42 protein-coding genes (1 of these 42 running past the window's edge) are annotated in these 57,671 nt (G+C 56.5%); 24 read left to right on the top strand and 18 right to left on the bottom strand.

What is annotated here, in order from left to right; all coding sequences use genetic code 11:
* The 4 genes in view from AXW11_RS05420 to astE are tightly spaced (at most 51 nt apart) and all read left to right on the top strand, a layout consistent with a single transcriptional unit that may run on beyond the window.
* A protein-coding gene (locus AXW11_RS05420) for a transporter substrate-binding domain-containing protein (RefSeq protein WP_091644244.1) crosses the window boundary here: on the top strand, positions 1-726 show its 3' portion. It extends 27 nt beyond the left edge of the window; the window shows 726 of its 753 coding nt (coding positions 28-753); the start codon falls outside the window, past its left edge; it ends in the stop codon at positions 724-726.
* A 51-nt stretch (positions 727-777) separates the two neighbouring features.
* Positions 778-1,482: an ABC transporter permease gene (locus AXW11_RS05415; RefSeq protein ID WP_036208713.1), complete on the top strand. Its 705-nt coding sequence runs from the start codon at positions 778-780 to the stop codon at positions 1,480-1,482.
* Positions 1,483-1,485: 3 nt separating this feature from the next.
* Entirely contained in the window at positions 1,486-2,208 is a 723-nt protein-coding gene (locus tag AXW11_RS05410) for an ABC transporter permease (RefSeq protein ID WP_075194359.1), read from the top strand.
* A 38-nt stretch (positions 2,209-2,246) separates the two neighbouring features.
* Positions 2,247-3,266, top strand: coding sequence for a succinylglutamate desuccinylase (astE, locus tag AXW11_RS05405; RefSeq protein WP_091644247.1), 1,020 nt, complete (start codon positions 2,247-2,249; stop codon positions 3,264-3,266).
* Between the two features lie 2 nt (positions 3,267-3,268).
* Here astE and AXW11_RS05400 read toward each other — a convergent pair whose 3' ends face one another.
* Entirely contained in the window at positions 3,269-6,298 is a 3,030-nt protein-coding gene (locus AXW11_RS05400; RefSeq protein WP_091644249.1) for an efflux RND transporter permease subunit, read from the bottom strand.
* Positions 6,298-7,377: an efflux RND transporter periplasmic adaptor subunit gene (locus tag AXW11_RS05395; protein WP_091644264.1), complete on the bottom strand. Its 1,080-nt coding sequence runs from the start codon at positions 7,375-7,377 to the stop codon at positions 6,298-6,300. Before AXW11_RS05395 ends, AXW11_RS05400 begins: the two co-directional genes overlap by 1 nt.
* A 163-nt stretch (positions 7,378-7,540) precedes the next feature.
* Here AXW11_RS05395 and AXW11_RS05390 point away from each other — a divergent pair, with 163 nt between their 5' ends.
* Positions 7,541-8,182 carry a TetR/AcrR family transcriptional regulator gene (locus AXW11_RS05390; RefSeq protein WP_091644252.1) on the top strand — a complete coding sequence of 214 codons (642 nt, stop codon included), beginning with the start codon at positions 7,541-7,543 and terminating at the stop codon, positions 8,180-8,182.
* Positions 8,183-8,203: 21 nt separating this feature from the next.
* On the opposite strand, the gene astB is transcribed toward AXW11_RS05390, so the two are convergent.
* From astB to AXW11_RS05365, 5 genes are read right to left on the bottom strand one after another with little or no spacing between them, the layout of a single operon-like run.
* Entirely contained in the window at positions 8,204-9,544 is a 1,341-nt protein-coding gene (gene astB, locus AXW11_RS05385) for an N-succinylarginine dihydrolase (RefSeq protein ID WP_091644255.1), read from the bottom strand.
* A gap of 13 nt (positions 9,545-9,557) precedes the next feature.
* Positions 9,558-11,033: a succinylglutamate-semialdehyde dehydrogenase gene (astD, locus tag AXW11_RS05380; RefSeq protein ID WP_091644267.1), complete on the bottom strand. Its 1,476-nt coding sequence runs from the start codon at positions 11,031-11,033 to the stop codon at positions 9,558-9,560.
* Between the two features lie 5 nt (positions 11,034-11,038).
* Positions 11,039-12,085 (bottom strand): arginine N-succinyltransferase, encoded by a 1,047-nt coding sequence (astA, locus tag AXW11_RS05375; protein WP_075194353.1) that lies wholly within the window; start codon positions 12,083-12,085, stop codon positions 11,039-11,041.
* 37 nt (positions 12,086-12,122) lie between these two features.
* Positions 12,123-13,139, bottom strand: coding sequence for an arginine N-succinyltransferase (locus AXW11_RS05370; protein WP_075194352.1), 1,017 nt, complete (start codon positions 13,137-13,139; stop codon positions 12,123-12,125).
* 50 nt (positions 13,140-13,189) lie between these two features.
* A complete protein-coding gene (locus AXW11_RS05365; protein ID WP_036208689.1) occupies positions 13,190-14,407 on the bottom strand; it encodes an aspartate aminotransferase family protein in 1,218 nt (405 codons plus the stop codon).
* Between the two features lie 379 nt (positions 14,408-14,786).
* Between AXW11_RS05365 and AXW11_RS05360 the strand changes: the two genes are divergently transcribed.
* From AXW11_RS05360 to AXW11_RS05340, 5 genes are all read left to right on the top strand, one after another.
* Complete coding sequence (locus AXW11_RS05360; RefSeq protein WP_143071176.1) at positions 14,787-16,652, top strand: copper resistance system multicopper oxidase; 1,866 nt, start codon at positions 14,787-14,789, stop codon at positions 16,650-16,652.
* Positions 16,653-16,663: 11 nt separating this feature from the next.
* Positions 16,664-17,437 (top strand): copper resistance protein B, encoded by a 774-nt coding sequence (locus tag AXW11_RS05355; protein WP_218618562.1) that lies wholly within the window; start codon positions 16,664-16,666, stop codon positions 17,435-17,437.
* A 243-nt stretch (positions 17,438-17,680) separates the two neighbouring features.
* Positions 17,681-19,822, top strand: a complete 2,142-nt coding sequence (locus AXW11_RS05350) for a TonB-dependent receptor family protein (RefSeq protein WP_075194351.1) — start codon at positions 17,681-17,683, stop codon at positions 19,820-19,822.
* A gap of 268 nt (positions 19,823-20,090) precedes the next feature.
* Entirely contained in the window at positions 20,091-20,762 is a 672-nt protein-coding gene (locus AXW11_RS05345) for a response regulator transcription factor (RefSeq protein WP_036208683.1), read from the top strand.
* 29 nt (positions 20,763-20,791) lie between these two features.
* Positions 20,792-22,114 (top strand): sensor histidine kinase, encoded by a 1,323-nt coding sequence (locus AXW11_RS05340; RefSeq protein ID WP_075194350.1) that lies wholly within the window; start codon positions 20,792-20,794, stop codon positions 22,112-22,114.
* Positions 22,115-22,242: 128 nt separating this feature from the next.
* Here the strand turns inward: AXW11_RS05340 and AXW11_RS05335 are convergent, their stop codons facing one another.
* The 3 genes from AXW11_RS05335 to AXW11_RS05325 are packed head-to-tail and all read right to left on the bottom strand — an operon-like array spanning position 22,243 to position 27,863.
* A complete protein-coding gene (locus AXW11_RS05335; protein WP_075194349.1) occupies positions 22,243-25,440 on the bottom strand; it encodes an efflux RND transporter permease subunit in 3,198 nt (1,065 codons plus the stop codon).
* A 14-nt stretch (positions 25,441-25,454) separates the two neighbouring features.
* Positions 25,455-26,702 (bottom strand): efflux RND transporter periplasmic adaptor subunit, encoded by a 1,248-nt coding sequence (locus tag AXW11_RS05330; RefSeq protein ID WP_075194348.1) that lies wholly within the window; start codon positions 26,700-26,702, stop codon positions 25,455-25,457.
* Between the two features lie 21 nt (positions 26,703-26,723).
* Positions 26,724-27,863: a TolC family protein gene (locus tag AXW11_RS05325; RefSeq protein WP_256713494.1), complete on the bottom strand. Its 1,140-nt coding sequence runs from the start codon at positions 27,861-27,863 to the stop codon at positions 26,724-26,726.
* A gap of 356 nt (positions 27,864-28,219) precedes the next feature.
* On the opposite strand from AXW11_RS05325, the gene AXW11_RS05320 reads away from it, so the two are divergent.
* Positions 28,220-28,951 (top strand): hypothetical protein, encoded by a 732-nt coding sequence (locus AXW11_RS05320; protein WP_041333833.1) that lies wholly within the window; start codon positions 28,220-28,222, stop codon positions 28,949-28,951.
* Positions 28,952-29,001: 50 nt separating this feature from the next.
* On the opposite strand, the gene AXW11_RS05315 is transcribed toward AXW11_RS05320, so the two are convergent.
* The 5 genes from AXW11_RS05315 to AXW11_RS05295 form a co-directional block, all read right to left on the bottom strand.
* A complete protein-coding gene (locus tag AXW11_RS05315; RefSeq protein ID WP_036208664.1) occupies positions 29,002-29,346 on the bottom strand; it encodes a P-II family nitrogen regulator in 345 nt (114 codons plus the stop codon).
* A gap of 17 nt (positions 29,347-29,363) precedes the next feature.
* Entirely contained in the window at positions 29,364-32,471 is a 3,108-nt protein-coding gene (locus AXW11_RS05310) for an efflux RND transporter permease subunit (protein WP_036208660.1), read from the bottom strand.
* Positions 32,472-32,485: 14 nt separating this feature from the next.
* Positions 32,486-33,670, bottom strand: a complete 1,185-nt coding sequence (locus AXW11_RS05305; protein ID WP_036208657.1) for an efflux RND transporter periplasmic adaptor subunit — start codon at positions 33,668-33,670, stop codon at positions 32,486-32,488.
* A gap of 63 nt (positions 33,671-33,733) precedes the next feature.
* A complete protein-coding gene (locus AXW11_RS05300; protein WP_075194346.1) occupies positions 33,734-35,035 on the bottom strand; it encodes a TolC family protein in 1,302 nt (433 codons plus the stop codon).
* A 283-nt stretch (positions 35,036-35,318) separates the two neighbouring features.
* Positions 35,319-36,047, bottom strand: coding sequence for a TorF family putative porin (locus AXW11_RS05295; RefSeq protein ID WP_053113982.1), 729 nt, complete (start codon positions 36,045-36,047; stop codon positions 35,319-35,321).
* Positions 36,048-36,327: 280 nt separating this feature from the next.
* Between AXW11_RS05295 and AXW11_RS05290 the strand changes: the two genes are divergently transcribed.
* The 12 genes from AXW11_RS05290 to AXW11_RS05235 all read left to right on the top strand — a co-directional run bounded on the left by AXW11_RS05290 (position 36,328) and on the right by AXW11_RS05235 (position 49,760).
* Positions 36,328-37,413, top strand: coding sequence for an OprO/OprP family phosphate-selective porin (locus tag AXW11_RS05290; RefSeq protein WP_075194345.1), 1,086 nt, complete (start codon positions 36,328-36,330; stop codon positions 37,411-37,413).
* A 393-nt stretch (positions 37,414-37,806) separates the two neighbouring features.
* Positions 37,807-39,225: a hypothetical protein gene (locus tag AXW11_RS05285; RefSeq protein WP_075194344.1), complete on the top strand. Its 1,419-nt coding sequence runs from the start codon at positions 37,807-37,809 to the stop codon at positions 39,223-39,225.
* Positions 39,226-39,308: 83 nt separating this feature from the next.
* The gene (locus tag AXW11_RS05280) at positions 39,309-40,664 is read left to right on the top strand and encodes a hypothetical protein (protein WP_075194343.1); all 1,356 of its coding nucleotides are present in this window, start codon (positions 39,309-39,311) and stop codon (positions 40,662-40,664) included.
* Positions 40,665-40,978: 314 nt separating this feature from the next.
* Positions 40,979-42,334 carry a hypothetical protein gene (locus tag AXW11_RS05275; protein WP_075194342.1) on the top strand — a complete coding sequence of 452 codons (1,356 nt, stop codon included), beginning with the start codon at positions 40,979-40,981 and terminating at the stop codon, positions 42,332-42,334.
* Positions 42,335-42,647: 313 nt separating this feature from the next.
* On the top strand, positions 42,648-43,565 hold the full coding sequence (locus AXW11_RS05270; RefSeq protein WP_075194341.1) for a LysR family transcriptional regulator: 918 nt from the start codon (positions 42,648-42,650) through the stop codon (positions 43,563-43,565).
* Between the two features lie 80 nt (positions 43,566-43,645).
* Positions 43,646-44,461, top strand: a complete 816-nt coding sequence (locus AXW11_RS05265) for a putative hydro-lyase (protein WP_075194340.1) — start codon at positions 43,646-43,648, stop codon at positions 44,459-44,461.
* Positions 44,462-44,514: 53 nt separating this feature from the next.
* Complete coding sequence (locus AXW11_RS05260) at positions 44,515-45,480, top strand: TRAP transporter substrate-binding protein (RefSeq protein WP_075194339.1); 966 nt, start codon at positions 44,515-44,517, stop codon at positions 45,478-45,480.
* 66 nt (positions 45,481-45,546) lie between these two features.
* Positions 45,547-46,065: a TRAP transporter small permease gene (locus tag AXW11_RS05255; RefSeq protein ID WP_075194338.1), complete on the top strand. Its 519-nt coding sequence runs from the start codon at positions 45,547-45,549 to the stop codon at positions 46,063-46,065.
* Positions 46,065-47,372 carry a TRAP transporter large permease gene (locus AXW11_RS05250; protein ID WP_083637123.1) on the top strand — a complete coding sequence of 436 codons (1,308 nt, stop codon included), beginning with the start codon at positions 46,065-46,067 and terminating at the stop codon, positions 47,370-47,372. Before AXW11_RS05255 ends, AXW11_RS05250 begins: the two co-directional genes overlap by 1 nt.
* A 30-nt stretch (positions 47,373-47,402) precedes the next feature.
* Entirely contained in the window at positions 47,403-48,137 is a 735-nt protein-coding gene (locus AXW11_RS05245; protein ID WP_075194336.1) for a 5-oxoprolinase subunit PxpA, read from the top strand.
* Positions 48,134-48,826: a 5-oxoprolinase subunit PxpB gene (gene pxpB, locus AXW11_RS05240; protein ID WP_075194335.1), complete on the top strand. Its 693-nt coding sequence runs from the start codon at positions 48,134-48,136 to the stop codon at positions 48,824-48,826. The genes AXW11_RS05245 and pxpB overlap by 4 nt, the downstream gene beginning before the upstream one ends.
* Positions 48,816-49,760, top strand: a complete 945-nt coding sequence (locus AXW11_RS05235; protein WP_041333813.1) for a 5-oxoprolinase subunit C family protein — start codon at positions 48,816-48,818, stop codon at positions 49,758-49,760. The genes pxpB and AXW11_RS05235 overlap by 11 nt, the downstream gene beginning before the upstream one ends.
* Here AXW11_RS05235 and AXW11_RS05230 read toward each other — a convergent pair.
* The 3 genes from AXW11_RS05230 to aceE all read right to left on the bottom strand — a co-directional run bounded on the left by AXW11_RS05230 (position 49,743) and on the right by aceE (position 55,676).
* Positions 49,743-50,999 carry an NADH:flavin oxidoreductase/NADH oxidase family protein gene (locus tag AXW11_RS05230; RefSeq protein WP_091644257.1) on the bottom strand — a complete coding sequence of 419 codons (1,257 nt, stop codon included), beginning with the start codon at positions 50,997-50,999 and terminating at the stop codon, positions 49,743-49,745. The genes AXW11_RS05235 and AXW11_RS05230 overlap by 18 nt on opposite strands.
* 302 nt (positions 51,000-51,301) lie before the next feature.
* Positions 51,302-52,987: a dihydrolipoyllysine-residue acetyltransferase gene (gene aceF, locus AXW11_RS05225; protein ID WP_075194333.1), complete on the bottom strand. Its 1,686-nt coding sequence runs from the start codon at positions 52,985-52,987 to the stop codon at positions 51,302-51,304.
* Between the two features lie 10 nt (positions 52,988-52,997).
* Entirely contained in the window at positions 52,998-55,676 is a 2,679-nt protein-coding gene (gene aceE, locus AXW11_RS05220) for a pyruvate dehydrogenase (acetyl-transferring), homodimeric type (protein ID WP_075194332.1), read from the bottom strand.
* A 518-nt stretch (positions 55,677-56,194) separates the two neighbouring features.
* Between aceE and AXW11_RS05215 the strand changes: the two genes are divergently transcribed.
* On the top strand, positions 56,195-57,559 hold the full coding sequence (locus tag AXW11_RS05215; RefSeq protein ID WP_091644260.1) for a KamA family radical SAM protein: 1,365 nt from the start codon (positions 56,195-56,197) through the stop codon (positions 57,557-57,559).
* Positions 57,560-57,671: the final 112 nt, after the last annotated feature.

Below are 57,671 nucleotides of genomic sequence, written 5' to 3'. Positions count from 1 at the left end.
GTCGCCCTGGCCATGATGGCCGGTGTCGCCCACGCCCAGGAACGTAACCTTCGCATCGCCTTCGACGTGCCCTACGAGCCGTTCGAATACAAGGATGAAAACGGCGAACTGACCGGTTTCGAAGTGGAACTGGCCGAAGCCATGTGTGAAGAGATGAACGCCAACTGCGAATTCGTTATCCAGGCATGGGACGGTATGATTCCGGGCCTGCTGGCGCGCAAGTTCGACCTGATCATGTCCTCCATGTCCATTACGCCCGAACGTGCTGAGCGTGTGCTGTTCTCCGAGCCGTACTACAACACTCCGGGTGGCTGGTTCGGCCCCGAAAGCTTCAACACCGACGTCACTGACATGGCCGCCATGGAAGGGATGACCGTTGGCGTACAGCGCGGCACCACCATGGACACCTTTGTGACCGAAAAAATGGGTGGCGTTGTGACCATCAAGCGCTACACCACCGCTGACGACATGGTCCTTGACCTGGAAGGCCAGCGCCTGGACGTGGTCTTTGTGGACTACCCGGTTGGTGAGCAGACCGTCCTGAGCAAGGATGGCTTCAAGGAAGTTGGCGAGCCGGTCAAACTCGGCCAGGGCGTGGGCGTCGCCATGCGCAAGCGTGACGAGGATCTGGCGCAGGAAGTCAACGAGGCGCTTGCCACCCTGAAGGAAGATGGTACCTACGACACCATCATGGAAAAGTACTTCGCTTACGACATCAAGATGTAAAACTGGCCCGGGGGCAGCGTTTTTTGCTGCCCCCGCTTACCGGATGTACCCATGATTGACTTGAAAGGCTACGGCCCGGCCCTGCTGGAAGGGGCTGTGGTCACCATTGAACTGGCCTTCTTTTCCCTTGCTCTCGCGCTGGTTCTGGGGCTGATTGGCGCTTCCGCCAAGCTGTCCAAAAGCCGGGTAGCCATTGGGATTGCGACCACGTATACCACCCTGATCCGTGGCGTACCGGATCTGGTCATGATGTTGCTGTTTTACTATGGCGGCCAGGTCGCGGTTAATAACCTGTCGGATTACCTCTACGACGCCTACGACATAGACTTCTTCTTCCAGTTTGACCCTTTTATCTCCGGTGTCATCACCATTGGCCTGATCTTCGGTGCCTACATGGCGGAGACGTTCCGTGGTGCCTTTCTCGCCGTGGAGAGCGGTCAGATTGAAGCGGCCCGTGCCTACGGTTTCAGCCGCTGGCGCACGTTTCACCGAATCATATTGCCGCAGATGCTGCGCCATGCCCTTCCTGGCATCGGCAATAACTGGCAGGTACTGCTCAAAACCACCGCACTGGTCTCCATCATCGGCCTGACCGATATGGTGCGTGTCGCCGAAGAAGCCGCCAAGGCCGAGCGCATGCCATTCCATTTCTTTATTCCGGTGGCGTTTGTTTACCTCAGCCTGACAGCCGGTTCCGAGCTGTTTATCAAGTGGCTCAACAAGCGCGCCAATATTGGCGTGGTACAGGGGAGCTGAACCATGCCTGAATTTCTTGCTGAACTGCTTAACCAGAACGATATCTTCACCGCCCCCACCATCATGGAATACTGGGGCGGGCTGGTCACTACCGTTCAACTGGTATTTCTGTCACTGATCCTGGGCCTGCTGGTTGCCGTTCCCCTGGCGATCATGCGCACCTCGAAGAACCCACTGATCAACGGCCCGGTCTGGTTCTATACCTATATTTTCCGGGGCACACCGTTGTTGATCCAGCTGTACATCATTTACTACGGCCTGGCCCAGATAGAGGGTATCCAGCAAACCTTCTGGTGGGACATCTTCCGTGAAGCTTTCTACCCGGCCCTGCTGGCGTTCACACTGAATACCGCCGCCTACACCACGGAGATTATCCGGGGTGCCATTGTAGCCACACCCAGTGGGGAGATTGAGGCGGCAAAGGCCTATGGCATGAGCTGGGCACTGCGGATGCGCCGGATTATCCTGCCGAGCGCGGCGAGGCGGGGTGTGCAGGCATACTCCAACGAAGTCATTTTCATGCTTCACGCCAGTGCCATTGCCAGCGTGGTGACCCTGGTGGACCTGACCGGGGCGGCGCGGAACATTTATTCCCGATTCTACGCCCCCTTTGATGCGTTTATCTTTGTGGCGCTGCTCTACATGGTTTTGACGTTTATGTTGGTGTTTGCTTTCCGCAAGCTGGAAAACTATCTGTTGCAACATCAACGGCCGGTGAGTGGCTGACAAATCCACAGTGCAGGGACGTCCGGAGCGCAGCTGAAATGATTTTTGGTCCTGGCCTTGATTGGCTTTCTCACACGCTCACGCGAACAGAGCACGCAACATCGGAAAAGATTGTTGTTCTGGACGACGGCACGGGGTTGCAGTTGCAGGACTCCGGGCTCCTCTATCTGGAACCCCCTACTGGGCGCCCCAACCCCAACAATGAGTCGCTGATTGTTTCCGCTGGCATCCATGGGAATGAAACCGCGCCCATTGAGGTTCTGAACCATCTGTTGAATGAGCTGATCGACGGTCAATGGCAACTGGCCTGCCCGGCGCTGTTGATACTTGGCAACCCAATGGCGATGGATGCTGGCCAGCGCTTTATTGACGTGAACCTCAACCGCCTGTTCGGTGGCGCCCACCGTAAACCGGAATACCGGAACTTTCCCGAGGCGGAGCGGGCCCGGTTGCTGGAGGACGCCTGCAGGGCCTTCGCCACCAAACACTCTGCCAATGTGTGCCACTACGACCTGCACACCGCCATTCGCCCGTCATTGCGGGAGAAGTTCGCCCTCTATCCGTTTGTGGAGGGACGGGACATTCCGGATGGGCAGATTGATTTCCTGCTGGAGGCAGAGGTGGAAACCCTGCTATTGCAGCATCGTGAAGGCACCACCTTCGCCTCGTTTTCCTCGTCCGAACTGGGAGCAGAAAGCTTCACTGTGGAACTTGGCAAGGTACGGCCTTTCGGGCAGAACGACCTCAGCCGCTTCACGGGCATTGCCAATGCCTTGCGGCGCCGACTGAAAGGCGAGGAACCGCCGAAAAGGGATAAGGGGGCAGCACCGATAACAGTGTTTGAAGTGGTGCATGAAATCCTGAACACCGGTGACAGCTTCCAGTTCCACGTGCCAGACGACGTCGCCAACTTCACCATGTACGACCCGGGCACGGTCATCTGGGAAGACAGTAACACCCGATACACGGTAGGCGACACACCCGAAGGCATTGTGTTCCCGAACCGCGACGTACCCGTTGGCCAGCGGGTAGGCCTGATGATCAGGCCCACCCGCTAGCGTCAGGCAGGAGCGTTCTCTGGTTCTGCCACCTTACAGCTGATCACGTGGGTACAGACCGACGGCACCACCAGCAACGTCAACACTGTAGACGCCAGCAGGCCGGAGATAATGGCCCAGGCCATCGGCGGCCACAGTGTGGAGCTGGAGAACGCCAACGGCAACAAGCCGGCAACGGTGGTCGCAGTGGTCAGCAGGATAGGCCGTGTGCGCTGCTCCACCGCCTTGCGAACCGCATCCCGAATGCCATCCCCTTTCTCTAACTGTCGATCCATCACATCCAGCAGTACGATGGCATTGTTCACCACAATCCCCACCAGTGCGATGACACCCAGCAGCGACTGGAAACCAAACGGCGAGCCGGAGAATACCAACCCCGGGAAGATACCCACGGTGGCCAGTGGCACGGTGAGCAGGATGATGCCGACACGTCGGAAGGAATTGAACTGAATTAACAGGAAGAACAGCAACAGCAGCACACCAATAGGCGCCGTGGTCAGCAAGGCGTTGTTGGCATCGCCGGAGCCCTCGGCGTCACCGCCCATGTCCAGCCGTGTACCCGGTGGCAGGGGGTTTTCCGCAAGCCTTGCTTCCAGCCCTTCCAGGGCCTGACTGAAGCTGTAACCTGCCATCAGGTTGGACCAGACGGTGTTCATTCGGGTGCCATTACGCTGGAACAGGGCCGCCGATTGCCAGGACGTTTCCACCGAGGCAATAGCGGAAAGAGGCACCGCGTCGCCCCGATCATTGTAGATATTCACCGACAACAACCGTGGCAATGACAAGCTTGTGCCTTCCCGGGAGCGCAACACCAGGGGAATCGGGTCCTCCTCCTGGCGATACTGTTCAGCCACCACACCAAAGCTCTGACCATAGAGGCTTTGGGCAACATCGGCACGGTTCAGGCCGTAACGGGCCGCGCTGGCATCGTCCACATTGATGGCAATGCTCGGTACGCCGATATCCAGGTTGTGGCGCACATCTACTGTGCCCTTAACGCTGCGTAGCGCCGAGAATACCTGTTCCACGGCACGCGCGCGGGTGTCGTCGTTGGCATGATAAACCCGCACTTCCACCGGCGCTGCCCGTGGCGGCCCCTGCCCCAAGATTCCCGCCGTTAGCTGCAATTCCGGCATTTCGTGCCCGGCGCAGTCGCGAATCCACTGTACCAGGCCGGTGGTGTCTTCCAGGGTGGGCGTTGATACCACGATTCGCCCGCGGTTCGGCGCCTGGGGCTCGCGCTGCAGATTGTAATAGAAGCTGGGGCCGGTAAAACCAACAAACCGATGCACCTCCAGGGCCTCCGGTCGGGTGCGGATAGCACGCTCAAGGTCGGCCGCCACACTGGACGTGCGCTCCTGGTCCGTGCCTTCGGGCATGTAAAGCTCAACCACCACCTGGGGACGATCCGCGTTGGGGAAAAACTGCTGTTTCATGAATGGCGTGAGTGACAGGCTGAACACCACCAGCGCCGTACCCGCAAGGATCAAAGTGCCCGGACGCCTCGCCACCAGGGCGCCGAGAAAACGGGAAAGCCCAACCAGCTTGTCTTCGCGCGTGTCTGCCTTGCGGGGTTTCAGGAAGCGGGCCGCCAGCAGTGGTACGGCGGACACAGCCAGCAGGTAACTGACGGAGAGGGTGAGCATGATCATCACCGGCACACCACGGGTGAAATCCGCCGTCCCACCCTTGGACAGCAACAACGGCATGAACGCCGCAATGGTAGTACCCGTGGAGGCTCCCAACGGCCCCGCCAGCTCTTTCACAGATTGCTTCAGGGCGTCCAACCGTCGCATGCCGTCATCCAGGTATCCCTGAATGCTCTCGACAATCACAATGGCATTGTCGATCAGGATACCGAGGGAAATCACCATGCCGATGACAGCAATCTGGTGCAGTACACCACCACCCAGGTCATAAAGGCCGATACTGATCAACGCCACCATCGGCAGGATCGACGCCACCAGCAACCCCATGCGGATGCCCATACCGGTGAACACCACGGCCACAATGATGATAACGGACATCACCAGGCTCCAGGCCAGGTTGTCGAGCCGCTCTTCCACCTTATCGGGCTGGAAGAACATCTCGCGGATGTCGTAGGGAGAGAACTCGTCACGGATCGTCGATAGCCGTTCCCGCACACGTTCGCCAAACCGAATGGCGTCGGTACTGCCCTCTTCCATGATCATGGAAACCAGCACCACTCTTTCACCGTCGTACCAGGCTTCCGGTTGCCGGGGCTCCGCTGGGCCACGCCAGACTTCAGCAGCCGCGGCGAGGGGCACCTGGGAGCCGTCCGGCAGTTCAATAGGCGTCGCACGAATGGCATCCACACTGGTGAATTCGCTGTTTGGCAACACCGACAGACGACGACCGTCGGCGATAACAAAACCACCCGGCGTGGTCTGGTTGCGGCGCGCCAACGTGTCCAGCACGCGTGCGGGAGAAATGCCCAGTCGGTACATAGCTGCGTCGTCCAGCGCCAGGGTGATCTGTTCGTCCGCGTCACCCTCCAGTTCAATACGGGACACGCCGGAAATGTCCGCCAGATTCTGTTTCAGGCGCTCTGCCACGTCGCTCAGTTCGGTAACCGAACCAGAACCGCTGACCGCAAGAATAATGGCAGGAATATCAATCAGGCGGTCGTCCAGCACCATCTGGCCGACGTCATCGGGAAAATCCAGGCGCGCCCGGTCCATGGCCTGGCGGACACGATCCCAGGCGGAATCGGTATCGTAGATGGTGTCATTCAGGCGCACGTTGAAAATCGCCACACCGGTGCGGGCAGTGGCCTGGGAGTAATCGACCTCCTCCACCTGGCGCAACTCGTCCGACAATGGCTGCAGTACCAACCGCTCAACGGCTTCGGCGCTGGCGCCTGGGTAGTTGATGCTAATCAGACCGGCGCGATAGGGAAATGAAGGATCTTCCTGGCGCGGCATGGTGCTGTAGGCCGCAATCCCCAGGAGACACAGCATGGTCACCACCATGCCCAGCAAGCGTTGAAAGTTCAGCAGGCGCAGTGACATCAGCGCACCTCCACGGCATCACCGTCGGAAATACGGGTCATGCCGGCAAAGACCACCTGATCACCAGCGCTAAGATCGGAGGCATCCACCACTACACGCTCACCGATAATCCGCTGCACCGTCACCGGCACACGGTGGGCAACGCCATCGGAAATGCGGAACACGCTGGCGCCTCCGTTGGATTTCATCACTGACAACAACGGCACCGTCGTGGCCACGGTTTCACGGGGCGTAATACCCACTTCCACCGGCTCCCCGGGTTCCAGGGTATCTGCCGGCAGGCTGACCAGCACCGGATGGAGCTCGCCGCGAACACCTCCGGGCTGGGCAATTTCCACAATGGAGCCGGTGACTGGCGCACGGTTACGATCCTGCACCGACCAGACCGGCAGCAGTTGCGACAGCGACACATGGTTAAGCATGTACGCCGGTACCCGCACTTCCACTTCGCGTCCCTCCGGGGACGACAGACGCATCACCGGCTGGCCGGAGGCCACAAACTCATCCCGTTCCACCAGCAAGGCTTCAACCCGGCCGTCGAACGGCGCCCTCAGTTCACTCTCTCGCAGTAAGCGTGTGGCCTCGGCAAGAGATGCTTCGGCCGTTGCCATACTGGCTTTCAGGCTGTCCCGCCGGGAAGCCAGTTGCTCAAGTCCCTGCTCCGAAACGACCCCGCGCTCGTGCAGTTGGCGGGAGCGTTCCCACTCCCGTTTGGCCTGATCATATTGGGTTCTGAGTTCGTCCAGCCGGGCAGCTGCGGAATCCCGTGCCGGTTCCAGTGCGGGGTTATATACCCGCGCCAGCAGGTCACCGGTCTTGACGGTCTGCCCCAGTTCAACCGCGCGTTCTCGAAGGGTGCCACTCACCTGGAACGTCAGCGTTGCCCGCTGGGCCGCCCGAACGATACCGGAAAAGCGCAGCGACACGCCCTCCGTCTGGCCGCCCGTCACCTCGGCAGCACGCACTGTTACCGGGGCAGCGCCCTGCTCAGGCGCCGGTTCACTGGATTTACAGGCGCTGACAAGGAGGCTTGCAGCGGCCAAGAGGGAAACGATGGCGGAGCGCCGGGCGATGTTCATTGAGAAGTCCTCTCTTCCATGGTCACGGTGTTTTTCATCATCCATCCGGTGGACAAAAGTTCATTATCAGACATAATGTCATTTTTTGACAATTTGTCAATAATCGGATTTCATCCCTAACCATGTATCATGAGATGGCAGTCTCCATTACCCGGAACCCCCTATGAGTGAGCCGTTAAAAACCCGTAGAGAGAAAGAGAAGCAGGCCAGGTACGACAGCATTCTGGATGCTGCGGAACTGGTGTTTTCGGAGAAGGGCTACGAGCGCACATCCATGGACGACATCGCGCGCACGGCCGCGCTCAGCCGTGCATTGCTGTACGTGTACTTCAAGGACAAGGCGGCGATCCAGCGCGGCATCATGCTTCGTGCCGGCCACAGCCTGTGCCGCCGCTTCGAGGAGGCTCGCCAGACGGCGGACACCGGGCTGGCTCAGATATCCGCCATGGGAGTGGCCTATTACAACTTCTACCGCGAGCAGCCGGATTACTTCTCCGCACTGACAACAGCCTCCACGGCGATGGTCGACGCAGATGATGAGCTGGCAGGCGAGATGTTTGGCTGCAAGGCAGAAACCATGGAGCTGATGGTCGGCGCGATACACCTGGGGCTGGAAGACGGCACCATGAACCGCGAGCGTATCCACAATCCGGTTGAAACCGCGCTCTACCTCCGTGGCGCCCTCCATGGCGTCATCATGCTATGCCAGAGCGAAATAACTGAGAGCGATCTGGAGGGCAACTTTTCTGAGGAATCACTGATCCGTCATACTATGGAGATGCTGACGTCCTCTATCTCGTCCTGAGAAAAGAGGACGATAACCGGATCAGAGCTGAAAATCGTAGATAGACCCAAGCCCAAGAATCCCGGTCAGCTCATCCAGAGCCTTGCGGACTTCGTCAAGCAGCATCGGGTCGCCCAGATCCTCCTGCGACAACTCCTCCCGGTAATGCGCCTCGACCCAGGTAGTCAGGCGTTCATACAGGGAGTCGGTTAGCAATACGCCGTGGTGCATGGCCTTGAGTTCGTCGTCGTTCAGTACCACCCGCAAACGCAAACATGCCGGGCCGCCACCGTTGCGCATGGACTGTTTGACGTCGAAAACCTCCACCGACGTAATCGGCCCCGAGTCGTTCACCAACTCGTCCAGATAGCGGCTGACCGACGCAATTTCACGGCATTCACCCGGCACCGCCAGCATCATGCCATCGGGCGTATTCAGCAACTGACTGTTGAACAGGTAGGAGGCCACAGCGTCCTCCAGCGGCACCTGCTCACTGGTGACACGCACGGCTTCCAGTTCTGCACCTGTCAGGCGCGAGCGGATATCAGCCAGCACGGTTTCTTCATCCAGAAACGCCAGCTCATGGTAGAACAGAGCGTTGCCATTACCGACGGCGATAACGTCGTTGTGGAACACCCCGGCATCAATCGCAGCGGGGTTCTGCTGGGCAAACACCACGTGGCTGTCTTTCAGGCCATGCAGGCGGGCGATGGCCTGGGAGGCCTCCAATGTCTGGCGTGCAGGATACAGTTTCGGGGCCGGAGCCTGTTCGTTGAAGGCGATCTGGCCGTATACGAACAGTTCAACGCCCGGCTCACCATACCCGCCGCACAGACGGGTGTGGTTGGCGGCGCCTTCATCACCAAACTGGCTGACCGACGGCAGCGCCGGATGGTGGGCAAACCAGGCGTCGTCCGCGAAGATGGATTTCAGTGCCCGGCCGGTGACCACATGCTCAATAGAGCGATGGAACTTGGCGCTCAGGTTTGCCGGCGTAAAATGCACGCGGTGATCGGAGGTATCCGCACTCGGCGACACCGTAGCGGCGTTGGCCGTCCACATGGTGGAGGCCGATGATGCCGCCGCCAGGATGGACGGGCTCTGTTTGGCGGCCTCGCTGAGAACGTCGCGGTCCGAACCGGTAAACCCCAATGCCCGCAAGGTCGGAATATGCGGGCGTTCATGGGGTGGCAGAACACCCTGGACAAAACCGCGATCCGCCAGACGCTTCATTTTCGCCAGCCCCTGCAGGGCGGCTTCCTTCGGATTGGACACCGAGCGAACGTTGGACTTGGACGCCACATTGCCCCATGACAGCCCGGCATAGTTATGGGTAGGCCCTACCAGGCCATCAAAATTGGCTTCTACTGCGTGCTTGGCCATGACTCGTCTTCCGTCAGTCGAAATTTAACCCGGGTGCCAGGCTGTCCGGCACTTCGCTCTTCTTCGCCTCCAGCGAGGCCATCGGCCAGGCACAGTAATCGGCGGCGTAGTAGGCACTGGGGCGATGGTTGCCGCTGGCCCCGACACCACCGAACGGCGCGGCACTGCTGGCGCCCGTCAACGGCCGGTTCCAGTTGACGATGCCCGCGCGCACTTCGTCCGTCAGTCGCTCGTAGAGTTTGTGGTCATCGGTCAGGATGCCCGCCGAGAGTCCATAGCGGGTGTTGTTCGCAAGCTCCAGGGCCTCGTCAAAGCTCTTGTAGCGGTATACCGTCAGCAACGGGCCGAAGAATTCCTCATCCACCAAGTCCAGGCCGGTTGCGTCCACAATGCCCGGTGACAACAGGCCGGTGCCTTCCCGCAGACTCCGCATCTCCAGTAGCAGTTGCCCACCCTTCGTCACCAGGCTGTTCTGGGCCGCCAACAGCTTGTCGGCCGCTTCTTTCGAAATTACCGACCCCATGAACGGTTGCGGCTCCGCATCGAAATCGCCCACGGTGATGCGGCTGACCACTTCAACAAAGCGCTCCAGGAACTGGTCGCCCTTGGTACCCTTTGGTACCAGTAAACGACGTGCGCAGGTGCAACGCTGACCCGCCGACAGGAAGGCGGACTGGAGGGCGTGATGCACCGCGCCATCCAGGTCATGCACATTCTGGACGATCAGCGGATTGTTGCCGCCCATCTCCAGCGCCAGGATCTTCTCGGGCTGACCACCAAACTGCTTGTGCAGCAGGTGTCCTACCGTGGAACTGCCGGTGAAGAACAGCCCGTCAACGCCCGGATGTGACGACAGGGATTTACCGGTCGGCATCGCCCCCTGCACAAGGTTGATGACGCCGGGAGGAAGGCCGGCTTTTTCCCACAACTTCACGGTCAGCTCGGCGACACCGGGGGTTAGTTCACTGGGTTTGAACACCACGGTGTTGCCTGCCAGCAACGCCGGTACGATATGCCCGTTGGGCAGATGCCCGGGGAAATTATAGGGACCGAACACTGCCACCACGCCATGGGGGCGATGCCGTAATACAGCATGGCCGCCAGCAACGTCGGATTCGGAGTGGCCGGTGCGATCGTGATAGGCGGCAACGGAGATTCCGATCTTGCCTATCATCGCTGCCACTTCGGTGCGGGATTCCCACAGGGGCTTTCCGGTTTCCGAGCCGATCTGGTGCGCAAGTTCTTCCTTGTGTTCCTCCAACAGCGTGCCAAATTTTTCCACCAGGGCCTGGCGCTCACTGAACGGACGCTTGCGCCAGTGGACAAACGCTGAGCGGGCTTCGCGCACGGCGGCGTCCACGTCTTCGATGCTGGCGCTGACGCCATCCCAGACCGTCTCTCCGGTGACCGGCTGGAGGGATTCGAAAAAGTCGCCATGGCCTTCCAGCCAGAGTCCATCAATAAAGAGTTGACCTGTCAGGTTTGCCATTGTCATTACCTCCTTCCGGTATCTTTCAAAGGGGCCAGCCGCACGAGGTCTCCGGATTCAACTTCCAGCGCCTCGGCCACATCGGCCGGAATACTGACAGTATCGAGTCCTATGCACTCGGCCGGTATGGTGGTTACCCGAAAGTCCCGGAACGAGCGGTTGGATATCATTACCTGTTGCTCCGCCGGGACATCCGTCACCAGCGGTTTCTTGCGGATCATAACGTGGCGGTTTATACCTTCGCGCACGGTACGAATACTGTGAATAAAAGCCTCAACCGCCGGGCCACCATCGAAGATGTCCACCATGCCATTGAAGTTGAAGCCTTCCGCCTGCAGCATTTTCAGCGCCGGCGCGGTGTTTTCATGCACGCGACCAATCACGGCCCGTGCAGCGTCCGGTAACATCGGCAGGTAGATGGGGTATTTGGGCATCAGTTCAGCAATGAACGATTTATTGCCAAGGCCCGACAACATGTCCGCCTCACTAAACTCCATGTCAAAAAACTTGCTCCCAAGAGCATCCCACAGCGGGCTCTGGCCGTTGCTGTCGGACACTCCCCGCATTTCAGCGAAGACTTTTTCGGAGAAATGCGAGCGGAAGTCGTCCAGGAACATGAACCGGCAGCGGGACAACAGCAGGCCGGTGCCACCGCCCCGATGGGAGCTCGAAAGCAGCAGAGAGCACACCTCTGTGGTACCGGTCATGTCATTGGACAGGTGCAGCGTCGGGGTGCGCACATGCACGCCCAGCTCGCGGGACGCATTCACCGTCACGCTCAGTCGGTAATTATAGAACACCTCATCCAGGCCCACTCGCGCCTGTATGCCGCTGATGCCCACACACCGTTTGAGCTCGGTATCCTCGAGAGCAAACAGGTACAAGCCAGCCTCAGGTGCGCAGCGCTGGTTGAAGGTTTCCTGCGCATGCTGGATCTTCCTTGCCAGCAGTGCCCTATCCGCGGGCAATGTCGTCAATCCCTTTCCGGCGCCCTGTGCCATGGCGTACAGGGCGTCGAGGTCGTTCTCCTGCAAGGGTCGGATTACCAGCATTCCGGCCTCCTGTCTGTGCTTGCTGTGCTTGCCCTGTTCATAATGGTGTCACCCGTACCGTGTCACCGGAGCTCAGGCCCAGGTATTCCCAGGTTTTCGGCGGCACTTTCACTTGGTCCTGCAGGCTCTCCGAGAGCGGGGTCAGCGTGCTGCGAAAATCCCCGCCCTCACCACCACAAATCAGGCAGGTTTCGCCATCGTCAGTATGGGCGGCATGCAGGGTTTTCGGATGACTGGTCACAACAGACCTGAGCGCATCGGTGCGAGCTTCCAGTACCGGCCCGGCATCGAAGATATCGAGATAGCATCCAGCCCGGAACCCTTCGCACTGAAGTAACTCGTACGTCGCCTGGGTTTGTGAGTGAGGTTGCCCAAGCGCATCCTGAGCAGCTTGGCTGAGCAGCGTGACGTAGATCGGGTTGGGCGGCATCAGTTCTGCAATAAAGGTTTTGCTCAACAACCCGGAATATTGGTCCGCGGTTTCAAAATCCATATTGAAGAAGTGCCGCCCCAGGCTGTCCCAGAACGGCACCTCGCCGTCTTCCGTCTGCACACCCTGGATCTCGACAACCGCGTGATCCGTGAACAACGTGCGATGGCTGGCGATAAACAGCATCCTGGCGCGGGACAGCAATTCGAACGCATCGGTGCCACGCAACTCGGATCTGATGGCGAAGGAGCACAGCAGCGTGTGGTCCGTCAGGGCATGGGACGGGTATAGAACCTCCACGCGACGGGAGACGCCCAGCTCATGGGACGCGTGGATAAGCGCATCTTGCCGGTAATTGTAGAACGGCTGCCCATTGCCGGCTCGCGCATCAATGCCGGATACGCCCTGGACCTTGCCGGTACCGGTATCCTCCAGGACAAACAAAAACCGCTTCGGTTCGTCGGGCTTGTTCGTGCCGGCGAAGGAGCGGGTGGATTGTTCAATCTTGGCGGACAGCGCGTCCTGTTTTTTGGGCAGGGTGGATGACATCCGGGGGCCCTGCCCCCCCGCGATGTCGAGTATGTCGTTCAGGTCACCCGGCTGAGCCGGACGTACCAACCACATAGGCGGCTCCCGTATTCATGCTTGTGGTTAATATCGTGGGTTAACGTCTGCTACTTACCACAAACCTTTTTCACACCAGCCTCAAACCGGGCCAGCGCTTCATCAATATCAGGCTCTGGAATGATCAGTGACGGCGCAAGCCGCACGACATTCGGGCCGGCAATCAACACCATCACGCCCTCGTTCAGGCCGGCATTGAGAAATTCCTTCGCCTTGCCTTTCCACTCTTCCGTCAGTACACAGCCGAGCAGCAAGCCAGAGCCACGAACCTCACTGAAGATGCCATAGCGCTCACCAATGTCCATCATCCGCTTCCGCAGGCGCTCCGAACGCGCCCCGACGCCCTTGAGGATGTCTGGCTGGCTCACCGTATCAATCACCCGTTGGGCAACAGCACAGGCCAGGGCGTTCCCGCCATAAGTGCTGCCATGGGTACCGATACCCAGGCTTTTCGCCACCTTTTCTGTGGTCAGCATCGCCGCCACCGGGAAGCCACCACCAAGCCCCTTGGCCGTGGACAGGATGTCCGGCGTTACACCATACATCTGGTAGGCATAGAGGTGTCCGGTGCGGCCAACGCCGGACTGGACTTCGTCGAACACCAACAAGGCATCGTTTTCGTCACAGAGTTGGCGCAGGCCCTTAAGAAATTCCGGATCGCCGGGCATGACGCCACCTTCACCCTGAATAGGCTCTACTACCACTGCACAGGTCTTGTCCTTGGAGATCAATTTCCGGACCGACTCCAGATCGTTGAAATCGGCGTGATGAATGCCGCCTGGCGCAGGCTCAAAACCTTCAAGGTACTTGGGCTGGCCACCGACGCTGACCGTAAACAGGGTGCGGCCGTGGAACGAGCTCTTGAAGGAGATGATTTCATTCTTTTCCGGGCCGAAATGTTCCCAGGCGTAACGCCGGGCCAGCTTGAACGCGGCCTCGTTGGCCTCGCCACCGGAATTGGCAAAGAACACACGTTCGGCAAAGGTCAGATCACACAGGGTCTTGGCCAACCGCAGGGCAGGCTCGTTGGTCATGACATTAGACAGGTGCCAGATTTTTTCGGCCTGCTCCATCAAAGCACCAACAAGGCCGGGATGATTATGCCCGAGGCAGGTCACCGCAATGCCGCCCGCCAAGTCGATGTATTCCTTACCCTCCTGATCCCATACGTGGGAGCCTTCACCCTTGACGGGAATCACAGACCCGGGTGCATAGTTGGGGACCATTACCTCATCGAACAACTCACGGCTGACAGGTTCTCTGTTCATCGGTGTCTCTCAAACAAAACATGAAAAGGTACATTTAATCATACGCCACTCAGGGCATGAGCACATCCGTTGCACTCACCATTCCTTCCCGGCCGGTTTACTGCATACAAGACTCACTGTCACTTGGTGGAACACTGGGACGCAAGTGCTATCGTCGCTAAACAATCGGGCTACGCTAAACAGACGCCGGCTTTCATTCAAGACTACAAATGACGACATCAATGCTGAAAAGCGTATTCAGTTTCGTTTCAGCAACTTCGCCTAACATACCATTAGGTGTGAAACGCAAGAGCTTGCATATGATCCAATGAACGAACTGTTAACCTAATGATTTGAGCTCTCCGTTTTTCAGTTAAGCCAGCAAAGACAGGAGCAAAGCATGAGCTTGAAAAATCAGGGTATGGGACTGTCCAGAAGGCGACTTATCCAAAGCGCGGCTGCAATGGGTTTTCTTGCCGGCTACGACAGCCTTTTGCCTGCGTTTGCAAGAGGCAAACTCGACAACTCTAACGCTCACCACACTGTGCGTAATGGCGCTGACATCTACGACCTGACCGTCGCGAGAACACCTCTCAAGATAGGGGGCAGAGTCTCGGAACAGCCCATCACCATCAACGGCACTCTGCCAGCGCCTCTGGTGCGCCTCAAACAGGGGCGCGAGGCAATCTTGCGTGTCACCAATACGCTACCGGAGGCAACATCCATTCACTGGCATGGTCTGATTCTGCCGTACCAGATGGACGGCGTTCCTGGCGTCAGCTTTCCCGGCATCATGCCCGGCGAAACGTTTGAGTACCGTTTTCCGGTCGAACAGCACGGCACCTACTGGTACCACAGCCACTCTGGCCTTCAGGAACAGCTGGGCCATTATGGGCCGATTATCATTGATCCTGCCGAGCCGGAATCGGTGGCCTATGATCGCGAATACGTTGTGGTCCTCTCCGACTGGACCTTTGATTCTCCCGACGACGTGTTCCGCAATCTGAAAGTGGCGGAGGGCTACTACAACTACAACCAGCGCACCGTTGGCGACTTCTTCAAGGATGTCGAAACCATGGGCTGGGATGCCGCGTGGAGCAAAGCCGGCATGTGGGGCAGAATGCGAATGAGTCCCCGGGATATCCTGGATGTAACCGGTTCTGAATATACCTACCTGATGAACGGGTCGCCGTCCGCCGGCAACTGGACCGGGCTGTTCCGTCCCGGCGAGAAAATTCGCCTGAGATTCATCAACGCCTCGGCGATGACCTTCTTCGATGTCCGTATCCCGGGACTCCCGATGACGGTTATTTCCGCTGACGGCCAGCCAGTGCAGCCCGTAGAAACGGATGAATTTCGCATTGGCGTGGCGGAAACCTACGACGTGATCGTACAGCCAACCGACACGGCCCATACCGTGTTTGCCCAGTCACAGGATCGGTCGGGGTATGTGCGCGGAACGTTGGCCACCCGCAAGGGAATAGAGGCGCCAGTGCCGCCCATGTATCCGCGAACCGAGCGCGGTATGGCCGCCATGGGCATGGGCGCGATGAGCATGGGCGCCATGGGCAAGGACGGCGATATGAACATGGACAGCGGCATGGACATGGGTGGCAAGATGGCGATGATGTCGGGCAGCAACGACAAAGCCCATGGCAAAATGATGATGGATGGCGCCGAATCGGGAATGAACAAGATGAGCTCGGACAAAGCAACGATGAATGAGGTCCCGACGGCGGGTCGGCCGATATCCCATGGCCCTGACAATCACGGTCCCGGGGCGGCCATGGTGGCTTCCAGCCCGCAGTCACGCCTGGATGACCCCGGTGTGGGCTTTGAAACAGCCAATCATCGGGTGCTGACTTATTCCCAGCTGCAGAGCATTGATGGCTGGCCTGACAAGCGCCCGGCCGAACGCGAAGTGGAACTGCACCTTACCGGCAATATGGAACGTTACATGTGGTCGTTCGACGGCAAAAAGTTCTCTGAAGTCGATGGCCCGGTCAAGTTCTACCATGGCGAGCGCCTGCGATTGATCCTCGTCAACGACTCAATGATGGATCACCCCATTCACCTGCATGGCATGTGGATGGAACTGGAAACCGGTGCGGGTGAGTATCGTCCACGCAAACACACGATTTCCGTAAAACCCGGCGAGCGTGTATCCGCGCTGATTACGGCGGATGCACCGGGTGACTGGGCTTTCCATTGCCACCTGCTGTACCACATGGACGCAGGCATGTTTCGTGTCGTGTCGGTCGTTTAACGGGATAGGGGATGAGCATTATGATGAATCGCATCAAGTGGATTGTGGGCGCCTCAGCCCTCACGATTGCCTCGGGAGCCGGCGCCGCTGGTACTGGCGTTCAGGCCGAACCGGACTGGACACTGCCAATACACGACAACCAGGTGTTTGGCCAGGTTCTGTTTGACCGGCTGGAATACCAGCGTGACGGCAACAACGAAATGGCCCTGTGGGATGCCCAGGGATGGATTGGCAAAGATCGCAATCGGCTCTGGGTCGAAACGGAAGGTGAGACCGATCTATCCAGCGAAAGCGGCGACATCGAAAATTTTGATGTGCAGTACAGCTATCGCTTCGATCGCTTCTGGGATATACAGACAGGATTGGGTGCCCAGACAACGTTTGGCCCCAGCCCTAATAAGGAACGCTATTCTGCCATCGTTGGATTGCAGGGACTTGCCCCGTACTGGTTTGAGGTAGACACCAACTTCAGAGTGACCGACGACGGTGACGTGTCATACGATCTTGAAGCCGAGTACGACTGGCTGCTGACCCAAAGGCTCATTTTGCAGGGCCGCGGCGAAACGCTCGTCGCCTTCAGCGATGTCGAGGAATGGGGCGTCGGTAGTGGCATCAACAATGTGGGCCTGGGGCTCCGCCTGAGATACCACTTTTCGAGGGAGTTTGCACCCTACGTGGGTGTTTCTTACACCCGCTTTCTCGGCAATACAAAGGACCTTCGTGAGCGCGAGGGAGAAGACGTCGAATCCTCCAGCTTCGTGGCAGGCGTCCGGTGGTGGTTTTAACACCATAAAGCCCTATAGAAAAAGCTGGCCCCGGGGTGCGGGCCAGCTGATACCCTCCTCCCAACCCGAACTGACCTTCGGATCGCCCGTTTAACAGAAATTCAACCTTTTTAGCCTGTTGACACTTTTCCCGGTCATTAACACTAATTATTGACTTAATCATGAACAATCCGTAAATTCTCATTTGCAATTGTAAATCATTGCTATTTATATCTTCAAATACGAATGATTGCGGAGAAACACATGTTTAAACCTTCCCAACTATCACTGGCTATGGCGATCAGCCTTGCCCCGGGCATGAGCTGGGCCGCCGGCGATGACCAGCCCCAGATGCTTGAACCTATGGAAATCATTGGCGATGCGTCTGCAGCCCAAACTCTGCCGGGGTCAGGCTATGTAGTTGGCGATCAGCAGTTGAAAACCGAGGTTGAGGCCGACATCAGCCAGGTATTGAAAACCGTCCCGGGCGTGTATGTACGGGAAGAGGAAGGTCAGGGCCTGCGCCCTAACATTGGCATTCGCGGTGCCACCGCCGAGCGCAGCAGCAATGTCACACTGATGGAAGATGGCGTACTGACCGCGCCGGCACCCTACTCCAATCCGGCCGCCTATTATTTCCCGACGCTGAAGCGCATGTCCTCGCTGGAAGTACTCAAGGGTGCGCCGCTGCTGCGCTATGGCCCGCAAACCACCGGCGGTGTGATCAACCTGATCTCCACACCCATTCCCGACGAGCAGAAGGGCTACGTCGAAGCCGTCACCAACGAGCGCGGCTCCACCGACGTTCATGCAACCTATGGCGACACGAACGGTGACTGGGGTTACCTGTTTGAAACGGTCCAGCGCTCAGCGCAAGGCTTCAAGGACATTGACCGAAGTAACCGCAACAGTGGCTTCGACATCAGTGATTATGTCGGCAAGCTACGCTGGCAGGGAGATCGCCAGAGCGTGACCGCCAAGCTGCAATACTCCGAAGAAACCTCCAACTCCAGTTACCTCGGCCTGACCGATGCGGACTTCAGCCAGGATCCCAACCGGCGCTACGGGCTGTCCAGTCCCGACCAGATGGATAACACCCACTCCGGTGTCAGCCTGACTCATCAGTTTGAGTGGAGCGACAATGTCAGCAGCACCACGACTCTCTACCGCAACGATTTTAAGCGCAACTGGTACAAGCTCAGTGGCGGCGGAAACATCATCGACGCGGCAAACGCCGGAGACGCCAATGCCCAGGGTATTCTCGACGGTACCGTTGACACCAGCGGCCTGAATTACAAGAACAACGCCAGGGAGTACGTCTCCCAGGGCGTGCAGACAAACTTCGATGTAACCATTGGCAACCACGAATTCGACTTCGGCGCCCGCGCCCACGAAGATGAAATGGATCGCTTCCAGCCGGTGGATGTGTACGACCAGGTCAATGGCTCCCTGGTGTTCCAGAACAGCGTGGCCCCAACGGGCAGCAACAACCGCTTCGAGACCGGCGAAGCCCTGAGCTTCTGGGCACTCGACAAATGGCAGGCGACGGACAAGCTCAGCATTAATCTGGCCCTGCGCTACGAGGATGTGCAGACCAGTCGCACCCAATACGCGGATCCCGGCCGCACAACCATCGACAGCACCCGCGCCAATGACAGCGCTGAACTCCTGCCCGGCGCTTCCTTTACCTACGACCTGACCCAAAGCTGGCAGGTTCTGGGCGGCGTGCACCGAGGTTTCTCCCCTCTCGGGGGTGGTGCCAGGGCAAACGAAGAACCGGAAACCAGCAAGAACTGGGAAGCTGGCGTCCGCTACTTTGGCAATGCGTTCTTCGCGGAAGTGATCGGCTTCTACAGCGACTTTTCCAACAAGGCCGAAAACTGCTCCGTGGGCTCGCCGTGCAGCAATGGCGCCACCTCTGGCAGCTTTATAACCGGCGAGGCTGAAATTGCCGGTGCGGAATTCCAGCTCCAGACCGGCACCCGGGCGGGCGATTTCTACCTTCCGGTCAGCCTTACCTACACCTTTACCCAGGCGGAGATCAGCAAGGACAATGCCGCCTCTGGCCTGAGAAAAGGTGAGCAGCTCAAGGACGTACCTGAAAACCAGATGAGCTTCCGCACAGGCATGGAGCACCCGAGTGGCTGGGACAACTACCTTGTGGCCACCTACGTCGATGAGATGTGCGTCAGCGCGGGATGCAACAACACCGCGACGAAACTGGACGAGACCGAGTCCCTGGTCCTGGTCGATTTCATCAGCCGCTACGCACTGACCGCCAGTGCCGATGTCTTCCTGAAAGTGGACAATCTGTTCGATGAGCAGCAAATTGTTTCACGCTTGCCTGATGGTGCCATGGCAAACCTGCCTCGCACTGCCTCACTGGGGGTAAGTGTCAATTTCTGATGAGTGAACGGAGGTTGCTGAAAATCCGGCTTCCACTCCTCGGGAGCCGGATTTTTGGGGCACTCCGATAATCCCTTTTTCACACTCAGGCGCCACTTCGCCTGAGAACTTCGCGCCATTGATGATCTGGACCGCAGCGTCGCCAACCTCGGAAGAGCCAACCTGGACAACGCTAATAACCGGCTTTTCAGATCCTGATTCCTTCGTTACTGTTACAATCCATAGCGGACGAGCGAAACTTTCCCACCACGAAAAACGGCGCTTACAAATGAAAATTCTGATTGTTGAAGACAATGCTGTACTTGCCAAAAAAATATCGGACTGGCTTGCGCAGGCGCACTACACAGTAGATATCGCCAAAACCGGCAAAGAAGCGGACTCGTTGATTGAAACAAGCTCCTACCAGGCCGTTATTCTCGATATCGGACTGCCCGATGAAAATGGACTTTCTTTAATGCAAAGATGGAGAAAAAACGGGAAAAAAGAGGCCATCCTTATTCTGACCGCACGCTCCAACTGGACTGAGAGAGTAGAAGGGTTGAATGCGGGAGCTGATGATTACCTTCCCAAACCGTTTGAGTTTGATGAACTGAAAGCCCGGCTCAGTGCGATTATCCGAAGAAAGGACGGCAGAACGACAGACCAGATCAGTGTTGACGGATTCAGTCTCAACGCCACCTACCGAACGTTTACCACGCCCGACCAGAAAGAGTTCAGACTGACAGCTACGGAATTCCGCCTTTTACAGTGTTTCCTCCGTTCACCGGACCGAGTGTTTTCCCAGGACGAACTGGTTGAATCCCTCTACAACATAGAAAGATGCCCCACCAGAAATGTCGTTCAGGTTTACATAACCCGGCTTAGAAAAATAATAGGGGTCAATAAAATAAAAACATTGCGTGGCCAGGGCTACTACTTCGAAAAAGATCCTAACCGCTGAACGCCCGAGTGAACCAACCAGGTTAAAATATGTCTGCTCCGAAAAGTATCCGCAGAACAGCCATTCAGTATGGTGCTGTTTTCAGCCTCGTATATTTTACTCTGATATTCTTTTCACACACCTACGTGATAAAGCAACTATCGGACGAGTCCAGGAAGCAACACCTGAACAAAGAGCTGGGAAACTTTCAGGCAATCATTGAGGCTGAATCCCCCACAACCGACGACCTCAGCAACATGATCAATCAGTTTGAAATGCTTCTGGGGCATGCCATCGTCATCGAAACGGCTAGCGGAAGCGTCCTGGCGAGCCCGAACTTTGACCAGAGCCAACTGCAGGGCGCTGCAGAGAAGCCCGAGGGTTTCATCCACATAGCGCAGGGTGCGAACACGCTTTTCGGGCTCAAACGCATTTTCTCCGCCAGTGAAAAACTGGCCTCAATCAGCGTTCTTGAAACCGAGGGGGCGCTCTCTGAACGACCGCTGAAGGCCCACCTGACATTGCTCGGCGCCTCGGCCGTTCTTCTCGCGATACTGCTGGCTCTGATTGGAACCACCACACATCTGACGTTAAAGCCCATCAGTAAGATAAAAGAGGATCTGAGACGGCTCCAATCCGGGAAACAAAGTCGTCTGAACCCTCACGTACCGGAAGAGTTTCGTCCGCTGATCCGCCAGCTCAATGATTTGCTTGAGCTGTCAAACCGGCGTCTGGACCGCCACCGCCGCCTGAATTCTGATCTCTCTCACCTGGTCAAAACCTCTATCTCTGCCAATCTTGCCATTTTGTCGGACATCGACACCTTGCCTCCGTCCCGGGAGGATATTGTGTTTATGACCTCTAACTTGCGGGAGCTTGACAAATCCCTGAACTACCGGATGAGCAAGGCAGACATATCAGGCAGACAGATGGGACGAACGTGCATGCCGGTTGAAATCACGGCAAGTGTCATCACCGTCATGGAAAAAATATTCCCTGATACGGTTTTCCGCCTCCACACCACCTTACCCGAAAACTTCAGTTGGCCAATGGAGCGGCAGGATCTTTCAGAGCTGCTTGGCAATTTACTCGAAAATGGTGGAAAGTGGTGCCAGACAACCGTCGACGTTACAATCGTCCGCACGTCATCAGGACTCTCCATAGAAGTAACGGACGATGGCCCCGGAATTTCTCCCGAGGCGGCAGCCACTGTCATGGACAGGGGCACCAGGCTGGATGAAACGGTCGCCGGATTTGGGCTCGGATTGTCCATCGTGTCCGAGATTGTCGAAGACAACCTCGGACACCTGGAAATCGGATCCTCGAAAAACGGAGGAGCCAGGATTATGATTTTACTGCCGTTTCCGGACTAGCGAGACCACTCATCATGACACATCCGGCCTTCAGGCTCTCGGCTCTGCTCCGGAGGTTGCCCGTGAACGAGCTCACCGGACAACATGAACTCATCCACTTACAGACTCCCTGCGGCCTTCCCTATGTTCTACCGCTGAATATCACCCACCTTGGCTCTCGAAAAGCGACCGAACAGAACCGGCAAAACAAAGAGTGTCAGGAAAGTTGCGGTGATAAGGCCACCAACAATCACGCTGGCCAGTGGCTTCTGGATTTCCGCACCCACGCCCGTCGACAACAGCATCGGTATCAAACCAAGCGCCGAGGTTATTGCTGTCATCAAGACAGGACGCAAACGGGAGACGGCACCTTCAAACACCGCGGTATCCACGTTCAACCCATCCTGTATTCGCTGATTGATGCTTTCGACCATAACGACCCCGTTCAGCACAGCCACACCAAACAGTGTGATAAATCCAACGGAACTGGGCACTGAAAGATACTGACCGGAGATCCAGAGTGAAAAGACGCCACCAATAACGGCAAGCGGCACGTTGACCAGAATCAACAATGCTTGACCGACCGAACTGAAAGCAAAGTACAGCAACAGCGCGATCAGGCCCAGAGATACAGGAACCACAATGGTCAATCGCTTCTGAGCTCGCTGCTGGTTTTCGAACTGACCACCAATATCCACCGAATATCCGGGGGGAAGGTTCACGTCTGACGCGATGGTATCCTGAATATCGGCAACCACACTGCCCATGTCACGACCCTGCACATTGGACTGAATGACCACACGGCGCTGAACGTCGTCGCGGCGCACCTGGGGCGGGCCAGACTCAATAGACACATCGGCCACATCACCAAGTCTCACCCAGGCTCCGGACGGCGCCTGTAACCTGAGATCGGCAATAGCATCCCGGTCTTCCCGGAAACGTTTGGCCAAACGCACATAGATATCATACCGCTCGTTGCCGCTGATGATCTGGCCCGCAGCGGCACCACCCAGTCCGTCCCGGACGACGCTCATCACATCAGACACGGCGAGTCCGTACCGGGAGAGTGCCTGACGATCAGGCTGAACCGCCAACTGCGCTTCACCGGCAATCTGCTCCATGGCCACATCCCGTGTTCCCTGAACTGTTCGGACCGCCGCTTCAATCTGCTGACCTTTCTCCGCCAGTACGTCGAGATCCGGGCCAAAAAGTTTGATGGCCAACTGCGCACGAACACCTGACAACAATTCATCAACCCGGGTCGCGATAGGCTGAGAAAAGTTAAACAGTAGCCCCGGGTGCTGTTCGAGCTTCTCCTCAAACAGGGCCTGCAATGCATAGCGATTACTGGCGCTGGTCCACTCGGCTGTTGGCTTAAGGCCGATATAGATCTCGATGTTGTTCACGGGCTCCGGATCGCCGCCTATTTCCGCCCGCCCCGCCCGGGACAGAGCGTAAGTCACCTCTGGAAACTCCATCAGCATGGCCTCCAGTTTTGGCGCCACTTCAAGCGCCGTATCGAGGCTTGATGAGGGAGCCAGAGTCACCCGGAGGTTGATCGTTCCCTCTTCCAGTTCAGGCACGAACTCAGTACCGAGTCGTGGCACAATCAGCGCCGCCAGCACAACAAGAACAGCCGACGCGCCAACAACCACGCGGCTATGCTTCAGTGACCAGGCAAGCCCCATGCGATAGAGCTTTTCCAGGGGTTTTAGAATGAAGCTTTCCCGCTCCCGGATACCCTTACGGAACATGTATGACGCCAGCGCGGGTACAACCACCAGAGCGACGATCACAGCGGACACAATGGCCAGCATGATGCTGATCGCCATTGGCTGGAAAAGCTTGGCTTCCACACCTTCAAAGCTGAACAGAGGCATGAAAACGACCAGGATAATCGCCGTCGCGAAAAAGATCGGCCGCGCCACTTCCCGGCCCGCTTCCTGCAGTCGAAGTGCAATGCCACGATCATCGTGCGATGCATCCAGCGGATCGGGGTCGCCTTCAGCCAACTCATTCCGGTGGGCGTCATGCTCAGCATCGGGATGGGTCAGATGCTTGAACATGTTCTCAACCATGACAACAGAGCCATCCACCAGCATGCCAATTGCCACAGCAATACCGCCCAGAGACATCAGGTTGGCCGAGAGACCGAACCAGGCCATGATCATCAGTGCAATACCGATGGAAATCGGTATTGAAAGCAGCACCAGCGTTGTTGCCCGCAGATTCATCAGGAACAGGGCAAGCACAATCGCAATAAACACAAAAGCCAACAAAAGCGCATTGGTCACCGTCTCTACGGCCTTGGTCACCAGATCCGCCTGGTTGTAATAGGGCTCAAAACGAACCCCACTCGGAAGCGCCTGATTTATGCGATCAATGCGGGCCTCGATGCCGTCGATGGTGGCTTTTGTGTTGGCCCCCATTCGTTTGAGTACAATGCCAGAAACCACTTCACCCAGTTGTTCAACCTGACCGGCTTCATCCTTCCGGGTCATGGTCACCGCACCCTGGCGAATCTCAGTGCCCAACGCCACCTGAGCGACGTCGCTCACGGTCACCGTGATGCCATCACTGGTTTTCACGGGTACTTGTCGGATCTGCTCCAGGCCCTCCTCGCCACTGCCCAACCAGCCCATACCACGGATAACCAGTTGCTCCTGCCCGCGGCCCATGTACCAACCACCGACATTGGAGTTGTTGTTCTCCAGGGCTTCCATGACGTCATTCTGTGATAGGTCATAGGACAGCATCCGAGCCGGATTCAGATTCACCTGGTACTGGCGAACCTCTCCGCCAAACGACAGGATTTCCGTAACCCCTTCAGCCGGTATCAGCAACAGCTTGACCAGCCAGTCGTGCAAGCTGCGCAATTCCATTGCGTCGTACCCCGAATCCGGGTCCGCTATCAGCAGGTACTGGTAGACCTGGCCGAGACCGGACGTATTCGGGCCCATTCCAGGCACCCCGACGCCATCCGGAATCAGCTCCCGCGCGGCCTGTAACCGTTCGAACACCAACTGGCGCGCGAAATAGATATCCGTGCCCTCTTTAAAGACCACGGTGACACCGGACAACCCGGTTTTGGAGATGGACCGAACCTCCTCGACATCGGGCAAGGCATACATTACCGCTTCGATTGGATAGGTGATCAGTTGTTCGACTTCCTCAGCCGCTAGTCCGGGCGCCTCAGTATTAACAGCGACCTGGACGTTTGTAACGTCAGGGAAAGCATCAAGATTCAGTTTTGGGATCTGAAATGCGGCCGTGGCGATAAGCACAGCGAGTGCAATAAGAACCAATAGGCGGTTCTGAACCGCCCAGTCGACTACTCGGTTGAACATAATGGCTCCCGGAATCAGTGGTTGTGCGGATCAAAGCCGCCTTTGGCAATCTCAGAGGCCACAAAAAATGCGCCCCGCAAAACGACTCGTTGGCCCGCAGCCAGGCCGGAAACCTCACGGAGCCCACCAATTGAGCGACCCAGCTCCACTTCCACGGGTTCATACTCGCCTTCGGCCTCTTCCACATAGACCGTCCAGTCACCGTCCGCGCCACGCATCAATGCAGTCTCCGGCACGGCAAGCACCGGCTCGCTGGTCTTAAAACGAAAATACACATCTGCGAACATTCCTGGATGAAAACGATCTTCAGGATTGTCCAGCTCCAGCCTGACAATCCGGGTGCGGGTCACAGGATCAATGGTGTGGGCTTCCTGGGACACCGTTGCCAGGGCCACACGACCAGCTGCCCTGACTTCGGCTTCCGCGCCCTTCTCAAGAACAATGTCGGAGCTTGCTGGCAGATGGGCTTCTACCCAAAGTTCACTCTCGTCAGCAAGAGTCACCAGCGGCTGGCCAGCCTCAACTCTTTGTCCTTGCTCAAAGTCATCGGTCAGCACTGCGCCATCCACGCGAGCCCTTAGCATGTATTCACCGAGGCTACCCACGCCACTGGCCTTCAGTGCACCAATGTCATCATCGTTTAGCCCGTAAGCAAGCAGAGTCGCGCTTGCCGCCTCAATATTGGCTTTCGCGGTATTGAACCGCTGATCGCCAACCACGGAACGACCCAGCCCGCTGATTCGCTTCCATTCAGGAAAAGCTTTCCTGTAATCCGCCTGCGCCTGTGCCACTGTCTCACTGAACAGGGTTACCAGCAGCTGGCCTTTGGTTACGTGCTCACCCAGTTCCACGTGACGCCGCAGCACCACTGAGGCAACCCGGGGGGACACGTGATAGCTGGTATAACCATTGGTTAGCAGCTCACCGGGCGCGTAAATTTCATAGTCAACGAGCCGGCTTTCGAGCGTTGCCACTTCAATGCCGGCCAGATCTTTCTGTTTGGCGTTGATGCTTGCGGTGGCCGCTTCTTCATGGCCACCGTTCTCGTCTTCGTGGCCGTGCCCCCCTTCCTCTTCATGCTCACCTTCTTCACCATGATCTTCCTTATGCTCGCCCTCCTCACCGGTGACTTCCTGACGATCGTCGCCACTGGCAGCATGATCATGGCCGGCTTCCTGATGAGCATCTTCCTCTGCCTGTACAAAAGAAAGTGGGGCTGTAAGCAACGTCAATGCGAATACAGAAATCAGAGTTTTTTTCATAATGAATATCCAGTTTCCAGACTATTTTTGGAAGGGGGTGATCAGTTCGCCAGACTGACTCAAGAGCTCAATCAGACCCAGCTGCGCCTGCTTTTCCAGTTCAATACCGGTTTTCAGGCTCTCCGCGCGCTGGCCCAGCGCCTGGAGATACTCAGAGGTGGAGAGGTCGCCGACCTGCCACTGCTTCTCAAGCAAATCAGCACTTCGCTGTACACGCCCCTGGGAGAGTTCTGTCCATCGGCTGAGTTGGGTGTCGTATCGCTTCCAGGCAGCTCGGGCGCCCGCCAGACCATACTGCTGCTTCCGATAAAGTGCCTGAAACCGAGCTTCGGCCTCTAATGATCGTCGGTTGGCAGCCTGGATTTCGGCACCGTAGTTATTACGGACATTCAGAGGGATCGAGAACGTCAGGCCAACCAGGTTCTCACCGCCATCACGCCCTCCGCTCAGCCCGACCGTGGGAGATGCCGTCGCTCTGCGACTGACCACCTCGGCTTCGCTCCGCAGCACCTGCCACCTCGCGCGGGCGGCAACAATTGACGGATGAGCCAGCAAATTGTCGTTATCGACCCTGGAAGCAAGAGCCGGCCAAATGTGCCCGGGGATCCCCCCATCCTGAGGCCGCCAATCCGGCAGAAGCTCTCTGACCCGGGCTTGCGCCTGATCAACCGCAGCCTTTGCCTGGGCGAGTTCACTGAGCTGCTGAGAAAGGCTTAAAAAAAGCAGCTCTGCATCGGTACGACCCAGGTCGCCCGCCTGCTGGCGTTGCTCAACCTGCTCCAGCAAGGCATCCAGACGGTGTTGCTGGGATTCCGCAATTTCTTCGGCACGCGTCGCCGCGCGCCACTCGACAAGCGCAAACAGCGACTCGGACGTTTGTGCCAAAACCGCTTCGTTCAAATCAGCTTCAGCGGAAAGCCTGATCAGCTTTGCCTTGTCCTTTAGCGCACCCTGTTGATCAGACCAATCGATCGTTTGTGACAGCCCTGCCTCAAAGTTGTTTTCACTGCCCGTTCTGTCTGCTCCAACAGACAGCTCCGGGTTATACAGCGGTTGTTCGCTTGCCTCAGCATCCTGATTCCGGGCTGCCGCCTGCTCTGTCGCCGCCATAACATCCGGATGTTTGCTTATCTGGCCAGTGAGCCAATTTGTCCAATTCACAGTCTCCGCTTGACCGAACAGAGGAATGGACAATAGTACTGAACACAGCAACGCCCTGGGCGAGTGCTTGCTTGCCTTCATCGACTTTCTCCCGAAGGGGTAAATAGCCACAATTCATGGGCGCGAGGCGTCCATGACAAGGTAGGAACAGGCCAGGATAGTAAGTGAAAAGGTTGAAATGAACTTGAATTCGAAGCGTCATCCACAAAAGAAACCGCCCTCCAACTCCACCAGCATTCCCGGACTGTCCTTTTGACGGACAAAATGAGTACCAAAGACTTATGTTTCTGTAGCGCTCAGATCAATAGCCTGTCATTCGATGCCCCTTACTTTCCGTCACTTCTTCAAGGTGATCTATGTCTCGAGCAACGAATAACGCAGGCGCACCGCGCCACGGATTCAAACTCAAACTGGCTTTCCTGGTTCTGTTATGGCCCCTCACGGTCAAATCAGAGCTCGCAGTCGATGAAATTTACTCCCCCCGGGTAACTGCGGGGGATCTCGAAATCGGAGTGGTTGGGGCGTTTCTGGACAGTGAGGGGAGCGAAATTGACAACCTTCGTGCCGATCAGTGGGAGGTGGGTTACGGGCTATCTGAACGCCTGAGCGCCGAACTTAACTTCAACGCAATCAAGAGACCGGGGCGAGCGTATTCACTTGAGGAATACGAAATCGAACTGATTGGAAACTTTTTTCAAGACACTGAGAGCGCTGCGGGCTTGTTCATTGAACTGTCAAAAGAACATGGCCAAAAAGCCGGTGGAGTGACCCTTGGGTCACTTTACGAGAGACAGCTATACGCGCATTACAGCATCCTGACGAACCTTCTGGTTAGCCGCTCATTTGGCGAAGACGACGAGCAGCTTGAGCCCACTGGCTCATTACAGTTCGCCTACACGAAGTCTGACACGTTTCAGCCAGGGCTGGAGTATTACGGGGCCGAAAACAACCATTTGATGGGACCTGCCATCCTGGCTGAGTTCAGAATGGGTTCCAGTATTCTGGAACTCCAGGCGGGCGTTGCATTTGGCCTCACTACGGACTCAGACGATATGATCTATCGCTGGGAACTGGAGATAGAACTGTGATGGCGGCCCGCAACCAAAAGCCGCAGAACCGCCATCCAGTTTCCAGAGCACTAGCTTGAAGCAGGCTCCAGTGCACTCTCACCGGTTTCGCCGTCCTCGATACGAACAGCCCGAACCAGGCGGGATACAAGTACCTTGCCGTCACCCGGGTGCCCATCCTGGGTTCTGCCCGTTCTGACAATGAGTTCCACAACTTCACCAGCGACATCATCGGTCGCTACGTCTACTTCCAGCTTGACCATCTTCACTTTCTCCAGAGGCGACTCATCGCCGACCAGATGACCAAATTCGCTGAGAGGCACGACAGCAATGCTTGTCACGCCCTTGACTCTGGCCAGAGCATCAACCACATGCTCTGCCATAACCTCTCTGACATAAGCCTTTATTTCATACATAAGCCTTCTCCTGCCTATCAGACTTCAACGTCACGACGTTCGGATGCAAACCACTGATACACGCTGGGCAACACTACCAACGTCAGCAACGTTGACGTGATCAGACCGCCAACCACAACCGTTGCCAGTGGCCGTTGGACATTAGAGCCAATGCCATCGGCCAGCAGCAGGGGAATCAGCCCCAGAATAGCCACAGAGGCGGTCATCAGAACCGGCCGCAAACGGCGTTGAGCACCCAACTTGACTGCTTCAATGACTTCGTAGCCTTCGTCCCGCAACTGATTGATGTAGCTCACCATCACCACACCGTTCAGTACGGCTACGCCGAACACCGCGATGAATCCCACGGCAGCGGGCACAGAGAGGTAAAGCCCCGTCACAAACAGCGCGACAATGCCACCAGTAACCGCAAAGGGCACATTCATGAAGATCAGCGCCGCATAGCGAAGACTACTGAATGCCGAAAAGAGAAGCAGGAAAATAAGCGCCAGGGTAATGGGCACAACGATCGCCAGCCGCGCCATGGCCCTTTCCTGGTTCTCAAACTGACCGCCGAACTCCACGAAATACCCCGGCGGCATGTCCACTTGCTCCTCGATCCGCTTGCGCAAATCCTGAACAACACCGCCCATATCGCGACCACGTACGTTCATCTGCACGTACTGTCGCCGACTGGCATTGGAGCGCGAAATTTTCTTGGGGCCAGCGTACATTTCAACATCGGCCACCCGTGAAAGCGGGATGAGCTCGCCACTATTACCCCGGAGGGGAAGCTTTCTGATTTCATCGATGGACCCGCGATAGGACTCTTGCAGCCGGGCGAAGATCTCAAATCGCCGGACACCGTCGAAGACCAGCCCCGCGCCTTTACCGCCAATCCCGGTTTCGACCGTACTCATCAGGTTATCAATGCTGATGCCAAACTGCGCCAGCACTTCACGGTCGGGGCGAATAACGATCTGTTTTTTACCTGCGCTCTGCTGAGCGCGCACATCCGTTGCCCCCGGCACATCATTCGCCAGGGCCGCCACTTCCTTGCCGATCCGGCCCAACTCGTCGAGGTCGTCGCCGAAAATGCTGGCAACCAGTTGCGCCTGAACGCCTGAGAGGAGTTCGTCGGTTCTGAGCTGAATCGGTTGTGACAGATTGTTGGCAAGCCCGGGAACCCGCTCATCCAAAGACTCCGCAATCCGGCTCTGAAGGTCCTCATAGCTCACATCTTCTCGCCACTGATCCAGAGGCTTCAGATTGACGAGCGTCGCGACAACGTTCACGGGTTCAGGATCACCGCCCACCTCGGCACGACCGATCCTGGCATAGGTGCCGGTGACCTCTGGAAATTCATCGACAACGGACTGAATCCGTTTGCCATACTTGATGGCGGATTCAAGACTGGCTCCAGGAGGCAGTGTCGAGCGAATCTGGAACGTGCCTTCCCTGAGCGTGGGCACGAACTCGCTCCCGAGATAGGGAAACAGCAGGAGACTGCCGGCAAAGGCAATGACGGCCACGCCCATCACAATTTTAGGGGCTTTGACGACAGTATTCACCACCGGCTTGTATAGCCGGTTCAGGAACAGAACCAGCTTCGGCTCTTTGTGTTGTCCACCCATCTTGAATGACAGCGAGGCCAGAACCGGCACCAACGTCAACGCGAGTAACAGCGCACCGATCAACGCAAAACTGATGGTGTAGGCCATGGGCGAAAACAGCTTGCCCTCAACGCCCTGCAGCGTAAACAGCGGCAGAAAAACGATAATAATGATGCCAATGGCAAACACAATCGGACGAGCCACTTCCCGGGCAGATTCACCTACAAGCCTCAGAACACTGACCTTTTCCTCTGATCGTTCTTCCAGATGTCGGAAGATGTTCTCTATCATCACAACGGCGCCGTCCACCATCATACCGATGCCGATAGCCAGCCCCCCCAGACTCATCAGATTGGCGGACAGGCCCGAAATCCGCATCGCAATGAATGCGAAAAGCACAGACAACGGCAACGTCGCCACCACGATCAGTGTGGAACGAATATTTCCGAGGAACAGATAGAGGAACACCAGCACCAGAACCGAGCCCTCAAGTAACGCTTTCTCGACAGTGCCTATGGCCTTGCCCACCAACTCCGCCTGGGAGTAATAAGCTTCTATTTTCAGCCCTTCGGGAAGTGACTTGTTCAGATCATCGATTTTTGCGTTGACGTCCTCGAGTACCTGACTGGTGTTGGTTCCGATCAGCTTCATCACGTAGCCGCCCACGGACTCCTCGCCCGAGGACACCTCCGCGCCGCGGCGGATCGCCGGTCCAAGGCTAACCTCTGCCACATCCCTGACATAGATAGGAGACTCTCCCTCGCTCTTGGACACAATGATGTTCTGGATGTCCTCGATGCCCTCGGTACCTGAATTAACCCAACCGTACCCGCGAACTATATACTCTTCACCTCCTCGCGTAATGAAAGAGGCGCCGACGTTTCGATTATTCTGGGTGAGGGCGCCGCGAACGTCAGACACTGTCAGGTTCCTTGCCTGAAGCTTCTGCGCATCGATATTGACCTGATACTGTTTTACCTCGCCGCCGATGGACAGCACACCGGTTACACCCGGAACGGTTCTGAGCTGGGGCTTGACAATCCAGTCCTGGATCGTGCGGATTTCCTGCAGGCTGTATTGATCCTTATCCTCAGCTTCCAGGGAATACATCAGGATGCGCCCAAGACCGCTCGCTATGGGCCCGAGTTCCGGCTGCCCCATCCCTTCGGGAATCTGGCGCTTGGCCTCGGAAAGCCGTTCGTTTACCAGCCGCCTGGCGAAGTAGATATCGGTGCCATCTTCGAAATAGATGGTCACCCGCGACAACCCGAAAATCGACGTGCTCTGCACTTTTTCCAGCTTGGGAATTCCATACATGCTGATCTCAACGGGATAGGAAATCAGCGTTTCGATATCAACCGGCGACAGACCAGGACTGGTGGTAAACACCTGAACCATGGTCGGCGTCGCGTCCGGAAACGCATCCACCGGCAGTTTTTGAAATGAAAATACGCCGGCAACGATCACGGCGATAGCAAAAACAAGCGTCATCAGACGATTGTTCAGCGCATAATTCACAATTGCGTTGATCATGCTCCCCCCGGGGTTTAGTGTCCGTGAGCGGCGCTGCGGCCACTGGCGGTAATGGCCGACATCAGATCAAAAGCGCCTACTGAAACCACTTCCGTGTTTGCGCTAATGCCGGACTTGATCTCGATCCAGTCGTTTGCCTCCTTGCCAAGCGTGACGGGAACCGCCTTGTAAGCCCCTTTCTCATCGCCCGGAACAAACACAACGGAGTCATCGCCAATGGTTTGAACCGCATCATCCGGAACCAGCGGCAGTGAGGCCTCCGATTCCGTCATGATTCTGGCCGTGGCATAGGTATTCGGGCGAAGGTCGCCTCTGGGAGACTCCAGCACAACGCGAACCGGGATGGTGCGGGTCTTTTCATCGAGCATGCTCGACACCCAGGATACCTGCCCACTGTGAAACCGGTCAGAACTTGAATCCCTGGAGGAAATCTGAACCTCGTCTCCCGTTGAAATCTGGTCAATATCGGATTCGGACACCTGAAGAATGGCCCACAACACCGAGGCATCCGCCACGATGAAAGGCGTATCCGACGGACTCAGCGTTTGCCCCAGACGAACATGCATCTGCTCGACACGCCCCTCAATGGGTGAGCGGAGCGCGTATTGCGCCAGCCCCCCACTGTCACCTGACGACTCGCTGCCGTAAACCGCCAGTTGTTCCCGCACGGAATCGTACTCCGCTTTTGTTTCAAGAAAGGCAGCCTTGGCATCCAGGAACTCTTCTTCACTGGAAATACCCTGTCCCTGCAACTCCCTTTCACGATTGTAGTCAGACTCGGCCGCTTCTTTGCGGGCCTCCAGCGAGATTAACCGGGAGCGAATCCGGGCCAGCTCCACACTGTTCAGGGTTGCCAGTAACTGCCCCTTATTGACACGATCCCCCAGATCAACCGCCAACCCTGTCAGTTTTCCCTCCAGCAGCGGACCAACCTCGGCCACGCGGTCCGGCACATACTGAATCTCGGCAGGTGCCGTAACAATTGCGCCAGCGCGCCCCTTGGCAGCCGCCACAGTCTGAATCGACAGTAACTCTGTCTGCTCCGGCGTCAGATGGATCTGGCGGGACTGGTTTTCCTCTCCGGCATGCTCGGCTTCTTCATTTTCGTGCTGGTCACCCTCGGCTTCTCCGGCAGCGTATGCCTGCTGCAAGCTCAGAGCGCCGACAACTATTAACAGTATCTTCAGATTGCGAATCATTCATTCACCCTCAATATTTAGAGAACGGTACTAAGAGAACGGTCAATTTTGAGTTTCATACCCTCAGGAACCGGCTGACATCGACAGAGCACCTCCTGTGCTTATCTCCAGCGCCCGGACGGCATCGATATAATCATTCTGCGCCTGAACGTATTCCTGCCTTACCGACAGGAGATTGTCCTGTGCCGCCAGAACATCCGAGGCACCGACCTTGCCCGCCCGAAGTGCTTTCTGCATCAACTGTAATGTTTCCTCTGAACGCTCCAGGATCGACTCGTTCATCTGGCGCAGCCGAACGGCGGTGGATTCAAACCGGGCCACAGCCGACACAACCTGACGCTCTGTAGCCAGGCGCAAGGCCTCTGCCTCAAGCTCGGAGGTTTTCAGCCGCGCAGCAGCTTGTCTCTGCTCACCGGAATAATTATGAAAAACGGTCAAAGGCATCGACACCCCTGCACCGAAAAGGTTGGAGCCTTCCTCACGATCATAAAATCCGAAGACTTTCAGATTTGGAATCGTCAGGCTTTTCGCAACTTCAAGGCCAGATTCATCCGCTGCAATTCTGGCGGCCGCCGCTTTCAGGTCCGCTCTTTGACTCTGTGCCATCTCGACAAGCTGGCTGGTCGGAGGCAGGTCTTCGAGCGTCACATCAAGCTCGCCGGTCACCCCAACGGCATCGGAGGGGGACACCCCGAGCACTTCGGTAAGGTCAATTTTTGATTGCTCGAGCTTTTGTTCCGCCGAGGCTTTTTGATTCCGGGCCCTGGCAAGCCCAATGACTGCGGTATTGAGATCAATCCGGGTTTGTTTACCCTGTTTTACGGACATTTCAACCAGGTCTTTGGTGCGCTGCATAAGGTCAACGGCACGGGTTGCGGTTTCCAACTCTTTCTGAGCCAGCAGTATCCGGAAATAGGCGGCCCGCACCCGCGCCTTGGTGGCTACCTTCAGGTATTCAAGCTCCTGTTGCCGGGACGTGAGATTGCTCTGGGCACGCGACTGGCCAAGGTCGCCGCGGTTACCCATCCAGATTTCCTGAGTAACCCTCACCCCATATTCAAGGGACTCGTCGGCCTGATCCGGGGTCTGACGGGCCCCCAACTCAAACTCTGGATTGCTCGGCGCCCAGCGGCTGGCATGATCAAGCTGTCCCTGCTGTATCGAGACCGCGGCCCGCCTCAAAGCCAATACCGGGCTATTCTCGAAAGCCATCACCATGGCCTGGTTCAGGGAAACAGCCTGGCTGGCTTTGGCCTGCTGATATTCTTTCAGCGACACACTCTCTTTTGCCTGGGCCGACACCATAGGAGAGACGGCCAAGGCTCCCGGAACTATCATCGCGCACAACAACAATCGTTTGTTCATTCAGTATCATCCTGGCTGTTTGACTGAGGTCAGTGAGTCAGCATTTTTGCGTGGGAATCTGGAACGACCTTACAGACAAACCTTTAATACAGTTTGAAATTCAGACACCAGATAATATGTGAGTTTTGGCAGCAGGAGGCAGAGGTAAGGGCGAGGATGTCGAGTCACCCGGCGTTGAGGCGGGCGTACGATGGCGGGTTCTTGCACGATAAACAGAAAACCGGCCCGTCATTTGGTCCGGTTTTCTGTTTAAGATCTGAATTGCGTGTGATCGCTGGTCCGATCAGAAACTCCTGCTCCAACCCAGCCAGAACTTCGGGTCATCGGAGTTGACAGAGCCAAGCGCGTCGGTTGACTCAATGTCCGCGTACTCCACGTTAACACTGAAGGAACCGAAGTTTCCCGCATCCTTGGTAACGTTGGCGGCGACGTGTGAATAACTTGCCTCGCCAACAGAAGCCTTGCCGTCATCAGCGAAGTCGTAATAGCCAAGCGTCACACCGGCACTGTAGCTGTCCTGCAGAGGCACCCCAACAGAGGCGTAGTAATAGGCATCTCCTTGCACGAACACCCCATCACCACTGGTGTCGCTGTTGATCGTGTAGGCTAGGCCTACAGCAGCAATGCCATAGCTGATCTCGCCGTAAAGTTCGCCGAAATCAATGGAGTCCGGCGCGTCAGGATACGCATAATAAATGTACCCAACGTCATAACCCAGTTCTTCCACAGAGCCGGAGAATCCGGCATAAAGATCAAGCTCATAGCTGGTGCCGTCACCAAAATCGACATTGGAACCCCAGCCACCGGCGTAGAAGCCCGACGCATGCTCATAATCCAACCCTCCCTGGACAGCCGCAGCCCCGTCTGTCTGGGTGACGCCCCGGAACAGATAGTTGCTGCTGGCGCTCACATTTGAGCTGACGTCAGCGCTAACAATGGCGGGCGCAGCCTGAAGTGCTGCAAGCAAAGTGATACTGATAAATCCGGATTTGGTGAAAAACTGCTTCTTCATAATGGATACCTTCGGTTGGGTTTCATTGCTCCAAATATGATCAGCAAAAGTCTTGCCACATCTTATTTATTCTTTTTTATCATAATTATAGAGACAAATCGGCACATTCTGAGCTTGCCCCCGAAAAACGACCGCAACACCTAGCGCCCCAGAACCTGTCACCGGCCCGGACCAGCGCCCTGTTTTGATGCATTCTCTGTAACCATTCTGTAATCTTTGCCAAATAGACTTTAATCGCGCTTCAACACACACAAGCAAACCGAAAAAGGTGAGACAGATCATGAGCAAGAAATATTTGGGCTTGGCTTTGGCGATTTCTGCCGCTTCTGCTGCACAGGCCGGAAACGTTACGACCAGCGGCGAAGACCTTGTGATCGATACCGACAGCGGTATCAAAGTGAAAGTGTCGGATAACTCTGCGTCTTTTCAGCTCGGCGGGCGCATTCAGTGGGATTACGACGCCACGCAGTCTGACGACAACGGTGTTGACACTACCGATTTCGATGTGCGCCGGGCACGCCTCTACGCCAAGGGCCACTTTGGCGACTGGGCGTACAAGACCCAGTTCAACGTCGCTGAAAGTGATGGCGCCGACGGCGGTACTGCTGAAGACCTGTACATTCGTTACATGGGATTTGGCTCAGCTGCAACCGTGACTATCGGTAAACAGAAAGAGCCATTCGGCCTGGAAGAATTAACGAGTTCAAAAGACATCTCAGCGCTTGAGCGATCTGCCATGACCGAGCGTTATGCCCCCGGTCGCAGCGGCGGCATCCAGCTCAGCGGCAAAGGCAGCAACTGGACCTACGGTATCGGCTATTTCGAAGCAGACGGCGATGGCAGCGACGACTTCAATAACACGGCAGTAACCGCACGGGGCACTTTTGCACCGATTCAAACGAATAATATGGTTGCTCATCTTGGTGCGGGCTATACCACGCGCGGCGCCGATGTCCAGGCCGATGAGGTCGACACGTTTAATCTGGAACTGGCCGGCGCTTCCGGACCCTTCCATGCCCAGGCCGAATATTTCGATTCCGAGGAAGGTCAGGTGAATGCTGATGGTTATTACGTACAGCTTGGCTGGATCATCACTGGCGAAAGCCGTCCATACAAAGCCGGAGCATTCAAGCGGGTAAAACCGGCATCGCCCAAAGGGGCCTGGGAAGTTGTTGCCCGCTTTGAAGATGGTGACGGAAAATACAGTGACGTGGGGCTGGCCACGACCGACGGCGAGCAAACAACACTGGGCGTTAATTATTACGCCAACAAGAATGTTCGACTGGGTATGAGCTACATGGATGGCGAAGAAGCCAATGGCGAAAGCGGAGATGAAATCCGTGCAAGGTTGCAATATGCATTTTGACCGCACGGAATCCCCGATCAAACTTATATCTGGCTGAAAACCGATACAGAAAACATCACCATCAAAATATAATCGGAAAATTCAGCTCTGGTTAAGGTTGGCTTGATACGCTTTACCCGAGTCGAGTCAAGTCGATCATTAATGACGTGCTCTGATTTTCAGGGCAGGCACTGGCCTGCCCTGTTTTTTTTAGTGCCTGCCCCGCACCCCTGCCAGCCGGCTTTCGGGCGCCGACTGCCAGCATCTGTAAATTTGTTTTAGTGCAACACTGCCAGACACATTTTGCCGTGCCGTAGACTTGCCGATTTCAGGCTTTTCTGCTAGATAGAACACAGCCTTATTGTTTTTGGGCTGCAATAACGACAATCTCGTTCTAGAGACGCTGGAGGATCGATGAAAACAATACAAAAGCGAATCAGTCAGGGATTTTTGGGGGCGCTGATAGCCGCAAACGGCATACCTGCTGCCTTAGCGGTGGAGGTCCCGACAGCTTCAGGAATCAAGCTGGATATACTTACCCAAGGCAAGTTTCAACCAACCTATTTTTCTAATTTCGATCTGGACAGCAGCGTCGACGATGGCGCTACCGGCACTTCTGCTGGCGCTGTTCAGGTTGGAGATGAGCACGTCAGGGCTGAGGTCAGGCTTGGAGTGGTGGCGACTGGCGATAACTGGACAGGCAAAATACTTCTTGAGAATGACTTTTCCCTTGATGCCAATTCTGTTGATCGCGCATTCCGAGGCGAGAGATTTGGCCTGGAGCAGGCCTTCTTCACTTATACCTTTGATCCCGCATTTACCCTGCAGGGCGGCTGGACCTTCAAGAATCTGGACCTCGCCTCAGGCGGCCTTCTATATGGCGACGACCACCCCTTGTTCGGCGCCACCGGCAAGACCTCGTTCGGTAGCTACGATGTTTTCTGGATGCCGATTACAGATGGGCTGATTTCCAACATCCAGGCTCCTGGAGCAAACCCTGCTAACGGTGAACTGGACTGGGACGTGTTTGCTTCAAAGTTTGATTTTGATCTGGGAAAAGGTAGTCGTATCTCCCCGATCCTGACATACAGCGACAACCAGCAGCAAGGTGCAAAGGCAACCTATTACGGTGTCGAATACATCGGAAATATTGGCGCCATAAAGGTACGGGCCGAGGTGCTGGGCGTGACCGGTAGTTTCGACAATGGCGATGACATCAGTGCCTATGCCGGTTACGCGGGCCTTGAGTACCCGGTTAGTGAATCCTTCAACCCCTTTGTAGCACTACGCGTAGCAAGTGGGGATGACGACCCTACCGACAATGATGTAGAGGGCTGGCTGGGCATCACCGACATCGGCAGATATTCGCCCCTGATCGGTATTGACGGCCAGTTTATGGGATGGCAGCCAAACTCTAACCAGGCGATAGCATCGGGCCTTTTCGGTCTCGCCCTTGACCAGGCTGGCCCTGGTGGTGCTGGGTACGGCGGCATTTCCAATGCCGGCACCGGTAACAACCCAGGCCAGATCATGCTCTCTGTTGGCAGTTCGGGAAATTTAGCGTCGATCTCGCCCAAGCTGTCATATCAGGCACAGGTTTTTCCCATGTGGTTCCAGCAAACGGGCGGCCTTGAAACGCTCAGCACCGCCAGCGGATCGGTGGACAGTTATGCCGGCACCGAACTTGATGTGGCTGTAAAGTACCAGGCTAACCAGTACTTTGCTCCAAGGCTGGTACTCTCCAGTTTCCTGCCCGGCAAGGGCGTTGAGGATGCCACCGGCGCAGACGATGCGGCCTATGTTGCAATGCTCGAGCTGAACTGGAATTACTGAGCCCGGCTGATTAATAACGACTGGAAGCAATCAAGTTGAGGCGCCGGTAACGGGGCCTCAACTTTTTTAAGAGGCATAGATTTATGAAGCCGTTTTTCGTGATCTTCCTGATTTTTTCTGCCGCATCCAATGCTCAGGCCCAAGGCTACGATGTACCATTGGATTCGCTGTCGGAGTGGACAGGAAAGAAGAGCATCAGGGTGGTATCGAATATTGAGGACCTGAACACCGATAAAGAGTTTCTCGCACTGCTGGGGCGCCTCACCGTCAAGGGATTCGATGTAAAGTTTGGCAGTTCCGGACCCATCGACGAAGGCCTGACTCTTGAGGTTCTCCAGGTCAGAGATAAGACGGCACTCTCTATAAAGTCCACCGATTCTCAAAAATACTTTCTTTCCGTCCTGATTGACAAAGCCAATCAGGACGGGGGTGAAATACGAGCCGAAGCCTACACTCCGAGCATTCTCCCACTGCCGGAAGATTTCAGCCCTAAAATGGTTGAGGCGCTGCCTCGGCCCAGCCAGAAAGACAGTCAACTGGTTTTCCTGTCAGATTCGGCATTGGTACTGGGACTCTTCGATGGCGGCAGGGTTAAAAGAATTGATGAACTGACATCAGGCATCAAAAATTCGAAAGCCATTTTCTTGTCAGTTGGCCAGTCAGACTCAGATCCGAACCCGGAGGTTGCCGTAGTATGGGGTCAGGACCGGGATATTTCAGGCAAGGGACAATACACAAAGATCTTCTCTCAGCTTTTTGAAATCTCGGGGCAAACGCTGCAGGAAGAATCCGAAAAAGCCGAGAATGTGGCGTTACGGTTTATCAATAATCAGCTGCACACCCAACGATACGAGTTGCTGCAAGGTGACATTGGAAAAATAGCAGTTACTTCCGGGAAACAGACCAATGCTCGAAATGACTCCGTTGTCCCGGCCGATGCTGGAAACATGATTTTTTCCTACTTCCCTATCGACAACGCTACCTCAATCATAGTAAATGAAGCCAATCTTGAATTGCGGAACTCAAGCTGGAAGTCTTCGCCACAACTCGGGCTCGGCAAGGTATCCTCGCCAAGACTAACGAAACGCCTGAAGGACAGGAAAATCATTACATCACCCGATTACGCCTTTTCCGTTAACGAAGAACATCTGTCCATTCCCAGGAAAGCGGTTGTGAACAATGGATCGGTTGTAACCTATCTCAGAAAAAGAAGGCCGGGGCTTTCTGGCTTAACATCCGCTTCAGGACCAGATTCGTTAATCAAAGCAAGCTGGGACAGTGATACGCCCGAATCCGGGTTTTCGATTTCACCCATGCATGAAATAAGCTCTTTTATTATTGATTTTTCATATGTGAAAAATAGGGGAGCGTTTCGATTACTCGTATTAACTAATGAAGAAAGTGATAACCAGGGCGCAAGAAAAATATACATATATTGACAGGCTCAGAGCCCGGCGATGCCATCCATTGCCTACCCTGAAGACACCCTCAACACACGGCTCGCACTGACACAGATGGGGCCAAAAAACGCGCGCTTTCCTATCTTCACCGGGCTTTGCTGGGGCACAAATGCCCGGAGAGCCGCCGCACCTGCATGGTTTCCGCACACGGCGACTGGTAACCAAAAGTCTAACAGACAAAATGTTGCAATTCGACGGACAGTAATCTAATGTCTTTTTTGTAAGAAAAACAACTATGTTGTGGCTCGAAAAAAATAAATGACTTGACAAAAAGACTAAAAGGGAATGTGCACATGCGCAATAAGCTGAGAACACTCGCCGCTCCGCTGGCAATGGCTGTAGCAACAACGCCGGCTTTGGCCGCAGAGCCGGTCGGACGTGCGTCACCGACTGTAGAAGACCTGAAGGTTGAAATAAATCAACTGACAGCAGAAATGGAGAAACTTAAGAATGGCGATTCGCCCTTCACAGTGAACGGTTATTACCGCCTTCAGGCCACGTCGCAGAGCCTGGACGAGACCAACGACAACAGCAGTGCCTTTGTAGATCAGCGCCTGCGCGCAAAGATCAGCGGCGACCTCAACGATAACGTGACTGTAGTCTGGTACGGTGAGTTCGATTCTCCGTGGGGTGAGACGGGAAGCTGCCAGGGTGACAATTGCGGCAAGCTCAGCGCCGATGGCGTTGGCGTTGAAACCAAAAATGCTTACGCTGAACTGAAGGTGCCAAACAGCGACTGGAAGGTACGGGCGGGCATCCAGGGCTATGGCTTCGGCAAGTACGAGAGTTTCGTCACCAACGACGACATGAATGGCATTTCCTTTGCGGGCAATGTTGGCATGGCCACGCTGACAGGTGGCTGGTTCAAGTGGGAAGAAAACGATAGAGATTCCGCAGACGACGTGGACTTCTACACGGTGAGCGCCGAGCTTCACCCCAGCGAGGTTTTCCACTACGGCCTCACCGGAGCCCAGATCAGCAACAGCAGTCAGGTTGCTCTGAATGGTACGGCGGCTCGAACGGATGACAACTATCTCGGTGCCTACGCCGACTATACCTATGACCAAATGGCCTATAGCGGCTCGGTACTTTACAAAAAGTCGTCCGGGCTCGACTCTGACGCAACAGATGGCGACACCTACATGTTGAACCTGTACGCCCAGAGACACTGGGGCAACGCGAGCCTCAAGATTCACGGCATCTACATTCCGGCTGACGACAGCAGCAATGGTGCAGATCGCTTCGCTGCAAACCAGTCAGGCTGGGAGCTGAATAGCAGTAATCTGCAAATCTTCGGAACAGACTACTACTACAACAATGGTTCTCAGGGGGCTAAGTCAGTTTACGATGCAGCTTACCAGGGATACGGTCTGATGGGGCTAATGGTCTCGGGTGATCAGAAGCTTTCTAACGACTACTACCTGAAGTACGGCACCGGTTACTTCCGGGTTGCCGACGACGCGCCCGACAGCGCCACTCAGGCTAACGGCTCGAGCCTCGGCACTGAAGTCGCTGCCCAGTTCGGCAAAAAATTCGCCGGCGTGTATGACCTCAGCCTTCGTGGATCCTATGGCTTCATGGGAGACTTTTACGGAGACAACCCTGAGGACACCTACAAGGTTGTCGCTATGGTCAACATTAGCTACTGATGATCGTGTAATCTCATGATCCTTGCTATAACGGCCGGGCAGTAGCCCGGCCGTTATTTCTCTGGCGCGCCAGGGATTGATATCCAGCGTAAGCGTCCCTCCCACTACGTAGTTGACTTACCCCACATCCCCAAGCGGTCGTAATAAGTCCGGCGAGACCTTGTATTGCCGGGTAGGCCTTCGAAGGTCACTTTCAGGCGACCCACAATCTTTTCTATATCTTTAGCTAGCCTGAGCTAAGCTTCCAGTATGTATTCACACTCTTCATTCAGAACTGGTTGACACGGTATCCTTTACCCCACAAAGAACGCCCATGAACTTTAAACGTCTGGAAACTTTTATCTGGGTAGCTACCCTCGGGAGCTTTCGCAAGGCGGCGGAGCGGCAAAACACCACGCAACCCGCAATATCCAACCGAATAGCGGCGCTTGAAGAGGAACTGGGCGTTCAGCTTTTTGAGCGGGATTCCGGCCGCACCATGTTGACCACCCGGGGGCAGGAACTGCTGCCGTACGCCGAGAAAATCGTCTCCATGTCGCAGCAGCTTCGCAAACGAGCAGACAGGGTAGCTCTGCTGTCCGGCATCCTGAGACTTGGCGTTTCGGAAACCATTGTCCATTCCTGGCTGCCGTACTTCTTCCGCGAGCTGAACGAGAACACGCCGAATCTGGATGTCGAGGTCACGGTTGATGTCACCGGAAACCTGCGTACCGGCCTGATGGACAGAACTTTTGACCTCGCCTTCCTGATGGGGCCTGTGTCGGAACCGAAGATTGAAAACCAGAACCTGTGTAGCTTCCCCCTGATCTGGGTAGCCAGCCCCACACTGAAGCTGCCGAATCGACGGCTCGAGCTCGAGGAATTGGCACAGTGGCCGATCATTACCTACGCCAGGAACACCAAACCCTTTGCGGAAATCAGCCAGAAATTCAGCGAGCTGGACGAGTTACCCGCCCGGTTCTATTCGTCGAGCTCATTGGCGGCATGCCGCCGCCTGACTCTGGACGGGATAGGGGTGTCAGCGCTGCCACTGAGCGTGATCGCAGACGGGCTGAAAAGCGGCCGCCTGATCACACTGGATGCTGCATGGACACCCTCGCAGCTGGCATTTACAGCCTCCTACCCCAGCGTACCCTTCAATCCGATTGCCGAGTTAGCCGCCAACCTGGCGGTCAAGGTTTCCAAGCGGTACGAGGAGCCAGACATCACGAAAACTTATCACCAAACCTAAAAAACCATAATTAGACTTTTTCGCTCATAAGGATAACCTGAACAATAACGACACAATAATGTCAATCAGGGGTACCCGAAATGAATACCAGCGAATATTCAGACTTCAAGGCAGGCCTGCTTGATCAGGTATCTGTACTGCGCGCAAACATTCGCTCCGGTACCCACACATCCACAACGAGCGGCACGGCGCACAGTCTGGTTCAGGGTAATGTTGTTATCCTGCCGGCGGACTGGGCAAACGACTTTCTTCTTTACTGCCAGAGCAATCCCGTTGCCTGCCCTCTTATCGGCGTTTCCCAGATCGGTAATCCGGCGCTTCCCGGCCTTGGTCGAGACCTGGATATCCGCACCGACATTCCCGAGTACCAGGTGTTCCGGAACGGCGAACGGGCCGAAACGCTCACTGACATCCGGGATGTGTGGCGCAACGATTTCGTAACATTCGTACTCGGCTGTTCGTTCTCGTTTGAAGACGCGCTGATCCGTGCCGGGCTTTCGATCAGGAATGTCGAGCACGGACAGAACGTCTCGATGTATCGCTCAGGCATTACCACACAATCCGCCGGCCGGTTCCACGGCAACATGGTGGTATCCATGCGGCCGTTTAAAGCTGCGGATGCCATCCGGGCGATCCAGATCACAACCAGATTACCAAATGCACACGGCGCTCCGGTTCATATCGGCGACCCCGCGTTGATTGGTATCACGGACATTCATACCCCGGATTTTGGTGACGCCGTCACCATCGGCAGTGATGAATTACCTGTCTTCTGGGCCTGTGGCGTGACGCCGCAGGTTGCCCTGGAAAACGCACGCCCCCCGATCGCGATCACTCACGTACCGGGAAAAATGCTGCTCACCGAGCGGCTCAATGAAGAACTGGCGGTGCTGTAGCGACTGCCAATTGATGATCAAAGCAACAACAACAAAAGAACGGGAGAATCGATATGTTCAAGCAACTTGCGACAGCCACCCTGATGGCAGGGGCTTTCTTAACCACCGCAGTCAACGCCGCCCAATGGCACATGCCAACACCCTACGGCGATGCCAACCTGCCAACCAAAATCGCCTATGAGTTTGCTGAAGACATCAAGGCGGGCACCAACGGCGACATAAACATCACCGTCCATTCCGGTGCCTCACTGGTCAAGCATCCGGAAATTCCAAGGGCCGTCCGCACGGGGCAGGTTCAGTTGGGCGAGATCTTCATCGGCATCATGGGCAACACCCATCCGGTGTTCAAGCACGACAACATTCCGTTTCTGGCAACCAGCTTTGACGACGCGAAGCGGCTCTGGGAGGCGGCGAAGCCCGAGGTGGAAAAACAACTCGATAAAGAGGGCATGAAGCTGCTCTACTCGGTGCCATGGCCTGCCCAGAGCCTCTATACAAAGGCCCCTGTCGATAGGATGAGCGATCTGGAAGGCCTGAAGATGCGCGCTTACAGCCCGTCAACGTCCCGGCTCGCAGACCTCATGAACACCACACCAACCACGGTTCAGGTACCGGAGATTCCACAAGCCTTCAGCACCGGCATCATCGACGCAATGATCACATCACCGTCAACCGGAGCCAACGGTCAGGCCTGGGACTATGTTTCTCACTACACCGACATCAAAGCCTGGATTCCCAAAAACGTCGTTGTTGTCAACAAGCGCGCGTTTCGCCGCCTGAGTGACGAACAACAACAGGTCATTCTTGATGCCGCCGCGGCAGCCGAAATGAAAGGCTGGGATGGCGTTCGTGTAACCGCCGCCGAAGACACGGCGACACTGGCAGAGAACGGTATTGAAGTATCCGAGCCATCCGAACAGCTGATGCAGGAATTTCAGAAGATCGGCGACATCATGATCCAGGAATGGGAAGAAGAAGCTCCGAAGGAAGTCGGCACTATTCTGCAAAACTACCGTTAACGGTCCATTCACAAGACGCTTTCCCCTGGCATTCCAGCGGGAAAGCCGCCTTGGGAGGCATCTTCCATGAGTACCCTTCGAGACAAGTTTTACCTGGCATCTGGTTACGCAGCGGGGTTCTGTATTGCATTGATCATGGTCGTGATTCTGGTGCAGATTGTCGGCCGCCTGTTCGGCTTTATCATCCCTTCTGCTGAAAACGTGTCCGGATACGCACTCGCTGCCTCCACATTTTTCGGGCTTGCCTACACCTTTCACGAAGGTGGCCACATCAGGGTGACCCTGGTCATCCAGAAATGGTCCCCCCGGGCGCGATTCGCTCAGGAGCTGGCGGTACTCATCCTTGGCCTCGGCCTTGCATGCTTTATGACATTCTACTGCTGGCACATGGTGTGGGAGTCCTACGTTTTCGAGGAGGTCTCACACGGCTACATTCCTATTCCACTGTGGATCCCTCAGATCCCGGTGGGCCTGGGCACCTTAGCGCTTACGATCGCGATCCTCGACGACCTTATCGCCGTGCTGCAAAAACGTGTGCCTTCTTACCAACAGCACGAAGATGACATCAATCTGGAGGAAATCTGATGGATACCACGCTGCTTTCCATCGCCCTCGCTGCCTCCATGATATTGATGCTCGCGCTTGGCGTTTGGGTATCACTGACCTTGGTTGGCATTGGCGTCCTCGGGCTACTGTTGTCCGGCAACGACCAGATCGGCCTTCTGTTCGCAACCTCCAGCTGGGGCGCAAGCACCGGCTGGTCTCTGACCGCACTGCCTATGTTCATCTGGATGGGCGAGGTTCTGTTCCGTACTCGCTTGTCCGAGGACCTGTTTAAGGGACTGTCACCCTGGATGGGTGGTTTACCGGGCAAACTGCTGCACGTAAACATTCTCAGCTGCGGTATATTCGCCGCGGTGTCCGGCTCGTCGGCCGCCACGGCGGCCACCATTGGCCGCATGACCCTGCCCGAGCTCAAGGCTCAGGGTTACAGCGACCGCATGGCTGTCGGCACCCTTGCCGGTTCCGGCACCCTTGGGCTGCTGATACCGCCGTCCATCATTCTGATTGTTTACGGCGTGGCGGCTGAAGTGTCCATCGGCCGACTGTTTATCGCCGGCGCCCTGCCCGGCCTCATGCTGGTGGCCATGTTCATGGGTTACACCATGGTGTGGGCGGCATTGAACAAGGATGAGATGCCCAAGCATAAGAAAGAGCACATCTCGTTCTCAGCCAAGATCAAGGCGCTGCGAATGCTGCTGCCGATTGTGGGCCTGATTGTATTTGTGCTTGGTTCGATTTATGCCGGCTTTACCACACCCACCGAGGCTGCCGCACTCGGCGTTTTTGGCGCCCTGTTGCTGGCGGCTGTCACCGGATCCCTGAACGCCGACAGTTTCAAGGCAAGCCTGCTGGGCGCGGTCAAAAGCTCCTGCATGATTGGCCTGATTCTGGTGGGCGCGCACTTTCTCACCTTGTCCATGGGCTTTCTCGGCATTCCAAGAGAGTTGGCGGAATGGATTGGCAGCATGTCGCTCTCTTCTTTCGAACTGCTTGTCTGCCTGACTGCCCTCTTCGTTCTACTGGGCTGTTTCCTGGATGGCATTTCCGTGGTGGTTCTTACCGTCGCTGTGGTCATGCCCATGGTCCAGCAGGCCGGCATCGACATGCTCTGGTTTGGCATCTTTATTGTTCTGGTGGTTGAGATGGCACAAATCACACCGCCGGTGGGTTTTAACCTGTTCGTGATCCAGGCATTGACCGGGAAAGACATTCTCTACGTTGCCCGGGCCGCGCTACCCTTTTTCCTGCTGATCATGGCAGCACTGTTTCTGATCGGCTGGTTCCCGGAAATTGTCACCTACCTCCCTCAGACCATGAGCCGAGGCTAGCGCACATTCACTTGTTTCTGGAGACAACCAATGAAACTCAACTGCGATATGGGCGAGAGCTTCGGTAGCTGGACCAAAGGCATGGATGCCGAGGTCATGCCCTACATTGATATGGCCAATATTGCCTGCGGCTTCCATGCCTCAGACCCGCTGACCATGGACCGCACCGTCAGAACCGCGATTGCCGAGAAGGTCACCATCGGCGCGCACCCCGGCTATCCGGACCTGCTGGGTTTCGGCCGGCGTGACATGGAGTTTGCGCCTGAGGAACTCCAGGCCCTGCTGGTGTATCAGATCGCTGCGCTGGACGGCATCTGCCGCACCCACGGCACAGCCATCGAATACATCAAACCCCACGGCGCGCTCTACAACAAAATGGCAGTAGACCGCACAACCCTGGTAGCGGTGATGGCTGCGGTACGCAACTATGCGCCCCACTGCCCCCTGGTGGTCATGGCAACCCCCGATGCCGACGAGGTTCTGGCGCTGGCCGCCGACGTGGGCATCGATGTGTGGTTCGAGGCGTTTTCCGACCGTGCGTACAGCGACGAAGGCCGACTGGTTAAACGCTCGGTGAAGAACGCGGTTCACGACACGCCGGAAGCCATAGAAAGGCAGGTAACACAGATCATCACCGAAGGCAGCGTCACGTCGATCTCCGGCAAACGTATCCCGATAAAGGCCGACACCCTCTGCATTCATGGCGACAGCCAGCATGCTGTAGAAGCGGCCAGGCACATGCGGCAGGTCGTCGAGTCACTATGATCATTGAAGCCGTCAACGAAAGTACGTGCATCGTCTACTTTGGTGACCGTATCAGCGATGACATCGCCGGCCAGGTCAAGTGGGCCACGGAGGCCATTCGCCAGAACCTGTCGGACCTGGTGATTGACCTGGTGCCTTCGTATACCTCCGTGCTGGTGTGCTATGACGCCGACAGGACCGACCGCTTCGGCATCGCGTCCCGGCTGCGCAAGGCATTGAGCGAGGGCGAACAGGAGGCGCCGGATGAAAGCGGTTCCAGCACCATTGAGTTGCCGGTCTACTACGGCGCCGAAGTAGGCCTGGACCTGGACGAGGTGTGTGACTATTCCGGCCTGAGCCGGGACGAAGTGGTGCGCATCCACAGTGAGCAGACCTACCGCGTCTACGCCATCGGATTCAGCCCGGGGTTCGCTTACCTTGGCATTACCGACCAACGCATTGCCCTGCCCCGCAAAGCCACGCCCCGACAGAAAATACCCACCGGGAGCGTTGGCATTGCCGGCTCGCAGACCGCCATCTATCCCAGCGCCACGCCGGGCGGGTGGCAGATAGTCGGTCGCACACCTCAAAGAATGATCGATTGGGACAGCGATTCCCTGGCGCTGGTATCAGTAGGGGATAGGGTGCGGTTCCGGTCGATTGACCGCCAGGAGTATCTGGACCTGGGAGGCAGCCTCGATGAGTTTTGAAGTTCTGGATGGCGGTATGCTGGCCTTATTGCAGGACCCTGGCCGGTACGGCTATCAGCACATTGGCGTGACCACCGGCGGCCCCATGGACGAGCATGCCTTTCGTTGGGCCAATCGCCTGCTCGCCAATCCACCGGAGGCAGCGCAGATCGAGATCAATATTGGAAAACTGAGCCTGCTGGCCCATGAGGATACCTGCATCGCGCTCACGGGTGCGGACCTCGGAGCGCAGATCAATGGAGAGGCGGCAGCACCCTGGCATACCTATCAAATCCACCGGGGAGACCGTATCGAATTCGGCATGCCGGTGGCCGGACTAAGGGCATACCTTGCCGTCGCCGGGGGACTGAAGCCCACCGTAAAACTGGGTAGTTGCGCCACCGTCGTGCGCGAAGGCCTTGGGGGTCTGGATGGACGCGGGCAAAAGCTGGCCAAAGGCGACTGCATCGGGTTTGACCGCAGCCATCCAAAGACCATGGCAAGCCTGCCAGCCGGGGAAATTCCGGACTATAACCAGGACCTCCACATCGGTGTGATCCCCAGCTACCAATACGCGCACTTCTCTGCTGGTGAGCGTATGAAATTCTTCACGGGCTGTTACGAGGTCAGCCAGCGAATCGATCGCATGGGCTATAGGTTAACCGGCGACCCTATACACTCTGAGCTGGACGGCATCATCTCCGAAGGCATCGCCTATGGTGCCATTCAGGTGCCCAGTGACGGCCAGCCGATCGTCCTGATGAAAGACCGGCAAACCATCGGCGGCTACCCAAAAATAGGCTGCCTGAGCGCCCTGGATGCTGGCCAACTGGCGCAACGTGGGCCCGGGACACGGATCCGTTTTTACCTTGCGGACGTCGCAGAGGCCGAAGCCCAACGCGCGATTTTCAACCACAAGCTGGAAACCTTCAAACCATCACTCGCCGGCCCGTAGCCGGGTACGCACGCCCCGCGACGTCATCACCGCCAGCACCTCCATCAAAGACAGCACACCCCGGTCGTGCTTCTTTGGTGCCTTACCCTTACCCATGCGTCCGAGTTGCCGGGTGTACCAGCTCACTTCCATCAGCGCCATCTCATCAATCAAGCGAATGCCGGTGCGAATGGGTTTCACGGAACTGGTAAATGCCTGCCCTGCCATAATGCGTCTCGGGAAGTCCGGCTCCACCGCCAGTGGCCGCGCCAGGCCCACCAGATCTGTAGCCCGCGATGCCACAGCTTCCGCCATGCCTGACTCGGTGCGGAAACCACCGGTTACCATCAACGGCACGTCCACCCGCTTGCGCACCTTCTCCGCAAATTCCAGGAAATACGCCTCCCGGGCGACGGTGCTGGCCTTCGCGCCATTCACACCCTTGGCACCTTTCGCCATCGCCGGGTTTTCGTAATTGCCACCGGAAATCTCCACCAGATCAATGCCGAGCTCCGTCAGGGTCTCGATAACCTTTAACGACTCTTCCTCGGTAAAACCACCCCGCTGGAAATCCGCCGAATTCAGCTTGATGCCCACACTGAACTGCCCGCCGGTCGCCGCGCGGATGGCTTTGTACACCTCCACCACAAACCGCATCCGATTCTCGGGACTACCGCCCCACTCATCCTCCCGAACGTTATGGTGTGGCGACAAAAACTGACTCACCAGATAGCCGTGCGCGCCGTGAATCTGCACCCCGGAAAAGCCCGCCTTCTCTGCAATCGCTGCACTGCTGGCGAACCGCTGGATAATCTCCTCAATCTCCGACACCTCCAGCGCCCGGGGCGTCGCAAACATGGCCTGCAACTCCTTGCGGAACGGAACCGCACTGGGCGACACCGGCGCCTTGTTCAGCATTTTCGGGCTCTGCTTACCGGGATGGTTGAGCTGCATCCACAGCTGGCACCCGTTGCGTGAACCAGCCCTCGCCCATTCTCGCAACAGGTCCAGATCCCGCTCATCCTCCAGCACCACATTCCCTGGCTCACCAATATGTCGCCGATCAATCATCACATTCCCGGTGATCGACAACCCGATCCCGCCATCCGCCCAAGTGCCATAAAGCCGTGGCAGATCCCGCGTCACACGGTTATCCATGGTTCCAAGGGTTTCGCTCATGGCCGATTTGGCAAATCGATTGGGTATCACCGCCCCGTTTTTCAGGGCTAGCGGCTGGGAAAGCAGTTCGGCAGGGTTCATTGATCGGTCTCCGTAGGATGCCTGGAATTTTCCAAGGACGAGGGCCGATCATGGCGAGTAAACAGAATGGCTGCATTGGCCGGAATGCCGCACCAATTGCGGTGACATACAAGTCAGTATGAAAACAGGAGATATCCACAAAGCCAAAACAAGCGAGGCCGGTCAGGTTATTCAGAACCGGGGAGCGCCAGGGATGGCGCGACCGAGCCCTACAGGGACGTATCCACGGGCGTGTTCTGAATAACCTGACCGGCCTCGCGACCGCTCCGCAGCCCGAAGGCCACGGAACAGAACTGCCAGCCTTAAAGAAGCAGGGACCGAATATCCCCCAACAACTGACTCAACACCGAGGTAAACCGGGCCGCATCAGCCCCGTTCACCGCGCGGTGGTCGTAGGACAGCGACAATGGCAGCATCAGCCGCGGCTGGAAATCTTTGCCATCCCAGACCGGCTTCATCGCCGCCTTTGAGACACCAAGAATCGCCACCTCCGGCGTATTCACGATCGGCGTGAACGCCGTGCCACCGATACCACCCAGGCTGGTGATGGTAAAGCAGGCACCCTGCATCTCGGCCGGCTTAAGCTGCTTGTCCCGCGCCTTCTGCGCCAGGTCCGCACTTTCCGCCGCCAGCTCCCAGAGTCCCTTCTTGTCGACATCCTTGATCACCGGCACCATCAGCCCGTGAGGCGTGTCCACCGCAATCCCAATGTGAATGTACTGCTTGCGGATCACTTCCTTGCGGTCCATATCCAGCGACACATTGAACTGCGGCAACTCCGCCAGCGCCGTGGCGCAGGCCTTCAGCAGGAACGGAAGCGGTGTCATCTTCACACCTTTCTTCTCGCCGGCTGCCTTCTGGGCCTTACGGAAGCCTTCCATGTCGGTGATATCCGCGTCCTCGAACTGGGTGACGTGAGGCACGTTCAGCCAGCTACGCTGCATATTGTTCGCCGTAGCGAACATCATGCGCGACATGGATTCACGCTCAATTTCACCAAACTGACTGAAGTCCGGCAGTTTCACACCAGGAATGCCGGCGCCACCGCCACCAGCCACGGTGCTGCCCTGCTGCGTCTGCTGCAGCTGGCTTTTCACGTACGCCTGGACATCGTCTTTCAGGATGCGACTCTTCGGGCCGGAACCTTTGATGCGAGTCAGATCCGCGCCGAATTCACGGGCCAGCTTACGCACCGCCGGTCCAGCATGAACCTTGGCACCCGGTGCCGGTGGCTCGTAGGTTGCCGAGGGCTGCTCCGGTTTCGGTTCGGAAGGCTTGCTTTTCGATTCAGGCTCACCTTCCTGCTTTTCCTTGCCGGAAGACTCAGACGCCTCGGACGACGCGTCCTCTTCGCCTTCGTCACCACCCTCTTCCACGATGGTCACTTCAACCAGATCGAGACCTTCGGAGATCTTGTCGCCTTCGGACACCAGAATCTTGCCAATCTTGCCGGCATAGGGAGACGGAATCTCCATGGTGGCCTTGTCGGACTCCACGGTCACCAGCGCATCGTCCGCCTCAACCTCATCACCTTCGCTGACGTTGATCTCGATCACCGGCACATTGTCGAAGCCGTCCAGCGCGGGCACCTTCACGGTTTCCTTACGGGAACCGCCGGATTTCTTCGGTGCCGGCTTTTTCTCTTCAGACTTGGTTTCTTTGTCGTCCGACTTGGCTTCCGCCTCGTCTTTCTCATCGGACTTGGCGTCTTCGCCAGAATCCTTGTCGTCATCCGAGCCACCAGTGTCGCCACTGGCTTCCATCATGCCAACGACATCGCCTTCCTTGACCTTGTCACCCACTTTGACGGTGATCTTGGTAATTTTTCCGGCACCCGGTGACGGCAGTTCTACCGATGCTTTATCGGACTCCACCGTCAGTATCGGATCTTCTTCCTCAACCGAATCTCCCTTACTGACGAGCACTTCGATAACCTCGACCTCGTCTGCACCGCCGAGATCCGGAACCTTGATTTCCTGTTCACTCATGGCGGTCTCCTTAGCTCAGCACCGGGTTCGTTTTGTTGCGATCGATTCCGTACTTGCGCATAGCCTCGAGAACCACGTCGTTTTTGACTTCGCCATCCCTTGCCAGGGCTGCCAGCGCGGTCACCGCCACGTAGTAACGATCCACTTCGAAGTGGCTGCGCAATTTCTCGCGCGTATCACTGCGACCGAAACCATCGGTGCCCAGGGTCAGATAGGTTTTCGGAATGTACGCCCGCACCTGTTCAGACAACAGCTTGATGTAGTCGGTGGACGACACCACCGGCCCCTGCTGCTTCTCCAGGCATTGAGTAAGGTACGACTTCTTGGGCGTATCGTCCGGGTGCAGGCGGTTCCAGCGCTCGATGTGCAGGCCGTCACGGGCCAGTTCATTGAAGCTGGTCACGCTCCAGATATCAGAGGCAACACCAAAGTCTTCTTTCAGCAGTTCCGCCGCCGCGCGCACCTCGTTGAGGATGGCGCCGGAGCCCATCAGCTGAACCCGTGGCGTTTTCTTACGGCCCTTGGTTTCAACGGAATCCAGCAGGTACATGCCCTTGATGATGCCGTCTTCCACTTTCTTGCCGTCCTTGCCTTCCGGCATGGCGGGCTGCTCGTAGTTTTCGTTTTCGATGGTCAGGTAGTAGAAGACGTTCTGGTTGTCTTCAAACATTTCCTTGATGCCATGCTGGACCACCACGGCCATTTCGTAACCGTAAGCCGGGTCATAGGCCTTACAGCTGGGAATGGTCTGGGCCAGGATATGGCTGTGACCGTCCTGGTGCTGCAGACCTTCACCATTCAGCGTTGTGCGCCCGGCGGTACCACCCACCAGGAAACCCCGGGCCTGAATGTCACCCGACGCCCAGGCCAGGTCGCCCACACGCTGAAAACCAAACATGGAGTAGAAGATGTAGAACGGTATCAACGGGAAGTTGTTGGTGCTGTAGGAGGTCGCCGCTGCCATCCAGGCCGCCATGGAACCATCTTCGTTGATCCCTTCCTCAAGCACCTGACCTTTCTTGTCTTCCTTGTAGTACATGATCTGGTCACGGTCTTCCGGCACGTACTTCTGGCCTTCAGAGGTGTAGATACCCATCTGGCGGAACATGCCCTCCATCCCGAAGGTACGGGCCTCGTCCGGTACGATCGGAACAATTCGCTTACCGATGCGCTTGTCTTTGGTCAGAGCCGTCAGCAATCGCACGAACGCCATGGTGGTGGAGATCTCACGACCGTTGGAGCCTTCCAGCAAGTTCTTGAAGGTATCCAGTGGCGGCGTCTGCAACGGCTGACAGTCCTTGCGACGCTTGGGATAGAAACCACCCAACTCTTGCCGGCGCTTGTTCATGTAGACAATTTCCGGACTGTCCGGCGCAGGCCGGTAGTAGGGCACGTCCTTGAGCTCTTCGTCTTTCAGCGGCACCGCAAAGCGATCACGGAAGGCCTTCAGTTGCTCAATATCGAGCTTCTTGAGCGAGTGTGCCGTGTTTTGCGCTTCGCCGGCCGTACCGAAGCCATAACCTTTGATGGTATGGGCCAGAATCACCGTCGGCCGCCCGCCATTGTTATGAATGGCGTGATGATAGGCGGCATAGACCTTATAAGGATCGTGGCCACCGCGGTTAAGCTTGTTGATGTCCTCGTCGGTGAGGTTCTCCACCATCTTGGACAACTCCGGGTACTTACCGAAGAAGTGCTTACGGGTGTAGGCCGGACCGTTGCTCTTGAAGTTCTGCAGGTCGCCGTCAACGGCTTCGTCCATGACACGCTGCATCAGGCCGTCCTGATCCTTCTCGAACAGGGGATCCCACATGCGGCCCCAGACCACTTTCAGTACGTTCCAACCGGCTCCGCGGAACACGCCTTCCAGTTCCTGGATAATCTTGCCGTTACCACGCACAGGGCCGTCGAGACGCTGCAGGTTACAGTTAACGACAAAAATCAGGTTGCTGAGGTTTTCGCGGCCGGCCACAGAGATGGACCCCAGGGTTTCCGGCTCATCGCATTCGCCGTCACCGACAAAGCACCACACCTTGCGGTCGCCCATGTCGATCAGCTCGCGGCTGTCCAGGTACTTCATCACGTGGGCCTGGTAGATCGCCTGGATCGGCCCCAGCCCCATGGATACCGTGGGGAACTGCCAGTAATCCGGCATCAGCCAGGGGTGCGGGTAGGATGACAGGCCGTCGCCGTCAACCTCTTCCCGATACTTGTCCAACTGAGCTTCGTCAAAACGCCCTTCCAGGTAGGAACGGGCATAAATGCCCGGAGAGGAATGGCCCTGGAAATACACCAGATCCGATTCACGCTTCTCGTCACCGCCGTGGAAGAAGTAGTTGAAGCCAACATCGTACAATGTGGCCGCCGAGGAGAAGGATGACACGTGCCCGCCCAGATCACCCGGGCGCTGATTGGCCCGCAGCACCATGGCCATGGCGTTCCAGCGGATCAGCGAGCGAATACGCCGCTCCATGAACAGATCACCCGGCATCCTGGACTCCTGGGTGACAGGAATCGTGTTGCGGAAGGGCGTGGTGATGGAATAGGGCAACTCGGTGCCGTCGCGGCTGGCTCGTTCGGAGAGCCTTTCGAGAATGTACTTGGCGCGATCAACGCCCTCCTGTTCGATCAGAGACTCCAGCGCATCCAGCCATTCACTGGTCTCTATGGGATCATCGTCCTGGTACATCAAACCTCCCCTTGGCATTAAAAAGTGCAGCGCACGCCACGATCAGCAGCTGAGCGCCTTGCAATATCGATAAGCTGCGATGAAATGCAGAGCGTTTTATTATGGGTATCCGCCAGTTCGTTACCTTGAACAAGCATAGAACACGATCGCCAGTTTTACTGCCTGAAGCGCCCTTGCGTCACTCGGCTTTTGGCCAAGCGAATCAGGTAGCATTCACATACCGGCACAACCATACCGACGATTAGGTAGTATTTTTACTACATTTCGGCATGAAAGTTCAATTTTTGAGGAAAATTCACCATAGCCTGTCGGACTATTTCGGTTACTTACGTAAGAATGGCGCCTTTTTCTCTCTCAAACAAGCACATTCAGACCAAGGTCGTAGGATTCCTACCAATTTGATTAGACCTGAAAATACTTTCATATTTATGTATACTCGCCTGCCCGTTTTTTGACCAGCGGAGCGGTGGCAACGTCCACCCCTCCAGAATATGGCTCACAACCAAAGAGGGCGATCTATGAACTCCATCGTCACGTTCCCGAACCGGATTCCAACCGCCGAGTTCGAAGAGCGGCGTTTCAAGGTCTACACAGACCGCCAGCTCGATAAAATTGACGTTATCCAGAATCTCCCTGAAGAGACCCTGTTTGAAATGAAGGTCGTGGCCAGCGTGCTGCCCTTCCGCGTTAACGAATACGTGATCAATGAGCTGATCGACTGGAACAAGGTGCCGAATGACCCACTTTACCAGTTGGTGTTTCCCCAGAAGGGCATGCTGAAGGACGAGCATTACGAGCGCATGGCAAAGATGCATCGTGAGGGCGCGGAAAAGAAAGAAATACAGGCCGTGGCGAAAGAAATTCGCGACGAGCTGAACCCGCACCCGGCCGGCCAGATGGAAATGAACATGCCGGAACTGAACGGCGAAGTACTGGACGGCGTTCAGCACAAATACCGTGAAACTGTTCTGTTCTTCCCGGCCCAGGGCCAGACCTGTCATTCCTATTGCACCTTCTGCTTCCGCTGGGCGCAGTTCGTGGGCGACAAGGACCTGAAGATGGCCAGTACCGAAGCGGAAAAGCTTCACGGCTACCTCCAGGAACACACCGAAGTCAGCGACCTTCTGGTCACTGGCGGCGACCCCATGGTGATGAAAACCAAGAACCTGGTCCAATATCTGGAGCCATTACTTCAGCCGGAGTTTGACCACATCCAGACCATTCGCATCGGCACCAAGGCCCTGACCTTCTGGCCCTACCGCTTCGTGACCGACAAGGATGCGGACGAACTGATTGACCTGTTTGCCCGCCTCGTGGACGCCGGTAAGCACGTGGCGATCATGGCGCACTACAACCACTGGCAGGAAATCACCACCGATATCGCGGAAGAAGCCATCCGCCGCCTGCGCGCCACCGGTGCCGAAATCCGCGCCCAGGGCCCGTTGATCAAACACGTAAACGATAACGCGGACGACTGGGCGAAGCTCTGGGATAAGGAAGTACAGCTGGGCATCATCCCCTACTACATGTTTGTGGAGCGGGACACCGGTGCCAAGAACTACTTCGAAGTGCCTTTGGTGGAAGCCTTCAATATCTACCGCGAAGCCATGAAGCAGGTTTCAGGCCTGGCTCGCACCGCCCGCGGCCCGTCAATGAGCGCTGGCCCCGGCAAGGTTGAGGTACAGGGCATCACCGAGATTAACGGCGAGAAAGTGTTCGTGCTCCGGTTCATCCAGGCCCGCAACCCGGACTGGGTACAGCGCCCGTTCTTTGCCAAGTACAGCGAAACCGCCACCTGGCTGCATGAGCTGGAACCGGCCCTTGGGGAAGAGAAGTTCTTCTTTGAGGATGAGTATGAGCAGATGAAGAAGGGCAACGGGTAACCCGGCCTCATAAAAAAGGTTCATCGCACTTTACCGGGAAACGCTGCTTTTATCTTAAGGAAGAAGTAGTCGTTGTCCCGGTAGCCATAGGCCATCCGTTTGATGACCTTAA

The organism is Marinobacter sp. Hex_13 (genome assembly GCF_001566815.1).
Classification (GTDB): domain Bacteria; phylum Pseudomonadota; class Gammaproteobacteria; order Pseudomonadales; family Oleiphilaceae; genus Marinobacter; species Marinobacter salarius.
This window is presented reverse-complemented; position numbering and strand designations above follow the sequence as displayed.

Bases quoted from the DNA above. Each gene is read 5' to 3' on its own strand.
- AXW11_RS05350 (WP_075194351.1), top strand. From the start codon at position 17,681: ATGTTTAAACCTTCCCAACTATCACTGGCTATGGCGATCAGCCTTGCC.
- AXW11_RS05290 (WP_075194345.1), top strand. From the start codon at position 36,328: ATGAGCAAGAAATATTTGGGCTTGGCTTTGGCGATTTCTGCCGCTTCT.
- AXW11_RS05320 (WP_041333833.1), top strand. From the start codon at position 28,220: ATGTCTCGAGCAACGAATAACGCAGGCGCACCGCGCCACGGATTCAAA.
- astE (WP_091644247.1), top strand. From the start codon at position 2,247: ATGATTTTTGGTCCTGGCCTTGATTGGCTTTCTCACACGCTCACGCGA.
- AXW11_RS05295 (WP_053113982.1), bottom strand. From the start codon at position 36,047: ATGAAGAAGCAGTTTTTCACCAAATCCGGATTTATCAGTATCACTTTG.
- AXW11_RS05315 (WP_036208664.1), bottom strand. From the start codon at position 29,346: ATGTATGAAATAAAGGCTTATGTCAGAGAGGTTATGGCAGAGCATGTG.
- AXW11_RS05280 (WP_075194343.1), top strand. From the start codon at position 39,309: ATGAAGCCGTTTTTCGTGATCTTCCTGATTTTTTCTGCCGCATCCAAT.
- AXW11_RS05300 (WP_075194346.1), bottom strand. From the start codon at position 35,035: ATGAACAAACGATTGTTGTTGTGCGCGATGATAGTTCCGGGAGCCTTG.
- AXW11_RS05230 (WP_091644257.1), bottom strand. From the start codon at position 50,999: ATGAACCCTGCCGAACTGCTTTCCCAGCCGCTAGCCCTGAAAAACGGG.
- AXW11_RS05275 (WP_075194342.1), top strand. From the start codon at position 40,979: ATGCGCAATAAGCTGAGAACACTCGCCGCTCCGCTGGCAATGGCTGTA.
- AXW11_RS05395 (WP_091644264.1), bottom strand. From the start codon at position 7,377: ATGAACATCGCCCGGCGCTCCGCCATCGTTTCCCTCTTGGCCGCTGCA.
- AXW11_RS05305 (WP_036208657.1), bottom strand. From the start codon at position 33,670: ATGATTCGCAATCTGAAGATACTGTTAATAGTTGTCGGCGCTCTGAGC.
- AXW11_RS05410 (WP_075194359.1), top strand. From the start codon at position 1,486: ATGCCTGAATTTCTTGCTGAACTGCTTAACCAGAACGATATCTTCACC.
- AXW11_RS05265 (WP_075194340.1), top strand. From the start codon at position 43,646: ATGAATACCAGCGAATATTCAGACTTCAAGGCAGGCCTGCTTGATCAG.
- AXW11_RS05355 (WP_218618562.1), top strand. From the start codon at position 16,664: ATGAGCATTATGATGAATCGCATCAAGTGGATTGTGGGCGCCTCAGCC.
- AXW11_RS05335 (WP_075194349.1), bottom strand. From the start codon at position 25,440: ATGTTCAACCGAGTAGTCGACTGGGCGGTTCAGAACCGCCTATTGGTT.
- AXW11_RS05370 (WP_075194352.1), bottom strand. From the start codon at position 13,139: ATGTGGTTGGTACGTCCGGCTCAGCCGGGTGACCTGAACGACATACTC.
- AXW11_RS05270 (WP_075194341.1), top strand. From the start codon at position 42,648: ATGAACTTTAAACGTCTGGAAACTTTTATCTGGGTAGCTACCCTCGGG.
- AXW11_RS05255 (WP_075194338.1), top strand. From the start codon at position 45,547: ATGAGTACCCTTCGAGACAAGTTTTACCTGGCATCTGGTTACGCAGCG.
- AXW11_RS05260 (WP_075194339.1), top strand. From the start codon at position 44,515: ATGTTCAAGCAACTTGCGACAGCCACCCTGATGGCAGGGGCTTTCTTA.
- AXW11_RS05360 (WP_143071176.1), top strand. From the start codon at position 14,787: ATGAGCTTGAAAAATCAGGGTATGGGACTGTCCAGAAGGCGACTTATC.
- astA (WP_075194353.1), bottom strand. From the start codon at position 12,085: ATGCTGGTAATCCGACCCTTGCAGGAGAACGACCTCGACGCCCTGTAC.
- AXW11_RS05215 (WP_091644260.1), top strand. From the start codon at position 56,195: ATGAACTCCATCGTCACGTTCCCGAACCGGATTCCAACCGCCGAGTTC.
- AXW11_RS05310 (WP_036208660.1), bottom strand. From the start codon at position 32,471: ATGATCAACGCAATTGTGAATTATGCGCTGAACAATCGTCTGATGACG.
- astD (WP_091644267.1), bottom strand. From the start codon at position 11,033: ATGGCAAACCTGACAGGTCAACTCTTTATTGATGGACTCTGGCTGGAA.
- AXW11_RS05390 (WP_091644252.1), top strand. From the start codon at position 7,541: ATGAGTGAGCCGTTAAAAACCCGTAGAGAGAAAGAGAAGCAGGCCAGG.
- aceE (WP_075194332.1), bottom strand. From the start codon at position 55,676: ATGTACCAGGACGATGATCCCATAGAGACCAGTGAATGGCTGGATGCG.
- AXW11_RS05285 (WP_075194344.1), top strand. From the start codon at position 37,807: ATGAAAACAATACAAAAGCGAATCAGTCAGGGATTTTTGGGGGCGCTG.
- AXW11_RS05400 (WP_091644249.1), bottom strand. From the start codon at position 6,298: ATGTCACTGCGCCTGCTGAACTTTCAACGCTTGCTGGGCATGGTGGTG.
- AXW11_RS05235 (WP_041333813.1), top strand. From the start codon at position 48,816: ATGAGTTTTGAAGTTCTGGATGGCGGTATGCTGGCCTTATTGCAGGAC.
- astB (WP_091644255.1), bottom strand. From the start codon at position 9,544: ATGGCCAAGCACGCAGTAGAAGCCAATTTTGATGGCCTGGTAGGGCCT.
- aceF (WP_075194333.1), bottom strand. From the start codon at position 52,987: ATGAGTGAACAGGAAATCAAGGTTCCGGATCTCGGCGGTGCAGACGAG.
- AXW11_RS05415 (WP_036208713.1), top strand. From the start codon at position 778: ATGATTGACTTGAAAGGCTACGGCCCGGCCCTGCTGGAAGGGGCTGTG.
- AXW11_RS05345 (WP_036208683.1), top strand. From the start codon at position 20,091: ATGAAAATTCTGATTGTTGAAGACAATGCTGTACTTGCCAAAAAAATA.
- AXW11_RS05250 (WP_083637123.1), top strand. From the start codon at position 46,065: ATGGATACCACGCTGCTTTCCATCGCCCTCGCTGCCTCCATGATATTG.
- AXW11_RS05365 (WP_036208689.1), bottom strand. From the start codon at position 14,407: ATGAACAGAGAACCTGTCAGCCGTGAGTTGTTCGATGAGGTAATGGTC.
- pxpB (WP_075194335.1), top strand. From the start codon at position 48,134: ATGATCATTGAAGCCGTCAACGAAAGTACGTGCATCGTCTACTTTGGT.
- AXW11_RS05245 (WP_075194336.1), top strand. From the start codon at position 47,403: ATGAAACTCAACTGCGATATGGGCGAGAGCTTCGGTAGCTGGACCAAA.
- AXW11_RS05330 (WP_075194348.1), bottom strand. From the start codon at position 26,702: ATGAAAAAAACTCTGATTTCTGTATTCGCATTGACGTTGCTTACAGCC.
- AXW11_RS05340 (WP_075194350.1), top strand. From the start codon at position 20,792: ATGTCTGCTCCGAAAAGTATCCGCAGAACAGCCATTCAGTATGGTGCT.